This window comes from Acidovorax sp. GW458-11-26-14-TSB4 (genome assembly GCF_059423865.1).
Map to the genome: position 1 here is coordinate 1 of NZ_JBWKYR010000026.1, position 57,076 is coordinate 57,076.

Consider the following 57,076-nt stretch of genomic DNA (forward strand, 5'->3'; position numbering starts at 1 on the left):
CAGACGTGCAATCGGGTACCATTGCTGGATGAAAACACAGTATCTGGAGTGCCGCTGGAGCTAAGTGGATACCCCTTGTTTAAATACAGTATTGCGCCAAGTAAAAAGAATCAATAACGCAACATTTAAATATTGTTGTTGCTTTTCGAGGTGGTTATTGTTGCGTTTTCGTGATTGCATTTGTAGAATGCTCTGCATAGGATGAGTAACAGCATGCCCAAATGCGTATTGGACGAGGTCTTGCAGGAGCAGGCAAAAACAGTTGTGGAACAGTTCGGTGGCAATGTGGCTGCTGCAGCTTCGGCATTGAGCATTGATCGAACCAAGTTTTGGCGGTTCGTGCAGTCAGGAAAGGCTCTGACGCGCACGCGGGAAGAGATTTCAGTCGGAGTGTTGCGATTTGTCGCGAAAAAAGCCACGCAGCAAAACGAAACAAAACAGCAAACCGATACGAGTTTGGCTCCTTGGACGTTAGAGGAGGCTGCATCAATCAGGTCGTTTTGCCACAAGGTGATCGCCTTGATCGACTTTTACGAGGCATCAATCACCCAGGGCGGGGGTCATCAAGGAAGTGGCTCTGCACCTAGCGCCTAAAGGTTGGCTGCAAAGTCGAAAGGAATGGTAGGGATATGGCAACTTCAAACGCTCGCAACGACCGCCGTGCGCTTCAACGCACGATGGAAGCGATTATTTCTGACTCTCAGCGTCCTTCCCCCCAAGCTATCTTGTCTGGCTTTGAGCGCAGCATGGCTCACCCAGCGCCGCAAGGCAGGCTTCCGCACCTGGTTGCTGAGCTTGTGTACGACATGCCAGCTCGACGCAAGTTGGACGAACTGGTCTTGGCGTCCGAGTTGGTGACGGACATTCAAGAGTTTTTGCACGAGTATACGCAAGCGGCACTTCTGCGCGCGCATTCGCTTGAGCCGAGGCACACCGTTTTGATGGTGGGGCCTCCCGGCAATGGAAAGACGACATTAGCTGAAGTCTTTGCTACAGAACTATCGCTTCCACTGCTCTTCATTCGGTACGACGCAATTGTCGACAGCTTTCTGGGAGAGACTTCAAACCGACTTCGGCGCCTTATTGACTGGGCAGCCGTCAACCCGTGCGTGCTGTTTTTTGACGAATTCGACACTGTGGGTAAGGAGCGAAGCGACGCCCAGGAAACAGGCGAGATCAAGCGCGTCGTGAGCACTCTTCTCATGCAGATGGATCGGCTGCCCAGCCACGCCATCGTTGTGTGCGCTACTAACCATCCGGAATTGTTGGATCGCGCCGTCTGGCGCAGGTTTCAGCTCAAGTTGGAGGTGAACAAGCCCAACATTGAACAGCTGCGTAGTTGGTTCAAAAGGTTTTGTAATTCACTAGGCGAGGATCCAGGCCTTTCTGATGCAGAATTCGCGGAGCAGATGCTTGGTGAAAACATGTCCGAGGTTGAAGCATTCACCCTTGACGTGCGCCGACAACTCGTTCTGTCGCAGGGACGGATGTCTGCGTCACAGGCCGTACAAAAAGTGCTCTCTCGCATGCAAAGGCGACTGAGAGGACCTATGGAGGAGGGACAGAATGGCCACGCAGTATCCATTGTTGAGACTGGTAAGGGAGCAGAGCGAAGGAAAGCGTCAAGGGGTAAAAGGAAGACGGTTCAATCCGCCGCCCAAAATTCCGTACCAGACGCAGTTGACCCGTCTTAGTAGCCGCTTCGAAAAAACAGCACAAAGCTTAAGCAACTGGACGGAGAACATTGAGGCATCAATAGACGCTCGTACGGTAATCCCCGAGCGTGTTCTTGTCTTTGAACTAAAAACCGATGTTGCTTCGTTCATTGAAGCTGCTGAGCGCCTTGGGTTTGAGTGGCTAGCTAGCGAATTGCCTCGACCAGCTTCGTCAGATGAAGAGCGCGAAGATGAAGATGACGAGGAAGGGTCGGCTCAGACCAACACCGAGGTCCTTAAGGCTGAGCTGCTCTATCTGACAATGCCTAGTAGGGATGGGCTTTCAAGGCTTTTGGCCCAGTGGAATCGATTCAGCAGAGGTGAGCGCTGCTCAGCCGACGAGTTTCGGGGCTTGTGGGAGTTGTTTGAATACCTGATAGATATGCGGCGATGGTCCGTGCGAGACCGAATTGATCCGCTTCTCAGTGCATATGTTGAACGCGCTTTGAGAGAAAATGCAGAATCAGCAGTTCGTGTCGAGATTGACCTTTGGTATCGATCAACCGTCACGCAACGTGACTTGGCGCGCGAGACACTGCTGACCCTTATCAACGAGGTTGGCGGCCAATTACTTGACATAGTCACGATCCAAGAAATCCGATACCAGGGAGTTCTGGCATCGTTGCCGCCCGCTGCGGCTAGGCGACTTTTGACACTGGATGAAGGCAACCGCTTAGGTGGACTAGATGAGGTCATGGCCATAAGGCCGCAGTCCGCATTTGTGTCTACAGCGTCCCAAGACACCGGAGCCGGATCCCCGATACCGCCAGTCCCTGGCACCGCCAAACCTTGCGTAAGCGCAATGCTCGATGGCTACCCTGTGACTGGGCACGCGGCTCTTGCAGGCAGGGTGGACGTACGTGAGGTAGACGTTACAGCAGCCAACGTGCCTGTCTCAGGACGCCACCATGGGACGGCAATAGCTTCGCTGATTGTGAGAGGAGACTTGCATGCGCCTTGGCCTGCAATAAGTCGAACGCTTCTGTCAATTCCAATATTGACCGATGGTGGCCGAGGTGTCGAAACGACCCCAATAGATAAATTGCCTATAGGAACGGTATATCGAGCGCTGTCGAATCTAGCGGTCGAGATAGATAAACCCGACTCACCCTATCGCAACCTTACGGTCATAAATCACTCGGTCTGCGATATTTTTGCGCCATTCACCCGCAGGCCTTCGCCATGGGCAATGCTTTTGGACTACTTCAGCTTTAAGCACAGTTTATTGTTTATAGTGAGCGCGGGAAATATTAGTGAAGGCATATTGCTAGACCAGTTCAGAGATGTAGCAGAACTACAGGCGGCGCCGCTCGAAAGAAGACAAGCAGAATTCATCTTGGCCGTGGAAAAAGCCAAAGCGCGTCGTGGCATTCTCAGCCCGGCAGAATCTGTGAATAGCTTAACAGTTGGAGCGTTACACGCCGAGGAAGCCACTAACAAAGCCACCGCATCTTTTGACCCATTTCCTTTGGTCGCTGTGACCAATTTGGCTTCAGCCATCGGATTAGGGGTAAATGAAGGTATTAAGCCAGAAATCCTTGAGAACGGTGGCCGCATAGCAGCATTGTGCGCGAATCTGCCTCAGGGGGGCGTCATCGCTCAACCGACCCATTCGCAGGAGCTTGGGCAGTTGGTTGCAGCCCCTTCGGTCACAGGCGATCTTAACCATCGAGCCCGATGTGCTGGGACCAGCAACGCGGCAGCGCTTGTTACGCGCAGCGCAAATTTTATTGCTGATGCTTTGGACGATGCATTTGCAGGAGAGCCTGTCAATTGGAGTTTGAAGAGAACGCGAGCGCCTCTGCTGAAGGGTCTGCTAGCACATACTGCATCATGGGGTCCATTGGGTGATCTACTCGAAACAGCTTACCCGCCGCAAGAGCGTCACTTCGCGCGCAGAAAAACGATTGCTCGCTTTCTTGGATACGGGAAAATATCTTTGGGAAGAGCAATCTCCGGCGCGCAGCAAAGAGCGACATTGATTGCCGAAGACGTGATATCTGTGGGTAAACAACATATTTTCAGGGTCCCACTTCCTGCATCCATGGTGAACAATAGAGAGGTCCGAGCAATTACGGTTACCCTCGCTTGGACAGCCCCTGTGATGCCATTCGCGGATTATCGTGGCGCACGGCTGACCGTGTTATCAAGTGATAGAAGCCAGAAATTTTGGGATGGCGTGAAACGCGCCGATGGGTTGCTTCAGCCTGATCATCACTCAATAGCTAGGGGGACCTTGATGCACATCAGAATGCAAGGTCGCCAAGCCAGGGCGGCTTTGGGACCGGACGGGCTCTATTTCGGTGTCCATGCCACTGCGAACCATGCGGACTTTGCCTCCGCGCAAATACCATATGCGCTGATCGTCACTCTCGAAATGGGGCAAGGATCACGTGCAGAAATTTTTAACGAAGTTCAGAGTGCTCTGCGTGCACGTGCAGCCCGCGCTCGTGTGAGGTAAATATGGAATTCAGCGCTGCGGACTCACTCGGTTCCCTTCCTCCTGATCGGATCGCCAGATATCTGGAAGAAATTGGCGACGTTGCCAGGGCAAATGCGCTTGTTGAAAGCGCTGTTCAAGGGCAAAATATTGTAAGACCGGGTGCCCCCTTCAATGCCACAGGGCTTCAAATTGGATTTATCGCAAGCAATGATGCTGAGGGAGTCAAACCAATAATTGGCGCGGCTCAAATTGAGCCCGCCCCAGACCTCATAGGCACACAAATCAAGATTTCGTTTAACCGAGCTTTTGTATACGAGTATCCTGGGCTTGGTGCACATTCCATTCTATGTGAGTTCGTTGGTCGAAATCAAATCGATGGCGAAAAGGAAGCACTACGAATGGCTCTCCGCTTCAAGAGCCGGGATGGCACTCTGGCAAGCGTCGTCGGAGTTCCAATTTTTCTTGGCCTTACTGTGGGGGAAAACGGAATCGAATTTGAGGGGCGCACGGTCAATGTAGGCTCCTCGACCGACGAAGCGCTTCTTGGAGCACTCGACAGTGAGGCATTTAAAAACGGCCTCGCTCTTGTCAATAACCTTCAACCTGGCCTCAAGCCTTTCGTTAGCTTGATGCAATGCGCAGTCAAAGGCGTCGCTAATCGTTTGAGGAATGTCCAAGTTCATCATTTCAACTTGGGCCTCGATTTCTCCGCTGACAGCATTGCTGCCAGGCTGAACCTGGGATCGTACGTGATCGTCCAAACCAATGAAACGCAGTGGAATTGGAACGATTTCGAGTGGGATATGGGCTCAATGTCCGTGAGAGCTAAAAATCCGAGTAGAAAAATCGACTTTAACTACCTCGTCATCGGTATTTCTCCATATACGCCCACGCCTGCTACGCCCGCAGCTCGGCGAAGAAGCAGCGCAGGCTGAGTCGGGCCTTGAAGCTGTGCGCTTGCCAAGGGAAGTCGACCCGAAAGTTGGGAAGCCTAATTGGGCGGGAGAAAGTCGATGCGGCTTCAACACTACGTCAACTAGGGGGTCGGCATGTCAATTGAAAAGCGCGTAAGAGATAGAATTTCGGAGTTAATCGTCGAAGGGGAAACACTAAGTCGCGCTACTTCTACCGTCATTCCGCAGCGACAGCAGTCAGACTGTGTTGGATGGCTCACTTCTGCGCATAATGCTGTGCATCTTGCTTGCGCTCAAGGATCTACGTACCGACTAAGCGCCGACCGCATTGCAACAGAATCTTGGGGACTTTTCATTCACAAGGGAGTTGGGCAATTGAGGGCGGTTTTGCAGGCTCTTTTGAAGGATGCAGACGCTGGCGCACTCGTGGCGGTGGCCGATCAGGCTCGTGCTGAGACGTTCGACGATTTCCTCGATCATGCTCAGTACTATGCGAAAAACAATCGCTCGCGTGAAGCAGGTGTTATCTCAGGTGTTGTCTTCGAAGATTCCCTGCGTAGGGTTTGTCGTAAACATGAGATCGTCGATAAAGATGAGAGGCTTGATAGTTTGATTTCCGCTTTGACGGCAAAGGGGATTCTGACGGCTACTAAGGCCAAGAGAGCTCGCACTGCTGCCCATGTGCGTACAAAGGCGACACACGCTCAATGGGATGAATTTGAAATGTCTGATGTTCAGGAGACGATTGCCTTCACCCGTGAATTGATCGCTGCGCAACTGGATAGGAGTGACTCGTCATGAACCGGGTTGTCTGGCCCGCCTGTGTGGGATCGAATGGGCCGGATTTAAGCAGGAATGCTTCAGCCTATATGCGCACTGGGATTCTTGATCGAAGCTGGTGTGGCGCAACCATACTATGACGGCTGCGATGTCGATCACTCTATTAAAAAGGCCGCGTCCTGTGAGGGGCGCGGCCTTTGTTAGTGATAAATGGCTCGCCGCGCGAGCCATTTAATCAATACCCCAACGTCTTCCCATCCGGATTCCGCGGATCCGAGTACCCATACAGCGCCCCACCACGCAGCTGGATCGTCTGCGTACGCCCCATCGAAGCCTTCACCGCGATGTTATGGCCGCGTTGCTTGAGCAAGGCCAGGGTGTCGGGCGACAAGCCCTTTTCCACGCGCAGCTCGTCCGGCGTCCACTGGTGGTGCACGCGCGGTGCGGCGGCGGCCTCGGCGGGGTTCATGCCAAAGTCAATCGTGTTCACCACCGTCTGCAGCACCGTGGTGATGATGCGCGCGCCGCCGGGGCTGCCGGTCACCAGGGTGGGCTTGCCGTCCTTCAGGACCAGGGTAGGCGTCATGGAAGACAGGGGGCGCTTCTTGGCAGCCACGGCGTTAGCATCGCCGCCGACCAGGCCGTAGGCATTGGCCACGCCGGGCTTGGCCGAGAAGTCGTCCATCTCGTTGTTGAGCAGGATGCCCGTGCCCTTGGCGACGATGCCGCTGCCGAAGTTGGTGTTCAGCGTGTAGGTCACGGCCACGGCGTTGCCGGCCTTGTCCACCACCGAGTAGTGGGTGGTCTGGTCGCTCTCGTACGGCTGGGGCTGGCCGGGCTTGATGCTCTTGCCGCTGCGTGCGGTGTTGGCGTCGATGCCCTTGGCCAGCGACTCGGCGTAGCGCTTGGAGGTCAGGCCCTTGAGGGGGATCTTCACGAAGTCCGGGTCGCCCAGGTACTCGGCGCGGTCGGCATACGCGAGCTTCATGCTCTCGGCCATGTAGTGGATGGTCTGGGCGCTGTTGGGGCCCCACTGGGCCAGGGGCAGGGGCTCCAGCATGTTCAAGATCTGCACCAGGTGCGGGCCGCCGGAGGAGGGTGGCGGCATGGTCACGATCTCATAGCCGCGGTAGGTGCCGCGCGTGGGCACGCGCTCGGCCACCTTGTATTCGCGCAGGTCCTGCAGCGTGAGGGCGCCGGCGTGCGGTGCCATCTCGGCGGCGATCTTCTGGGCGATCTCGCCTTCGTAAAACGCCTTGGCGCCCTGCTGGCCGATCAGGCGCATGGACTGGGCCAGGTCTTTCTGCACCAGGGCGTCGCCCACCTTCAGGGGCGCGCCGTTCTTCCAGAAGATGGCCTGGGTGGCGGGCCACTTGCCCATGTTCTTCTTTTCCTGGTCCAGGATCTTGGCCAGGGTTTCGCTCACGGGGAAGCCGCGCTCGGCCAGTTCGATGGCCGGGGCGATCACGCGCGACAGGGGCAGGGTGCCCCAGGTCTTGAGCGCATGCTCCATGCCGGCCACGGTGCCGGGCACGCCCACGGCGTAGTGGGTGTACAGCGATTTGCCGTCCACCACGTTGCCGTTGGCGTCCAGGTACATGTCGCGCGTGGCCTTGATGGGCGCCACTTCGCGGAAGTCCAGGGCCACGCTCTTGCCGGTCTTGGCGTCGTGCACCATCATGAACCCGCCGCCGCCCAGGTTGCCCGCATTCGGTAGGGCCACGGCCAGCGCAAAGCCGATGCCCACGGCCGCGTCCACCGCATTGCCGCCGGCTTTCAGGATATCCAGGCCGATCTGCGAGGCCAGCTCCTGCTCGGTGGCGACCATGCCGTTGCGCGCCACCACGGGGTGGAACACATCCATGTCGAAGTCATAGGCGGCGCTGGCGGCCTGGGCCGCTGCCGTCTGCTGCACTGCCGGCGCGGATGCCGGGACGGCCGGCAGGGCCTGCGGGGTGCTGCCGCAGGCGGTCAGGCTGGCCAGGGCCAGTGCGACGCTGCTGGCCAGCAAGGTGTGGCGGATGCTCATTGGTAGGTGCTCCTCTGTTATCAATCTTTTGGGTGTGTCCGTCCGGGTGTCGGAATGACAAACGGGCGCATCCCTGGTGGAATGCGCCCGCAGCAAGTGTAGGTCGGGTCGGCATGGGCGGGTGGACTCCGCGCCATGCCGATCTGTAAGCGAGTTATGCGAGCAAGTCCTTCAGCGTGCGCGCAACCACCTTGGTCGCGCGGCGCAGGTCCTGCAGGTCCAGGCGCTCGTCGGCGCGCTTGGCGTGCGATTCGAGCACGGTGCGCGGGCCGGCGCCGTAGATCACGCCGGGAATGCCGCGCTCCACGTACAGGCGCACGTCGGTGTACAGGGGCGTGCCCACGGCGGGCACGGGCTCGCCGATCAGTGCCTGGGCGTGCTTCTGGATGGCATCGACCAGGGGCTTATTGCCGGCCAGCGGCGTCATGGCGTTGGCCAGCAGCATGCGGCGGATCTCCACCGAGATGCCGGCGCGTTCGCCCGCGGCGGTTTCGATCACGCGGCGGATGTTGGCTTCCACCTCCACCGGGTTCTCTTCGGGGATCATGCGGCGGTCGAGCTTGAAGGTCACCTTGCCGGGCACCACGTTGGTGTTGGTGCCGCCCTCGATGCGGCCCACGTTCAGATAGGGGTGCTTGATGCCGGCCACGTTGGACGTGACCTTGAGGTACTCCTGGTTCTGCGCGTACAGTGCGTTCAGGATGTGCACGGCGCCCTGCAGCGCGTCCACGCCGGTGTGGGGCACGGCAGCGTGCGCCATCTTGCCGTGCACCGTCACTTCCATCTGCAGGCAGCCGTTGTGGGCGGTGACCACCTCGTACGAGAAGCCGGCCGCGATCATCAGGTCCGGTTTGGTCAGGCCCTTTTGCAGCAGCCAGCCGGGGCCCAGTTCGCCGCCAAACTCTTCGTCGTAGGTGAAGTGCAGTTCCACCGCGCCCCGGGCGGGCTTGGCCACGGCCTCCAGCGCGCGCACGGCATAGGTGAAGCTGGCGAAATCGCTCTTGCTCACGGCAGTGGCGCGGCCGTACATCTTGCCGTCCACGATCTCGGCGCCGTAGGGGTCGTGCGTCCAGCCTTCGCCGGGCGGCACCACGTCGCCGTGGGCGTTCAGGGCAATGGTGGGGCCCTGGCCCTCGTTGCCGTACTTGCGGCGCACGATCAGGTTGGTGATGGACTCCATGCCGTAGGCCTGCACGTCGGCGGCGGGCACGGCGTGCTTCTCGGCCTCGTAGCCAAAGTCACGGAGCAGTTCGGCCGTGCGTTCGGCGTGGGGTGCGTTGTTGCCAGGGGGCGTGTCGGTGGGCACGCGCACCAGGGCCTGCAGAAAGCGCACTTCCTCGTCGAAGTGCTGGTCGATCCACGCATCCAGGGCGGCGTAGTCGGTCGTTGGGGTGGAGGCGGTCATGCGGGGGTTTCCTCGGAGAGCTGTTGCAGCACGTGCGTGAAAGCGTCCACGGCCAGCTGCATGTCGTTGTTGGTGGTGGATTCGAGCGGGTTGTGGCTGATGCCGGAGTTCAGGCCGCGCACGAAGAGCATGGCCTGGGGCATGATCTCGTGCAGCTTCATCGCATCGTGCCCGGCGCCGCTGGGCATGCGGAACACGGGCACGCCCAGGGCGTCCACCGCGCGCTCCCAGCGCTGCTGCCAGGCCGGTGCGCTGGGGGCGGCGGCGGCGCGCATGGATTCCTCCAGCGTGTAGCGCATGCCGCGGCGCTCGGCGATGCGGGCCAGCTCGTCCAACACGTCCTTGACCATGGCGTCGCGCTGCGGGTCGGTGGGGGCGCGCAGGTCCAGGCTGAACTGGCAGCGCCCCGGCACCACGTTGATGGAGCCGCCGGGCACGTTGAGCAGGCCGATGGTGCCCACCGAGTCCCCGTCCTTGGCGGCGCGCTGCTCGATGTACAGGGCCAGCTCGGCCACGGCCACGGCCGCGTCGCGGCGGCGGTCCATGGGGGTGGTGCCGGCATGGCTGGCCATGCCGATCATCTCGCCCACGTAGCGCACGCCGCCGTTGATGGAGGTGACCACGCCCAGGGGCAGGTCCAGCTCGTTGAGCACCGGGCCCTGCTCGATGTGCACCTCGATGAAGCCCAGGTACTGCGCCGGGTCGCGCTGCAGCTTGGGGATGTCGTCGATGCACAGGCCGGCATGCTGCATGGCCTCGCGCATGGTCACGCCGTCGGCGTCCTTCTGGTCCAGCCAGGCGTGGTTGAAGTGGCCTATGAGCGCGCCCGACCCGAGGAAGGTGGCCTTGTAGCGCTGGCCTTCTTCTTCGGCAAAGCCGATGACCTCGATACCGAAGGGCAGGCGCTTGCCCGCGCGGTGCAGCTCGCGCACGCAGGCCATGGGCACGAAGATGCCCAGGCGCCCGTCGTACTTGCCGCCGTTGCGCACTGTGTCGTAGTGCGAGCCGGTCATCAGGTACTTGCCCTGGGCCGAGCCAGCAGCAGGGTGGTAACGCCCCACCACGTTGCCCACGGCGTCGATCTCGACCTCGTCGAAACCGCAGTCGCGCATCCAGTGGCTGATGCGCTGGGCGCAGGCGCGGTGCGCGTCGGTCAGGTAGGTGACGGTGAGCTGGCCCTTTTCGGCAAAGCCGGGGTCCGAGTGCTGGGCCAGGTTCTCCTGCCAGTCCCACACGTCGTTGCCCAGCACGGGCTCTGCGTCGAACTTGTCGTTCAGGCGGATCTCGGCGATGCGGTGGATGTTGCGCAGCGCCTCGGCCTGCTCGAAGGCGGGGTGGTTGTCCAGCCGGCGCGCAAAGGTGGCAATGATCTCCTGCCGTGGCAGGCCCGCGCCGCGCGGCCCGCGCACCGCCAGGATGAAGGGAAAGCCGAAGCGCGCGTTGTAGTCCGCATTGAGCTGCTGGATGCGCGCGAACTCATCGGGCGTGCACTGGGCCAGGCCGGCCTTGCTCTGCTCGTTGGTCGACTCGGCCGTGAGGCTGTTGGCCACCATGGCCTTGCCGGCCAGCTCCGGGTGGGCGCGGATCAGGGCCAGTTGCGCATCCTGCGGGGCATTGCGCACGGCCTGGGCCAGCGCGTGGCGCAGGTGCGCCAGCGAGCGGAAGGGGCGCTGGGCCAGCGCCTGCTCTGCGATCCAGGGCGAGTGCTCGTACACGCCGTCCAGCCACTGCAGGGCCTCGGCCGGGCTGGCCGCGTTGAGTTGGGTGATGGTGAGTGCCATGGTGGTCAGGCCTTGCTGGTGGCGGGGGTGGTGTCGTTGAAGGGATGCACCTTCGCCCAGTGGCGCGCAATGTCCACGCGGCGCGCCACCCACACCTTGTCGTGCTGGGCGATGTGGTCCAGAAAGCGCTGCAGCGCCGTGATGCGGCCGGGGCGGCCGAGCAGGCGGCAGTGCATGCCCACGCTCATCATCTTGGGTGCGTTGTCGCCATCGGGGTCGCCTTCGGCGTACAGGGCGTCGAAGGTGTCCTTGAGGTACTGGTAGAACGGGTCGGCATGCGAGTAGCCCTGGGGCAGGGCAAAGCGCATGTCGTTGCAGTCCAGCGTGTAGGGCACGATGAGCTGGGGCGCCACGCTGCCGTCGGTGCGCTGCACCTTCATCCAGAAGGGCAGGTCGTCGCCGTAGTAGTCGCTGTCGTATTCGAAGCCGCCGAAGTCGGCCACCAGGCGGTGGGTGTTGGGGCTGTCGCGCCCGGTGTACCAGCCGGTGGCGCGCTGGCCGGTCATGCGCTCGATGATGGCCATGGCCTCGGCCATGTGGGCGCGCTCCACCTCTTCGGGCACGTTCTGGTAGTGGATCCACTTGAGGCCGTGGCAGGCGATCTCGTGGCCGGCCTGCACGAAGGCCTGGGTCAGCTCGGGGTGGCGCTGCAGCGCCGTCGATACGCCGAACACCGTGAGCGGCAGTTGGCGCTTGTCGAACTCGCGCAGGATGCGCCATACGCCGGCACGCGAGCCGTATTCGTAGATGCCCTCCATGCTCATGTGGCGCTCGGGGTAGCTGGCGGGGTTGAACATTTCCGAGAGGAACTGCTCCGATCCCGCGTCGCCATGCAGGGTGGCGTTCTCGCCGCCCTCTTCGTAGTTGAGCACGAACTGCACGGCAATGCGTGCCTGGCCCGGCCACTGGGCATGGGGCGTGTGGCGGCCGTAGCCGACGAGGTCGCGGGGATAGGGGCGGGTGGCGTCGTAGATCATGGGCGAAAAAGGCAGTGTCAGTTGCCTTGGGTGGCGGTGACGGGCGCGAGCGCCATGGCCAGGTCGCTGGCAGGGCGCTTGCGGTCGAAGGTGAGGCTGGCCTCGACGTGCTCGAGGTGCGACTGCATGAGGGCCACGGCCTGGTCTTCGTCGCGCGCAGCCAGCGCGGTGACGATCTCGCCGTGTTCTTCATGCGAATGTTCTGCGGCGCTGGCCGACTGGTACCTCAGCGTGATCAGCGCGCAGCGCGAGATCAGATCGCCCAGCAAGTGGGCCAGCACCTCGTTGCCCATGAGCTCAGCCATGCGCACGTGGAAGTCGCCCAGCAGCTCGGTGCGGCTGCTCGCATCGGCCGTGCCCATGGCGGCCTTCTCGCTGGCCACGTGGGCGCGCAGGGCCTTGATCTTGGCGGGCGTGACGCTGCGCACGAAGGCGCGGGTCATCTCGGTCTCGAGCATGCGGCGCACGGCGAACACCTGGCGTGCCTCCTCGACCGAGGGGGTGGAGACAAAGGCGCCGCGCGCGGGCTCCAGCGTGACCAGCTTGTTCTGGGCCATCTGGAACAGCGCCTGGCGCACCAGCGTGCGCGACACGCCGAAATGGTCGGCCAGCTTCTGCTCGGCCAGCTTGGTGCCCGGCTGCAGGCGGTGTTCGACGATGGCGCGGGTCAACGCCTCGACGATGGCACTGGTGGATGAAGATTCCATGGCGACATGATAGGAGGATTGGCGAAAAGTGTATACACTTTTAGTCTACAGATTGCATTTTTTCGGTCCCCACCCTTTCAGGAGAATCCCTATGGGCTTGAGCACGCATGTTCTGGACACCATGAATGGCTGTCCCGCCGCCGGCATGGAAGTGGCGCTGTATTCCACCCACGGCGACGCCGCCACGCTGATCAAGCGCCTGGTGTTGAATCACGATGGGCGCACCGATGCGCCGCTGTTCGACAACGCCAGCCTGCGCGCCGGCACCTACCGGCTGCGCTTCGATGTGGCGGGGTATTTCAAAGCCAAGGGCGTAGCTTTGCCCGAGCCGAACTTTTTGAACCAGGTGAGCCTGGACTTCGGCATTGCACACGAAGACCAGCACTACCACGTGCCCCTGCTGGTGAGCCCGTGGAGCTACTCCACTTACAGGGGCTCGTAGGCCTTACAACTGGCCTTCAGTGAGGGTATCGAGTTGGAACTTGCCGCTCTTGTCCCACAGCCAGGTCTCGGTGTAGGTCACCTTGCCCAGGCGCGTGGGCACCGGGTAGGGGGCCGCGGCGCGCACCGTGCGCTCGATCTCCTTGACCACCTCGGGCGCATGGCGCGGCGCGCGCAGCCAGTTCACGCGCGTGACCTTGCCGGTGCGGTCGATGTCCACCTCGATCACGCCGATGGCGTAGAGCTGCGGCGGCAGCTTGCCCTTGAAGATGCGCTCGGCGTTCAGCCCGTAGAGGTGGGTGGCGCCGTCTTGCCGGTAGGCGCGGGGCGTGGCGGCGGCCGAGGGGCGGGCCGAGCCGGCAGTGGCCGGCACGGGGCCCTTGACGCCCTGGATGTCCGTGGTGGTGGGAGGGCGGGTCTCCGGCGTGGCTGGCGCGGGCGTGGGTTCTGGCGCAGACTTGCAGGCAGCGATCAGGGCGGCACCAGCGGCCATGATGCCTGCCAGCAGCCAGTGGCGGCTTTTGCCGGGGCGGTGGTTGGGCGGTGTATCGGACATGGTGGGCTGGTGTAAGGAAAGGACGGCGGCAGTGGAAAGCTACTTGCGTTTGTTGCTGGAGGGCCTTGCGGCCGAACCGGCATGCCTGGTGACCGTGGAGTCTACCCAAGGCTCCGTGCCGCGTGAATCGGGCGCGTGGATGGCCGTGTTCGCGGGCAGGTTGGTCGGCACCATCGGCGGCGGCCACCTGGAGCACCAGGCCATTGCCGAGGCGCGCCGCCGCCTGGCGGACCCCGGCGCCACCAATGACCCGGCGCCCATGCGCTTTGCCCTGGGCCCGGCGCTCGGCCAGTGCTGCGGGGGCGTGGTGTTCCTCGAATTCGAATGCGTGGCCGCGCAGAACGCGCCCGCTTTGGCCCGGCGCCTCACGGCCGACCTGCACCCCGTGGCCCTGTTTGGCGGCGGCCATGTCGGCCATGCCCTGGCGCGTGTGCTGGCACCTTTGCCCTTTGCGCTGACCTGGATAGACAGCCGCGACGGGGTCTTTCCCGACGCGCCTCCCCCCAATGTGCACTGCGAGCATTCCGAGCCCGTGCAGATGGCCGTGCCCCTGTTGGCGCCCGGCTCGCGCGTGCTCATCATGAGCTTCAGCCACGCCGAGGACCTGGACGTGGTGGCCGCCTGCCTCAAGCGCCAGCGCGAGCAGGGCGATCTGCCCTTCATCGGCCTCATCGGCAGCAAGACCAAGTGGGCCACCTTCACCAGCCGGCTCACGGCGCGCGGCTTCAGCCCGCGCGAACTGGCGCACGTGACCTGCCCCATCGGCGTGCCCGGCATCCCGGGCAAGGAGCCCGAGGTGATTGCCGTGGCCGTGGCGGCACAACTCTTGCAATCAGTGGCGGCAGTCCAGGCGGTGGTGCACAACCCACAACGAGGGTATTCCCAGGCCTGATGGCTTCTTGATGGGCTGGAATTGAGAACAGTTTTTGCATACACTTTCACCCGGGACCTGGCCGGCCGTTGCGGCACCGGTCCCATGGGTCGCAGCGGTGCCCCGGCAAGCCTGGCTTGCCATGGTGCGCGACCCCATCTTCTGCTCAGAGCGCCCGCAGTGGTGAGCAGGTTGTTCAGGCGGTGTGTCCCCCCACGCCGCCGAGGTTGAGAAAAAAATGGAACACTACCTTCTCGACTGGGCCAACCTGCTCTTGCGCTGGGTCCACGTCATCACCGCCATCGCCTGGGTTGGCTCCTCCTTCTACTTCGTCTTCCTGGACAGCAGCCTCACGCCGCCCGAGGACGAAGACCTCAAGAAGCAGGGCGTGAGCGGCGAGCTCTGGGCCGTGCACGGCGGCGGCTTCTACCACCCGGTCAAGTTCGCCGTCTCCCCGCCCGAGCTGCCCAAGCACCTGCACTGGTTCTATTGGGAGAGCTACAGCACCTGGCTCAGCGGCTTTGCGCTGTTCACCTTGTCCTATCTGTGGAGCGCGGGCACCTACCTGATCGACAAGTCGCGCATGGACTGGGCACCGCCCGCAGCCATCGGCGCGGCGCTGGCCTTCCTGGTCGTGTTCTGGCTGCTGTATGACGGCATCTGCCGCATCTTCGGGCAGAAGAAGAATGGCGACGCCATCGTCGGCGGCCTGGTGCTGGTGCTGGTGTGCATCGCCTCGTGGCTGGCCTGCCACCTGTTCGCCGGGCGCGCGGCCTTCCTGCTGGTGGGCGCGATGATCGCCACCTCGATGAGCGCCAACGTGTTCTTCTGGATCATCCCGGGCCAGCGCACCGTGGTGCGGCAGATCCGCACCGGGCAGAACGTGGACCCGATCCACGGCAAGCGCGGCAAGCAGCGCAGCGTGCACAACACCTACTTCACGCTGCCGGTGATCTTCGCGATGCTGAGCAACCACTACAGCTTCCTGTGGAGCCATGCGCAGAACTGGCTGGTGCTCATCGTCATGATGTTCGCGGGCGCCGCCATCCGCCAGTTCTTCGTGATGCGCCACGGCTACAAGCTCGGCCGCAACCCCAACCCGCTGCCCTATGCCCTGGTGGGCGTGGCGGCCCTGGTGGGCGCCATCGTCTGGATGAAGCCCGCCCCGGCACCCGCCCCGGAGCCTGTGGCTGCTGCCAAGCCCGCCGCCACCACGGCCACCCCCGCTGCACCGGCAACGGCCCCCGCGTCGGGCGCTGCAGCCACCCCTGCTGCGGCCGCTGCCCCAGCGGCGGCCCCGGCCAACGACTTCGCTGCCGTGCAGTCCGTGCTGGAGCAACGCTGCTATCTGTGCCATGGCGCCCAGGTTCAGATGAAGAACCTGCGCCTGGATTCGCCGGCCTCGGTCAAGCAGCATGCCCAGGCGGTCTACCAGCAGGTGGTGGTGCAAAAGCTCATGCCCATGAACAACGCCACGCAGATGACCGACGCCGAGCGCGCCCTGATCGGCCGCTGGTTCCAGGACGGCGCAAAGACCCCTTGATGAATGAGGCGCCGCCTGGGGCGGCGCTGGATCACGCCGCCAGCACGCTTTGCAGCGCACGCAGGGCGTTGTGCGGCGGGCCGGGCAGTTCGCCGCCATGCAGCACCACGCCGGTGGATGCCAATTTGGCCTCATGCTTGGCCACAGCCGCCAGGTTGGCCACCTCTTCGGCATGGCGGTACATGCCGGGCTGTATGCGCACCGCGCCGATGGCCAGTGTGGTGCAGGGGAAGAAGCGGCGCACGCCGTGCCGGTCTTCCGAATGGATTCCGCCCATGGCGCGCGCGCCTTCGTCGAACAGGGTGAGCGCCTCGCGCGCGAACTCGTCCACGATGTTCTTGCAGCGCTGCAGCCAGTTGCTGCTCTGGAAGATCAGCATGAAATCGTCGCCCCCCACATGGCCCACGAAGTCGCGGCGTGCGTCGCAGTGCGTGGTGGCCAGGCGCGCCACCAGGCGGATCATCTGGTCGCCGCGCCAGTAGCCGTAGTGGTCGTTGAAGGGCTTGAAATTGTTCAGGTCCGCATAGCAGGCCACGAACTCGGTTCCGCTCTCCAGCAGGCGCTGCATGTGCATGCTGATGGGGATGTTGCCGGGCAGAAAGGTGAGCGGGTTGGCATGGCGCGCGGCCTCGATGCGCGTCTCGGTCACCGCGCGCACCAGCTGGTCGCCGGTGCCCAGGCCCACGTAGCGGCCGTTGTCGGTGACGATGTAGCCATCGCTCAGGTAGCGCTGGTCCTGCGAGGTGAGGATGCCCACGAGCTGGTCCACGTCGCAGTCGAGTTCCACCACGCGTGGCGTGTTGTTGGCAAAGCCGACGCAGGGCTTGCGGCCATGCACTTCGCGGAAGTACAGCGTGGCGTAATGGTTCATGAACTGCTGGCGGTTGATCAGCGCCACCGGGCGCGTGCCATCCACCACCGCCAGCGCATGCAGGTCGGGGCGCCCCTGCAGCACGGCGGCCACCTCGTCGTTGCTGGTGGCGGGCGCCACCGTGGGCGCCTGCACCACCATCAGGCTGCGCAGGATGCCCGGGCGCGCGGTCTGGCCCAGGTGCGGCAGCACGGCCACGCGGCGGTCCTGCAGCACGTCGAGCGCCGGGCCGTCGATGGCCTCGCGCGGGTTGCGTGCCGGGCGTCCCAGCACCCAGCCCTGGCCGTAGGGGATGGCCAGGTCGCGCAGGGCGCGCAGGTCGTCGCGCGTCTCGATGCCCTCGGCGATCAGCGTGGTGCCGAACACGTCGGCAATGCCCTTGATGGCCTGCAGCATCTGCAGGTTCTCGGGGTGGTCGCTGATGTCGTGGATGAAGTAGCGGTCGATCTTCACGAAGTCGGGCTTGACCTCGGACCACAGGCGCAGGCTGGAGCGCCCGTCGCCGAAATCGTCGAGCGCCAGGCGCGCGCCGCAGGCATGTACCTCGCGGATGGCCTCGCGCAGCGCGGGCATGTCGGTCACGCGCTCGTGCTCCGTGATCTCGAACACCAGCATGCGCGCGCTCACGCCGAAGGCGCGCACCGTCTCGCCCAGGCGGCGCTCGCCGCACAGGGCCACGGCATGCACCAGGGCATCGGCGCTGATGTTCACGAACAGCCGGCCGGGCGCACCATGGTCGCCCCAGTTGGAGAGGGCCGTGAACACGCACACCAGCTCGAAGTCCTGCAGCAGGCGCTCGCGCCGGGCGGTCTCCAGCAGCACGTCGGGCGTGTGCAGGGCCGAGCCCTCGGGGCCGCGGATCAGCGCCTCATGGGCAAAGATGCTGCCCTCGCGCAGGTCGCCCAGGGGTTGGAAGACGCAGTGCAGCCCGCCCTCGCGCATGAGCTTCGCCAGCGCTCCCGATCCCAGCCGCGCCGCAGGCGACAGCAGCGCCAGCATGCGGTCGAGACGTTCTTGCTTGGGATGCACCATGGTTGCAATTTGTCACTTCTAGGGGGCTCACGATACTGGCCGGCCGTGACAAGTGCGTTACAGCGGGCCGGCGCCCTCCGGCGCGCCCTTGAGCAACGCACAATGTGCGCATGGCTGAACCATCTTCCTCCCCCCTTTCCTCACCGGCCGGTGGACTGCCGGATTTCCACGCCGACCCGCGCGGCTTTTTGCGCGGGCTGTTCGACACCGCGGTGCGCAGCGCCCAGCCGCTGCATGGGATGCGCGCCTGGCTGCCGGCGCCGCCGCGCGGGCGCACCCTGGTGCTGGGCGGCGGCAAGGCCGGGGGCGCCATGGCCCAGGCGCTCGAAGCGCTGTGGCCGCAGGACGCGCCGCTGTCCGGCCTGGTGGTCACGCGCTACGGCCACATCCCGCCCCGGCCCGAAGGGCTGGCGCAGCGCATCGAGGTGGTCGAGGCCGCGCACCCCGTGCCCGATGCCGCTGGCGAGGCCGCCGCGCAGCGCCTGCTGGACCTGGCCGCCGGCCTCACGGCCGATGACCTGGTGCTGTGCCTGATCTCGGGCGGCGGCTCCTCGCTGCTCACCCTGCCGGGCGAAGGCATCACCCTCGAAGACAAGCAGCGCATCAACCGCGCCCTGCTCGAGAGCGGTGCCGACATCGCCGAGATGAACTGCGTGCGCAAGCACCTCTCGCGCATCAAGGGCGGGCGGCTGGCGGCGGCCTGCGCCCCGGCGCGCGTGGTCACGCTGACCATCAGCGACGTGCCGGGCGACGACCCCTCGGTCATCGCCAGCGGCCCCACCGTGCCCGATGCCACCACCTGCGCCGAGGCGCTGGCCATCCTCACGCGCTACGGCATCGACTTGCCGCACCAGACCCTGCAGGCCCTGCGCGACGGCGCGCTGGAGACGCCCAAGCCCGGCGATGCGGTGTTCCAAGGCCATTCCGTGCATTTGGTGGCCACGCCCTGGCAGGCGCTGGAGGCCGCGGCCGCGGCAGCGCGTGCGGCGGGTGTGGACGCGGTCATCCTCTCCGACGAGATCGAAGGCGAGTCGCGCGAGGTGGGCAAGGTGCACGCGGCCATGGCGCGCTCGGTGGCGCGCCGGGGCCAGCCGTTCACGAAGCCCTGCGTCATCCTCTCCGGTGGCGAAACCACGGTCACGGTGCGCCCGCGCGCGCCCGACGCACCGCGCGGCCGGGGTGGCCGCGCCGGTGAGTTCTGCCTGGGCCTGGCCAAGGCGCTGCAGGGCGAGCCCTCGGTCTGGGCGCTGGCCGCCGATACCGACGGCATCGACGGTGTCGAGAACAACGCGGGCGCCTTCGTCGGGCCCGACACCCTGCAACGCGCCCATGCGGCGGGCGCCGACATCGAGGACGCCCTGCAGCGCAACGATGCCTGGAGCTACTTCGCGGCCCTGGGCGACCTGCTGGTCACCGGGCCCACGCACACCAACGTCAACGACTTCCGGGCGATCCTGGTGGTGTAGCGTTCCAGGTCCGCCTGCGCGGCCCCGGCGTCAGAACCTGTGGCGAATGCCCAGACCAAAGCTGTTGCCGGTGGTGCGCGCCGTGATGCGGTCGTTCATCAGCATGGCATAGACGTCGGTGCGCTTTGACAGGAAGTGGTTGTAGCCCAGCGTGAAGGTCTTGCGCGACACGTCGGTGGCCGACATCTCGGTCTTGGCCCACGATGCCAGCACCTTGCCGGTGCTGAACACTGGAACGGACACACCCAGCTGCAAGGTCTTGGCCTTGTTGCTGGTGTTGTCGGCCTTGGCCTGGCCGTAGCTGGCGAAGGCCTTGGCCACGCTGAAGTCATAAGCGCCGCCCAGCATCCAGTCGCTCTTGGTGGTGCCCAGGTAGGTATTGGGCACGGCGGGGTTGCTGATCTGGTCGCGCTCGTAGAAGCCGGTCAGCGTGAGCGGGCCGTTGAAGTAAAGCGCATTCAGGCCCACGTTCTTCTTGCCATTGTCGCCCGCGATCTCGCCGATCTGGTAGTGCGTATTCAGCGTGAGTCCGCCCAGGCTGGGCGTGCTGTAGATGATCTCGTTGGACCAGCCCGTGTCCGATGGCGTGGTCGCCGTCCAGCCGGTGCCGTTGAACAGCGGCACGTTCATGTGCAGGATCAGCGGCGCAAAGGTGAACGAGTCGCCCAGCGGGTTGGACAGGATCGAGGGCAGGAAGTTGGGCGCCAGGCCCCGACCCACGGTCACCGTGCCGAAGCCGCCCGACAGGCCCACGTTGGCATCGCGCGAGAAGAAGGTGTCGTTGACGAAGCGGCCCTGCACGCCGCTGTCCACCTTGATGAACGAGGTCAGCGCGAAGTTGGCCTTGAGGCCGCCGCCGAGGTCTTCCGTGCCCTTGATGCCGAACCACGAGGTGGTCATGCCGCCGCTGTTGACCACCGACGCACGGCCGGCGTCGCCGGCATTGCGCATGGAACCGACGAAGACATCGGTCAGGCCCATCAACTGGACCGAGCTCTGGGCCTGGGCGGCACCGGTGGCGCACAGCAGGGCGCCGCCGAGCGAAAGAGCCATCAGGTTTGTTTTCATTGTGTACTCCTGGGGGTGAGGGAAAGCCGGGGTGCCCGGCGCTTCGAATGCAGCTTCGCCAAGGGTGCACCTTGGTGCACGGGCGAAAGCAGCGGCGAGGACTTCGCAAGTTCCATGCCCTGGCGGATACAGGTGCTTACAGAGACCGGACGGGGCTGACCGGGGTGGCTTGCCTGGGATGGTTTTGATCTTGCTCAATGCACACCGGGCCCTGCCGCGGCACAGTTCGGGCCATGCTGCCCTCTTCGCTTTTCTCGCTGCCTGCACAGGTCCAGATCGCCGCAGCCGGTGACGTGCTGCGCCACCGCCACCAGACCCTGGCCACCGTGGCGCACCTGGAGCGCGGGCGTGTGCTGCTGGGGGTGTGCGAGCAAGGCCAGATGCGCCACCAGCTGGGCGTGGTGGAGGGGCCCTTCTGGCTGGACGCCGCATCGGCGCTGCTGGGCGAGCCCTGCGCGGTGGACATGGTGGCGCAGACCCAGGTGCACCTGCGCCATCTGCCGGTGGAGGTGTTCCGCAGCAGTTGCGAGGCGCTGCCTGCCGGGGTGCAGGCCCTGCTGCGTAACATGGCCACCGGTTACATGCAGCAGTCGGGCCTGGCCGTGAGCCGCCTGGCGCAGGACGCGCAGGCGCGCTGCGCCCAGTGGCTGCTGCAGAACGCCGAGCCCGACACGGGCGGCGCCATGAGCGTCACCCTGCACCAGCGCAAGCGCCTGATCGCCGCGCAATTGGGCATCGCCCCCGAAACCTTCTCGCGCGTGATGCGCCACCTGCGCGAGCACGGCCTCGTGGCCGGCACCGGCAATGTGCTCAGGCTGCCCCAGCCCATGGCCCTGCAGTCGGTCGCTGGCGGTTGAGCCGCCAGCACGGCAGGTTCCCGCCGCGCCCGCAAGAGGTTCCCCCTTTCGGGTGAACTAGGGTTTTCCTCGGCGGGACCTGAGGGTTCCACCCAAGCCCAGGCGCGTGGGGGCTGCGTATATTTATCGGGAAACCCTGTTGTTTCCCACAGCCCATGCCCGCCCCGTTCGCCGTTCACACCTGCAGCCCTCCAGAGTGGGACAGCGCATGACCCCTCCTGCGAACCCTGTCGCTGCTGCGCAAGAGCCGGCCTTCAGCCTGCCGGGCTCGCTGGTGCTGCGGCTGATGGCGGTGGCGGCGCTGGTGGTGGTGCTGGCCAGTGCGGCGTCGGTGTGGCTGGTCTCGCGTGCGGCCGGCCAGGAGGCCATGCGCCGTGTGGTCGGCCAGCAGACGGACGAGGTGGAGGTGGTGGCCCGGCTCCTGGCCAGCAAGATCGAGCAAAGCCAGAAGGTGTTGCGCACGGTGGCCCAGGGCATCACCCCGGCCATGCTCGAATCGCCTTCGTCGCTCGATTGGCTGCTGCAGCAAGGGCTGCCCGCGGTGGGCTTCTTCGACGCGCTGCACGTGGCGCGCAAGGACGGGGAATTGCGCCTGAACATCCGCTCGGGCCAGTTGGTCAAGGCGGCCGACCTGGACCCGGCCGAGCGCGATGCCTTGCGCCGCACGCTGATCGACGGCAAGCCCCAGGTCTCGGAGCTGATCGCCGGGCGCACCAGCAACGCGCGCATCATGTTCACCTTGCCGCTGCACAGCGAGGAGGGGGCCGTGCTGGGCGTGGTCGCGGGGGCGCTCAAGCTGCAGTCGCAGGGCCTGCTGCCGCAGTCCATGGCGCTGCCGGCGCGCGACGACTCGCGCCTGGTCGTGTTCACGCGCGACGGCACCATCCTCTCGCACACCGACCCGGCGCGCATCATGGGCCAGGTGCGCGACGAGCCGGGCCTGGCGCCCGTGTTCGCGCAATGGCTGCGCAGCGCCCAGCCCGTGGTGGGGCGCGGCACCACCGAGGTGCAGCCCGATCACATCGTGAGCGTGGCCGGCATGCCGCTGCCCCAGTGGTTCGTGGCCCGGGTCAGCAACTCCAAGGCGCTGCTGGAGCCGCTGCAGGGGGCGCAGCGCGAGGCCTGGTGGCTGGCCGCCGCGGTGATCGCCCTGGGCGTGCTGCTGCTGGCCGTGGCCATGGCCTGGATGGCGCAGCCCCTGGCCCAGCTGTGCCGTGGCGCGCTGCAGCTGCTGCGGCATGGGCAGCAGCCGCGGCAGGGTAGCCGGGACACCATCGAGTGGCCCACGGGCCGGGGCGAGGTGGGCACCCTGGTGCGCGTGTTCGACGGGCTGGCGCAGCAAAAGCGCCAGCAGGACCACCTGCACACACTGCTCCATGGCCAGTTCCAGGCCATTCTGGCCAACGCCTCGGTGGGCATCTTCATCACGCGCCATGGCGTGCTCGAGGTGGTGGGGCGCCAGGCCTGCCTGATGCTGGGATATGCCGAGAGCGAGCTGCAGGGCCGGCCGGCGCGCACGCTGTACGGATCGGACGCCGACTACGCGCGCCTGGGCGAGCGCGTGCAATCGGCCTTCGCGGCGCACGGCACCTTCGATGGCGACGTGTGCTTCGTGCGCAAGGACGGCAGCCCCGTCTGGGCGCGCGTGCAGGGCCGCAAGGTGGATTCCGAGGCGCTGGGCGGCGGCACCGTGTGGATGCTGGAAGACATCACCGCCGCGCGCGAAGCCCAGTACCAGCAGGCCTGGGAGCTCACGCACGATGCCCTCACGCAGCTGCACAACCGCTCGGCCTTCGACCACCGGCTGGCCCTGCTGCTGGCCGAGCGCTCGGCCCGCACGCGCACCGTCGATACTGCAGCGGCCGACGATGCGCCCGACGACGGGGTGGTGCTGTTCCTGGACCTCGACCACTTCACGCTGGTCAACGACGTGGCCGGCCACGACGCGGGCGACGACGTGCTGCGCCACGTGGCCCGGCTCATCGAGACCCAGGTGCGCCAGGTGGGCTGGTCCGCGCGCCTGGGCGGTGATGAGTTCGCAGTGGTGCTGCCCGGCTGCCCCCTGGCGCGCGGCCAGGCCGTGGCCGAGCAGCTGCGCGCCACGGTGCAGGCCTGGGAGCCGTCCTACCAGGGGCGCAGCTTCACGCTGGGCGTCAGCATAGGCCTGGTGGTGCTCGATGCTCACCTGCACGACGTGGCCTCGGTGCTGTACGCGGCCGACATGGCCTGCTACGACGCCAAGCGCGCCGGGCGCAACCGGGTCGAAACCCGGCATGCGCGCGACATGACCTCCTCGGGCCGCATGGCTTTGGGGCCGTATTGAGGCCCCTCAGCCGCTGACCTTGCCCAGCGCGCGCAGCACGTTCTCGGCCGTGGCCGGGGCTGTCAGCCGCACGGGGGCCTGCGCGTCCTCGCCCGCCTCGCGCCCAGCAGCCACGGCATTGCGCAGGGCCTCGTAGACGCTGATGGCCAGCATGAATGGCGGCTCGCCCACGGCCTTGCTGCCGCCCACGTTGTCTTCGCGGTTGGCCTCGGGCCACAGGTTCACGCGGAAATGCGCGGGGATGTCGCCCGTGGCCGGGATCTTGTAGGTGCTGGGGGCGTGCGTGGCCAGGTAGCCCTTGTCGTTCCACACCAGTTGCTCGGTGGTGAGCCAGCCCATGCCCTGCACGAAGCCGCCTTCGATCTGGCCGATGTCGATGGCCGGGTTGATGCTGTGGCCCACGTCGTGCAGGATGTCCACGGCGATCACGCGGCTCTCGCCGGTCAGGGTGTCGATCACCACCTCGCTGCAGGCCGCGCCGTACGAGAAGTAGTAGAACGGCCGGCCCGTGAGCGTGGTCTTGTCGTAGTGGATCTTGGGCGTGCGGTAGAAACCATCGCTCCACAGCTGGATGCGGTTGGCGTACGCCTCCTTGACCACGTCGTCGAAGGCGCGCACCTTCTTGGGAGAGATCACCTGCCCGCCCGCGAACTGGATCGCGCCCGCGCCGCAGCCATCGAGCCCGCAGACATAGGCCGCCAGGTTGTCGCGCACATGGCGCGCCGCGAACTGGGCCGCACGGCCATTCAGGTCGGTGCCGCTGGAAGCAGCGGTGGCGCTGGCATTGGGCACCTTGCTGGTGTCGCTGGCCGTCACCAGCACGCGCTGCAGCGGCACGCCCAGCTCGTCGGCCACGATCTGCGCCACCTTGGTGTGCAGGCCCTGGCCCATTTCAGTGCCGCCGTGGTTCACCTGCACGCTGCCGTCGGTGTACACGTGCACCAGCGCACCGGCCTGGTTGAACAGCGTGGCCGTGAAGCTGATGCCGAACTTGACCGGCGTGATCGCCAGGCCCCGCTTGAGCACCGGGCTGGTGGCGTTCCAGGCCGCGATGGCGGCCTGGCGCTGGCGGTAGTTGGCGTCGCGCTCCAGCTGGGGCATGAGCTCGTGCAGGATGTTGTCCTCCACGGTCATCTGGTAGTGGGTCACGTTGCGGCCCTCGCTCGCATCGCGGCCGTAGAGGTTGCGCAGGCGCACGTCCTGCGCGTCCACTCCCAGGGCGCGCGCGATGTCGCCCAGGATGGCCTCGATCACGACCACGCCCTGCGGCCCGCCGAAGCCGCGGAAGGCAGTGTGGCTCTGGGTATTGGTCTTGCAGCGGTACGAGGCGATGTCCACGTCGCTCAGGTAGTAGGCGTTGTCGCTGTGGAACACCGCCCGGTCGGCCACGGGGCCCGACAGGTCGGCCGAGAAGCCGCAGTTGGCCGCCATGTGCAGCTTCAGCCCGGTGATGCGGCCCGTGCCGTCGAAGCCCACGTCGTAGCGGTAGGCGAACGGGTGGCGCTTGCCGGTGACCATGAAGTCCTCGTCCCGGTCCAGGCGCAGCTTGATGGGGCGGCCCAGCTTGTGCGCCGCCACCGCGGCCCACACGGCCAGGTGCCCGGCCTGCGTCTCCTTGCCGCCAAAGCCCCCGCCCATGCGCCGGCACTCCACGCGCACCGCGTGGTTGTCGATGCCCAGGGCATGCGATACCCAGTGCTGCACCTCGCCCGGGTGCTGGGTGCTCGAGTACACCCACCACTGGCGCTGCTCCAGCGGCATGGCATAGGCGATCTGGCCTTCGAGGTAGAAATGCTCCTGCCCACCGACCTCGAACGTGCCTTCCAGCCGGTGCTGCGAGCCGGCCAGGCCGGCCGCCGCATCGCCACGGCGCACGAACACCGGCGGCAGCACATAGCTCTCGGCCGCCAGCGCATCCTGCACCGAAAGGATGGCCGGCAGCGGCGTGATGTCGAGCTTCACCGCGCGCACCGCGCGGCGCGCCTGCATCACCGTGTCGGCCACCACCAGGCCGATCACCTGGCCGATGTGCTGCACCGTGTCCATGGCAAACACCGGCTCGTCGTGGGCAAAGGCGGCCAGCATCTTGTCGCCTGGCACGTCGGCCGCCAGCACCACGCCGCGCACGCCGGGCAGGGCCAGCGCGGCGCTCGCGTCCACGCCGTTCAGGCGGCCATGGGCCACGGTGGAGAGGATGGGCGCCGCGTACAGCGTGCCCTTGATCTCGGGCAGGTCGTCGATGTAATGGGCCAAGCCCGCCACCTGGGCGCGCGCGCTTTCGTGGATGTGCGAATGCCCCATGGCGCGCAGGCCGGCGCTGGCCGGCAGCGGGGCGGGTGTGGCCTCGGGCGGCACCTCCACGGGCTGGTCGGCCCGTGCGTCGGCCTCCACCACCACGGGGTCGTCCACCGCGTCGCGGCTCAGGGGAAGGGTGTCACGCTGGTTCATACGGCGGCCTCCAGTCGGAAGTTCTCCACGCTCACCGCCTCCTGGCCCTGGCTCTCCAGCCAGAAGCGCTGCAGCAGGCTGGCCAGCACGGTGCGGCGGTAGGCGCCGCTGGCGCGCATGTCGGAGATGGGGCTGAACTCGGCCTGCAGGGCGTCGGCGGCCTGCTTCACGGTCTGGGACGACCAGGGCTGGCCGGTGAGGGCAGCTTCTGTCTGCCGCGCCCGAGCCGGCGTGGCGGCCACGCCGCCCGCGCCAATGCTGGCGCGGCGCACCACGCCGGCCTCGATGTCGAGGTTCACCACCAGGCACACGGCCGATATGTCGTCGTCAAAGCGCTTGGAAATCTTGTAGGCGCGCAAGGCCTCGGTCACCCCGGGGCGTGGCACGATGATGCGCACCAGCAGCTCGTCCGGCGCCATCACGTTCTGGCGGTAGCCGGTGTACAGGTCTTCCAGGGACAAGCTGCGCTCGCCGTGCACGCTGGCCAGCACGATCTGCGCGCGCAGCGCGATCAGGAGCGGCATCGAATCCCCGATGGGCGAGCCATTGGCCACGTTGCCGCCCAGCGTGCCCGAGTTGCGTACCGGCAGCCCGGCGAAGCGCGTGGCAAAGCTGTGCAATTGGGGCCATTGGCGCACGAGCGCCGCAAACGCATCGGTCAGCGACACCGCTGCCCCGATGCGTATCTGGTGTTCGTCTTCAGCAAGCTGCAGCAGCTCGGCTGCGCGCGTCACGTCCAGCACCTGGGCGTACTGCTTGTGCATCTTGGTGACCCACAGCCCCACGTCGGTGCAGCCGGCCACCACCTGGGCGCCAGGGTGCGCGGCGCGCGCGGCCAGCAGGGCGGGCAGGGTGGTGGGCGCGAGGTAGGCCGTGCCGTCACCCGCCGGGGCCTGCAGCTGCGCCAGCTGGCGCAGCAGCTGCGCCTCGTCCACGGCCACCGGGGGCAGGGCGGCCATCTGCTGGGCCGCGTCGAGGATGGGGCGGTAGCCCGTGCAGCGGCACAGGTTGCCCGAGAGTTCCTCCTGCGCCAGTTCGCGTGTGATGGGCTGGCCGTGGCACACGTGGTTCTGGTACATGCCGAACAGGCTCATCACGAAGCCCGGCGTGCAGAAGCCGCACTGCGAGCCATGGCACTGCACCATGGCCTCTTGCGCCGGGTGCAGCGTGATGGATTTGTCCTCCGGCGCTGCCGGGCCGGCGGGGCGGATCAGCGGGTCCTCGGCCAGGTCTTCCACGGTCCACAGTGCCATGCCGTCCACCGAATGGGCCAGGCGGATGCAGCTGTTCACGGCGCTGTAGTGCAGCTTGCCGTCGCGCTCTTCGCCCAGTACCACCGTGCAGGCACCGCAGTCGCCCTCGCCGCAGCCCTCCTTGGTGCCCGTGCAGCCCAGGTCCTCGCGCAGCACTTCGAGCAGCGTGCGGTCGGGCGGTACATCGTGCAGCGCCGCGGTCTGGCCGCGGCGGATGAAGCGGAGAGGTCGGTGGGTCATCATCGTCATGCGTGGGGTGCTCAAAACGGACAAATATTCGAAACCAGAGCGTATGCGCGCCTGCGAGGGAACGCATATGCCGGAGCGTATAACGGGGATGCCTGCCGCGCTATGGGGCGGCTCGGCTCGGCCTCTGCTGGATACACTGCCGCAGCCCCATTGTTCACCGTTTTGTCCTGCCTGCAACCGCCCATGCCCGCTGCCATGCCCCCCCGCAAATCCGCCGCTGCAAAGGCCATGCCTGCCGCCACCCTGGACCAGCCGGTCTATGAGGCCGTGCTCGACGCCGTGATGCATGGCCGGCTGCGCCCCGGCGAGCGCCTGGGCGAGCCCGCGCTGTGCGAGCGCTTTGCCGTGAGCCGCACCGTGGTGCGCCAGGCCCTGCACCGGCTGGCCGAGCTGCGCATTTTGGACATCGTGCCCAACAAGGGTGCAACGGTGGCCCGCCCCGGCCCGAAGGAGACGCGCGACATCTTCGCCGCGCGGCGCGTAGTCGAGGCCGGTATCGTGCGCATGGTGGCCGCGCGCATCACGCATGGCGAGGTGCAGCGTCTCACGCAGCGCATGCGCGCCGAGCACGATGCCCTGCACCAGCAGGACCATGCGCGCTGGGTGGCACTGGCGGGCGGCTTCCACCTGGCGCTGGCGGAGCTCTCGGGCAATGCCGAGCTGCAGCGCATCCTGACCGAGCTGATGACGCGCTGCTCGCTCATCGTCGCGCTGTACGAGGCGCCCGGCGAAGCCACCTGTGAGCACGAGGAGCACGAACAGCTGGTCGAGTGGCTGGCCCTGCGCGATGGCGACGCCGCCGCCGCCGCCATGGACCGCCATCTGCTGGCGCTGGAGGCCCGCCTGCGCCTGCCGTCGGATGGATAAAATCGTATACGTTTCATATCTAAATAAACTTTATTAAGATAATTTGGTTAAAATTTCGTATACGATTTTTCATAAGATGGGCCATGGACATCGATTTCGCGCAGCTGGACGCCTACCAGCGCTACAAGCTCATGGCCAGCCTGATCGTGCCGCGCCCGATCGCGCTCATCACCACGCTGGGCGCGGACGGCACGGTGAACGCGGCGCCATTCAGCATGTTCAACATGCTGGGCGAAGACCCGCCGGTGGTCATGGTCAGCATCAACCGCCTGAAGGACGGCCTGCTCAAGGACACGGCGGCCAACATCCTGCGCAGCGGCGAGTTCGTGGTGCACATCACCGACGAGGCCATGGCCGCGCAGATGCATGCCTGCGGCGACAGCCTGCCCCCCGATGAAAGCGAGCTGGCGCACGCCGGGCTCACGCCCGTGCCCTCGCGCAGCGTGGCGCCGCCGCGCATCGCCGAGGCGCCCGTGGCCTTCGAATGCGTGCTGCACGAGACGCTGGAGACCGCCAGCCGCTACGTCTTCATCGGCCGCGTGCAATGGCTCGCCGTGCGCGACGGCCTGGTGGACACCGAGCGCTGGCGCGTGCGCCTGCAGGACTTCCACCCGGTGGGGCGCTTCGGCGCGAGCTTCTACGTGAAGACCGGCGAGCGCTTTGCCATCGGCGCCGAGGCGCCTGCGCAGGCGCGCAGCACGGCCATCGACGAGATATGAGCCCGACCGTGTTCAGCGATCAGGACCATGCCGCCATGCAGCAGGCCATCGCGGCCTCGCGCCAGGCGCTGGCTGCGGGCGACAACCCGTTCGGTGCCACGCTGGCATCGCCCCGCGGTGAGGTGCTGTTCACCGCCCGCAACAACCAGAACACCACGCAGGACTGCACGGGCCACGCCGAGATGGTGCTGGTGCGCGAAGCATCGGCTGCACTCGGTGCCGAGGCCCTGCCTGGCGCCACCGTGTTCGCCAGCGGTGAGCCCTGCGCCATGTGCGCCGGCGCCATGTTCTGGGCCGGCATCGCGCGAGTGGTGTACGCCGCGAGCCAGGACGATATTGCGCAGGCGCTGAGTGGGCCGCAACTGGCCACGCCCTGCGCCGAGTTGCTGGCACAGGCGCGCCCACCCGTGGCCGTGCAAGGCGGCCTGCTGCGCGACGAAGCCGCGGCCGCATTGCGCGGAGCCTGACCCCGGGCCTGCGGGCCTGCACAGGGATTTCCAGGGGCACGCCGCAGCGGGTGTGCGGTGTACAGTGCGCCGACACTTTTTCGCCCACCCCACAGCGCCCCACAGCCCCCACCGCGCAGCGCATCGCATCCCATCGCGCAGGGCGGCATACGTGATGGCGTATGACAAGAATGCAGGCCCCTGTATGCGAGACCACGCCCTTTTCGACAAGATAGACCTCCATCTCATAAGGGTCTTGCACACCGTGTTGACTGAACGCAGCGTATCGAGGGCAGCCATCCGCCTGGGCATGCACCAGCCGGCGGTGTCGGCCGCGCTCAAGCGGCTGCGCGACCTGGCCGGCGATCCGCTTTTGGTGCGCTCGGGTGCCAGCATGATGCCCACCGACGCCGCACTGCGCATGGTGGAGCCCGCGGGCGCCATCCTGCGCTCGGCCGAGGCCCTGTTCTCCGATGCGCGCGGCTTCGATCCGCGCACCGCCACCCGCACCTTCCGCGTGGCGGCCCATGACTACCTGGACCCGCTGTTTTTGCCCCAGCTGGTGGCGCGCATCAAGGTCGAGGCACCGCTGTGCCCGATCGAGATCCTGCCCCTGTCGGGCGACACGCACTACCACGCGCACCTGGCGCAGGGCGATGTGGACGTGGTCATCGGCAACTGGCCGCAGCCCCCGGACGACCTGCACATGGGCCGCCTGTTCGGCGACGAGGTGGTGTGCCTCGTGAACCGCGACCATCCCGCGGTACGCCGTGGCTGGGACGCCGAGAGCTGGCTGGCCGCCGAGCACATCGCACCCACGCCCACCCACCCCGGCGCGCGCGGCGTGATCGACGTGCACCTCGACGGCCTGGGCCTGGCCCGCAACATCACCGCGCGCTGCGCGCATTTCAGTGCCATCCCGCCCATCGTGGCATCGAGCTTGCTTGTGATGACCACCGGGCGCCAGTTCTGCGAGCGCTATGTGGACCACCTGCCGCTGGCCATCCTGCCGAGCCCAGTGGAGTTCCCGCGCCTCATGTACTACCAGCTGTGGCATGCCCGCACGCACCACTCGGCCGCTGCCGTGTGGCTGCGCGAATGCGTGAAAGGCGTGGCTGCGTCGCTACGAAAAGAATAGCTTTGCAGTCATGCTGAACAAGCGATGGCAGGCAGTTTTATCCCTATAACGACCCACCAAACTGAGAGACAATCCCCCGCATGAGTTCACCACCTCTTTCCAATGCCCCGGGCGTGGCGCCCCGGCTGCAGCTCACAGGCATCACCAAGCGCTATCCCGCCGTGGTGGCCAACAGCGGCGTCTCGCTCACGGTGCAGCCTGGCGAGATCCATGCCGTGCTGGGCGAGAACGGCGCGGGCAAGTCCACGCTGATGAAGATCATCTACGGCTCGGTCAAGCCCGACGAGGGCAGCGTGCACTTCAACGGCCAGGCCGTGCAGGTGCGCAACCCGCAGGAAGCTCGGGCCCTGGGCATCGCCATGGTGTTCCAGCACTTCAGCCTGTTCGATACCCTCACGGTGGCCGAGAACGTCTGGCTCGGCCTGGACAAGAGCCAGGCCCTGGCCGAGGTGACCGAGCGCATCCGCGCCAAGGCGGCGGAGTACGGCCTCGATATCGACCCGCTGCGCCCGGTGCACACGCTCAGCGTGGGCGAGATGCAGCGCGTGGAGATCATCCGTGCGCTGCTCACCAACCCCAAGGTGCTGATCCTGGACGAGCCCACCTCGGTGCTCACACCCCAGGCGGTGGAAAAGCTGTTCGTGGTGCTGCGCAAGCTCGCCTCCGAGGGCTGCAGCATCCTCTACATCAGCCACAAGCTGCACGAGATCCGCGCGCTGTGCACCGCCTGCACCGTGCTGCGCGGCGGCAAGGTCACGGGCGTGTGCAACCCGGCCGAGGAATCGAATGCCTCGCTCTCGCGCCTGATGATCGGCGCCGAGCCGCCGGCGCTCATGCACCGCGAGGTGCAGACCGGTGCCACCGTGCTCAGCGTGCAGGGCCTGTCGCTGCCGCGCGCCGACCAGTTCGGCGTGGACCTGGTGGACCTGTCCTTCGTGGTGCGGGCCGGCGAGGTGGTCGGCATTGCCGGTGTCTCGGGCAATGGGCAAAAGGAACTGCTCTACGCCCTGTCGGGCGAGGACCAGCGCGCCGCGCCCGCCAGCATCCAGGTCGCGGGGCAGAACGCGGGCCGCATGGGCCCGGCCCGGCGGCGTGCGCTGGGCCTGCATTTCGTGCCCGAGGAGCGCCTGGGCCGCGGCGCCGTGCCCACCATGGGCCTGGCGCACAACCTGCTGCTCACGCGCACCAACTCGGTGGCGCGCAGCGGCTGGATCAAGGTGGGTGCGCTCGAAGCGCATGCGCGCGTCCTCATCGAACGCTTCAACGTGAAGGCTGGCGGCCCGCATTCGCCGGCCAAGTCGCTGTCGGGCGGCAACCTGCAGAAATTCATCGTCGGCCGCGAGATCGATGCGAAACCGCGGCTGCTCATCGTCTCGCAACCCACCTGGGGTGTGGACGTGGGCGCGGCCGCGCAGATCCGGGGCTCCATCCTGGCGCTGCGCGATGCCGGCTGTGCCGTGCTGGTGGTCAGTGAGGAGCTGGACGAATTGTTCGAGATCTGCGATCGGCTGCATGTGGTGGCCAAGGGCCACCTGTCGCCTTCGGTGCCGCGCGCCGAAGCCACGGTGGAGCGCATCGGCGAATGGATGAGCGGCCTGTGGCATGCCGATGTGCAGGCCCACCTGGCGCAGGCAGAACGGGCTTCGGCCGTGGGAGGGCTGCAGCATGCTTAAGCTTGAACCCCGCCCCCAGGCCTCGCGGCTGTGGACCTTCGGCTCGCCGCTGCTGGCGCTGGCCTTCACCGTGCTGATCGGGATCCTCCTTTTTGCCGCCCTGGGCAAGGACCCCGTGCGCGCACTGCAGATCTTCTTCTGGGAGCCGATCAAGACGCCCTACGCCATCGGCGAACTCATGGTCAAGGCCACGCCGCTGCTGCTCATCGCGCTGGGCCTGGCCGTGTGCTTTCGCTCCAACGTCTGGAACATCGGTGCCGAGGGGCAATTCGTCATCGGCGCCGTGGTCGCGGGCGGCGTGGCCCTCATGGCCGACAAGACCACCGGCCCCTGGATCGTGCCGGCCATCCTGGTGGCCGGCGTGCTTGGCGGCATGGCCTGGGCCGGGCTCACCGCGTTGCTGCGTGACAAGTTCAACGCCAGCGAGATCCTGGTCAGCCTGATGCTGGTCTATGTCGCCACGCTGGTGCTGGGCTACCTGGTCTACGGGCCGTGGAAGGACCCGATGGGCTACAACTTCCCGCAGACCAAGACCTTCGAGCGCGTGACGCAGATCCCGCGCCTGATGCAGGGCTCGCGTGTGTCCATCGGCCTGCTGCTGGCCCTGGCTGGTGCGGCCGCGCTCTGGGTCTTCCTGTTCCGCACGCGGGCCGGCTTTGCCCAGCAGGTGGGCGGTCTGGCACCGGCCGCGGCGCGCTACGCGGGCTTCTCCTCGCGCCGGGCGCTGTGGGTGGCACTGCTGATCTCCGGCGGGGCCGCCGGCCTGGCCGGCGCGCTCGAAGTGGCGGGCCCCATCGGCCAGCTCACGCCCTATGTGCCGGCGGGCTACGGCTTCGCGGCCATCATCGTCGCCTTCGTCGGGCGGCTGCACCCGGTGGGCATGGTGCTCTCGGCCATCCTGATGAGCATGTTCTACATCGGCGGTGAACTCGCGCAATCGCGCCTGGGCCTGCCCAAGTCGCTCACCGGCGTGTTCCAGGGCCTGCTGCTGTTCACGCTGCTGGCCTGCGACACGCTGATCGCCTACCGCGTGCGCTGGGTGGGTGCCAAGGGAGCCGCAGCATGAGCCACTCCCCCTCCACCACTTTCCCGACCCACAAGGAGGCTTGAGACATGGAATCCTATGCATTGCTCCTGGGCTCCACGCTGAGCGCGGGCACCGTCCTGGCCATCGCGGCCCTGGGCCTGTTGATCAACGAGAAGGCCGGCGTCGTCAACCTCGGGGCCGAAGGCATGATGCTCTGCGCCGCGATTGCCGGCTTTGCCACCGTGGTGCACACCGGCAACAGCTGGCTGGGCTTTGCGGCCGGCATGGCCGCCGGTGCCGTGCTGGCCGCCATCTTCGGCGTGCTGGTGATCTGGCTCAACACCAACCAGTACGCCACGGGCCTGGCGCTCAGCCTCTTCGGCGTGGGCTTCTCGGCCTTCCTGGGCATCAGCTACGTGCAGGCCAAGCTGCCCGAGATGCCCAAGTACGCCATCCCCGGCCTGGCCGACATCCCCCTGCTCGGCCCCGCGCTGTTCCAGCAGCACCCGGTGGTCTACCTCACCATGCTGCTGGTGGCCGCGCTGATCTGGTTCCTGTACCGCTCGCGCGCCGGCCTGGTGCTGCGCTCGGTGGGCGAGTCGCCCGAGTCGGCCCATGCCCTGGGCTACCCGGTGCGCCGCATCCGCCTGGCCGCCGTGGTGGCCGGCGGCGCGCTGTGCGGCTTGTCGGGGGCCTACATCTCCACCGTCTACACGCCCCTGTGGGTCGAGGGCATGGTGGCCGGTCGCGGCTGGATCGCGCTGGCGCTGACCACCTTCGCCACCTGGCGCCCGGCGCGCGTGCTGCTCGGCGCCTACCTGTTCGGCGGCGTGACCATGCTGCAGTTCCACCTGCAGGCCACGGGCGTGCAACTGGCCAGCCAGTTGCTGAGCATGCTGCCCTACGTGGCCACCATCGTGGTGCTGGCCCTGATCTCGCGCAATCCGGCCTGGATCCGCATCAACATGCCGGCATCGCTGGGCAAGCCTTTCTATCCCGGTTCATGACGGCGGATGCCGGGGTTTGGGGCGCCAGCAGATGCCCCGGCTTGGATCTTGCATCCGGCTCCCCGGCGCATCCCGTTGAAAACCTTTGGTTACCGCCCGGTAGATCGCCCCATAATCACCGTCTTCGTCCCCAACCTTGCAAACTCCTTCTTCTTATAAGGAACCGACATGACTGATCTGCAGAAACGCTCCATGCTCAAGATGGCTGCGCTGACCGCCGTTGCGGCCGCCGCGCTGGCGGGCTGTGGCAAGAAGGAAGAGCCGGCACCGGCGCCTGCTGCCGCGCCGGCCCCGGCGCCCGTGGCATCGGCCCCCGCGCCCAAGCCCGAGCCGCTGAAGATCGCGTTCGCCTATGTCGGCCCGGTGGGCGACGGCGGCTGGTCCTTCGCCCATGACAACGGCCGCAAGGCCATCGAGAAGGAATTCGGCGACAAGGTCGTGACCAGCTTCGTCGAGAGCGTGCCCGAGTCCGCCGACGCTGAGCGCGTGCTGCGCGACCTGGCCGGCCAGGGCAACAAGCTGATCTTCGGCACCACCTTTGGCTACATGGAGTCGATCCAGAAGATCGCCCCCGACTTCAAGGACGTGAAGTTCGAGCACGCCACCGGCTACAAGACCGCCGACAACGTGCGCACCTACGACAGCCGCACCTACGAAGGCGCCTACATGGCCGGCGTGATCGCCGGCGCCATGACCAAGAGCAACACGCTGGGCGTGGTGGGCTCGGTGCCGATCCCCGAAGTGATCCGCAACATCAACAGCTTCACGCTGGGAGCGCAATCGGTCAACCCCAAGGTCAAGACCAAGGTGGTCTGGGTCAACGAATGGTTCAGCCCACCCAAGGAAACCGAAGCCGCGACCTCGCTGATCAACGGCGGCGCCGACGTGCTGTTCCAGAACACCGACTCGCCCGCCGTGCTCAAGACCGCCCAGGAAAAGGGCAAGCGCGCCTTCGGCTGGGACAGCGACATGACAGCCTACGGCCCCAAGGCCCACCTGGCATCGGCCGTGATCAACTGGGGCCCGTACTACATCAAGGCCACCAAGGACGCGCTGGAAGGCACCTGGGCCACGGGCCAGAGCTGGTGGGGCGTGAAGGAAGGCGCGATCGACATCGTCTCCATCGCCGAAGACGTGCCTGCAGACACCAAGGCCAAGGTGGAAGCGGTCAAGAAGGGCCTGGCCGACGGCAGCTTCCAGATCTGGAAGGGCCCCATCGTGGGCCAGGACGGCAAGGAAGTGGTCGCCAAGGACACCGTGGCCGACGACAAGTTCCTGAGCGGCGTGAACTTCTACGTCAAGGGCGTGGAAGGCAAGATCCCCGGCGCCGAAAAGAAGTAAGCAAACCACCCGGCAAGCAGCCCGCGGCCCTGTGCCGGCGGGTGCCGCCGCAACAAAGGGCCGCTCCGTGCGGCCCTTTTCTTTTCAAAAGCGCCACAGTCGGTGCATCATGCCTGCATTACGACGCGCGGACGAATCCGCCCTGGAGCCCACACGATGTTCAAAGTCCCACCCATCCCCGCGGCCCGCATTCCCGAGCTCCTGCGCGCCATGCCCAAGGCCGAGTTGCACATCCACATCGAGGGATCGCTGGAGCCCGAGCTGATCTTCGCGCTGGCAGAGCGCAATGGCCTCAGCCTGCCGTACCCGAGCGTGGAGGCGCTGCGCAGCGCCTATGCCTTCACCAACCTGCAGAGCTTTCTCGACATCTACTACGCGGGCGCCAGCGTGCTGTTGCACGAGCAGGACTTCTACGACATGGCGCGCGCCTACCTGGTGCGTGCCGCGGCCGACAACGTGCTGCACACCGAACTCTTCTTCGACCCGCAGACCCATACCGAGCGCGGCGTGGCCATGGAAACGGTGATCAACGGCCTGCACCGCGCCTGCGTGGATGCGAAGGCGGACCTCGGGATCAGCGCCACGCTGATCCTGTGCTTCCTGCGGCACCTGAGCGAAGAGTCGGCCTTCGAGACCCTGGAGCAGGCCCAGCCCTTCCTGGGCAAGATCGTCGGCGTGGGCCTCGATAGCAGCGAGGTCGGCAACCCGCCCGAGAAGTTCGCGCGCGTGTTCGCGCGCTGCCGAGAGCTGGGCCTGCACCTCGTGGCCCACGCGGGCGAGGAGGGGCCGCCTGCCTACATCTGGAGCGCCCTGGACGTGCTCAAGGTCGAGCGCATCGACCACGGCGTGCAGGCCGTGCACGACGCCGCCTTGATGCAGCGCCTGGCGCAGGACCGCATCGCGCTCACCGTCTGCCCGCTGTCCAACCAGAAGCTGTGCGTGTTCCCCAACCTCGCCGACCACAACTTGGCGAAACTGCTCGATGCAGGCCTGGCCGCCACCGTCAACTCCGACGACCCGGCCTACTTCGGCGGCTACATCAACGACAACTTCACCGAGGTGTTCGCCGCCACCGGCATGACGGTGCGCCATGCCTACCAGTTGGCGTTCAACAGCTTCGAAGCCAGCTTTGCGGGCAACGCCGACAAGCGCGTGTGGGAGCACAAGCTCAAGGAGCGCTTCGAGCGCTTCATGGAGCACGACTACTGATCCGGGGCGCAGGCACCACAGGGGTGCAAAAATTCAGGGTAAACCCTATAATTCAACTTTATGTAAGCATTTGTTGGCTCCTGTGAGGTGCTGGCACTGCTGAATGCGGCCCCTGGGGGCCGTATTTTTTTGCGCAACCCACGCCCCTTCCTGGCCGGAGCCTTCCCCATGTTTCTCAATCAGCTGTCCATCGGTAAGCGCCTGACCCTGGTGCTCGGTGTGATTCTTGCCCTGTTCCTGCTCAGTTCCATCGTGGCCGTGGTCCGTCTGGGCCAACTGGGCACCGAGATCGACACCATGGTCAACGACAACATCCAGGTCGAGCGTGCCGGTGCCGACTGGCTGCGCCACACCACCTCGGGTGTGCAGCGCGCGGCCGCCATCGCCAAGAGCAGCGATGCATCGCTGATTGCCTACTTTGCGCCCGCCACGGCCGCATCGATCAGCCAGACCAACGAGCTGCAGAAGTTCATCGAATCGAAGATGGACACGCGCGCCGAGAAGGAACTGTTCACCAAGGTGGGTGAATTGCGCAAGGCCTACCTGGCCGCCCGCGAAGAGGTGAGCAAATTCAAGCAGGCCGGTGATGCCGAGAATGCAGGCAAGGTGTTCACGGAGCGGTTCGAGCCCACGTCGCGCGACTACCTGGCCGGCGTGCAGCAGCTGGTCGATGCCCAGCGCTCCGACCTGGATGCCGCAGGCAAGCGCGCCGAGGAACTGCGCTCGCAGACCACCATGCTGCTCTATGTGTGCACAGCCGTCTCCCTGGTGCTCGGGGCCCTGCTGGCCTGGCTGCTGGCCGCCAGCATCACGCGCCCGCTGCGCAAGGCCGAGGCGATTGCCGAGTCCATCGCCAACATGGACCTGACCGGCAGCCCCCAGGCCAGCTACGCCAACGACGAAACCGGCCACCTGCTGCGCTCGCTCGACGCCATGCGCAGCGCGCTGCACGGCTCGCTGCAGCAGGTGCGCGGCGTGGTGGACAGCATCTCCACGGCCAGCGCGCAGATCGCCGTCGGCAACCAGGACCTGAGCGCGCGCACCGAGCAGACCGCCAGCAACCTGGAGGAGACGGCCGCCTCCATGGAAGAGCTCACCAGCACCGTGCGCCAGAGCGCCGACTCGGCCGTGCAGGCCAACCAGATGGCCGCATCGGCCGCCCAGGTGGCGCAGCGCGGCGGCGAGGTCGTGGCCCAGGTGGTGAGCACCATGGACGCGATCAACGCCAGCAGCAAGAAGATCAGCGACATCATCGGCACCATCGATGGCATCGCCTTCCAGACCAACATCCTGGCACTCAACGCGGCGGTGGAAGCGGCGCGTGCGGGCGAACAGGGCCGCGGCTTTGCCGTGGTGGCCAGCGAAGTGCGCAGCCTGGCGCAGCGCAGCGCCGAGGCGGCCAAGGAGATCAAGACCCTGATCGGCCAGTCGGTCGAGAAGGTGGAATCGGGTGCCGCCCTGGTGCAGAACGCGGGCAGCACCATGGACGAGATCGTCAGCTCCGTGCGCCGCGTGACCGACATCATCGGCGAGATCAGCGCCGCGGCCTCGGAGCAGAGCCAGGGCATCGGCCAGGTCAACGTGGCCGTGAACCAGCTCGACCAGATGACGCAGCAGAACGCGGCGCTGGTGGAAGAGTCCACGGCCGCGGCCGAGAGCCTGAAGGACCAGGCCGCCCGCCTGGCGGAGGTGGTGGGGGCCTTCCGCCTGGGTGCTGCCACCGGCACATTGCGCCTGCATTGAGCACGCGCCCGCCGTGCAGGTGGGCAACGCGCGCTGGCCCTGATCGGTCTTCTGCCCCACAATGGTGCAGGAGACAACACCACCGATCAGGCACCACGCATGCCGACACCCAACCACCTGCACCTCTGGGACGACCGCTTCTTCTACATCACGCCGGCCATCCAGTCCGGCCTCACGGCACGCTCTTCGGCCACCTTGCTGGCCTCCGTCAGCGGGCACCCGTTCACGCTCGTCACCGTGGACGGCAGCGTGCTGCGCTGTACCGCCGCGCTGGTGGCGCCCCATGTGCCGCGCCAGCTTGATGCCGATGGCTGCGGCCTGCTGTCGCTGAACATCGATCCGGCCTCGGCGGCTTTTCGCGAGCTCTCGCTCACCCTGGGCGAGCGCCCCATCCTGACCATCGATGCGGCCTGCTTCGGTGCGCTGCGCGACCAGTTCGCGGGTGCGCTGCACGGCCAGCTCAGCTCCGCGCAACTGCGTGAACTGAGCAACCGCATGGTCCAGTGCATCTGCGGCGCCCAGGCGCAGCGGGCCCTGCTGGACCCGCGCGTGGACCGGGTGCTGCACCGCCTGCACGTCGCTTCGGGGCAGGGCAGCACCATCGCGCTCAAGGAACTGGCCAGCCTGGCCTGCCTGTCGCCGGACCGCATGACCCACCTGTTCCGCGAACAGACCGGCATGTCGATCAAGCGCTACCTGCTGTGGGCCAAGATCCGGCGCACGGTGCAGCTCATGGCCACGGGCGGCTCGCTGACCGAGATCGCCCTGTCCGGCGGCTTCACCGATGCGGCGCACATGAGCCGCACCTTCCAGCGCTACTTCGGCCTGCCGCCGTCCTTCCTGGCCAACGCCGGCAGCGTGGCCGTGATGGTGGACGAACACGCCTTGCGCACTTGGCAGGCCCAGTAGGCCCCTAGTGTCCCAAGTTCGAAATTCGTTGAATAAATCTCCCGACAATCGCCGCCATGCGTCGTTACAAATGCGCGCCATGCCACCCGGCATGGCTGTGCTTTGCGCCTAGCCTGGCAGCGATTTCGGCAGATTTCTTTCTTCAACGAACTTCCAACTCAGGACACCAGTCAACCTAGCCGCTGCGTTCAAGCCAGCGCCGCCGCAGCTGCCTAAGCTGCCTGTGCCCCACCAAAGAGGGCACAAGGAGACAACAGCAATGAGGCATCTGATACGCAGCGGCTCCCGGCCGCTTTCCCTGCTGGCCCTGGCAGCACTGCTCGCCGCGTGCGGCGGCGACGATGGCGGGAGCGGCTACAGCGCCGAGATCCGGCGCACCGAGATGGGCGTGCCGCACATCAAGGCATCGAACTGGGCCGGGGCGGGTTACGGCTACGGCTACGCGCAGGCCGAGGACAACCTGTGCACCATGGCCGATTCCTTCCTGACCTACCGGGGCGAGCGCTCGCAGTACCTGGGCGGAGAAGCCACGCTGCTGCACGACAGCACCATCGGCCAGCCGAGCAACCTCGATTCGGACTTTTTCCACCGCCACGTGCTCTCGCCCGACGCCGTGGATGCCATGGCCGCCGCCCAGCCGGAGAACATGCGCAAGCTGGTCGAGGGGTTTGCAGCCGGCTACAACCGCTACGTTTTGGAAGCCAAGGCCGGCACCCGCGCCCATGCGGCCTGCCGCTCCGAAGCCTGGGTGCTGCCCATCACGGCGCAGGACATCTGGCGCCGCATGTACGCCGCCAATCTGGCGGGCGGCTACAGCAACTTCCTGCCCAACATCGCCAACGCCCAGCCGCCAGCGGCTGCCCGCCTGGCCGGCAATGGTGCGGCCACGAGATCCGCGGCCCGCCAAGTCGCCGCCTTCGACCCGGCGGACACCCGGGCCCCCCAGTTGGCGGTGGGCGGCACCGAAGGTGTGGGCAGCAACATGTACGGCTTCGGTTCCGCGGTCACGGGGGAGGGCAGCAGCGTGCTGTTCGGCAATCCGCACTGGTACTGGACCGGGCCGGACCGCTTCTACCAGGCGCAGCTCACCATCCCGGGCGAGCTCAACGTCAGCGGCGTGTCCTTCCTGGGCATACCGGTCGTGCTCATCGGCTTCAACGACAACGTGGCCTGGAGCCACACCGTTTCCACCGCGCGCCGCTTCGGCTTCTACGAGCTCACGCTCACGCCGGGCAACCCGACCAGCTACGAGCGCGATGGCAAGAGCGTGAAGATGGCGGCCAAGGCCATCACCGTTCAGGTGCGCAATGCGGCGGGTGCCACCACGGCCGTGACGCGCACGCTCTACAAGTCCGAGTACGGACCGATGCTGAACATGGGCCTGCTCAACCCGGCCCTGGGCTGGAGCGGCACCAAGGCCTTCGCGATCCGCGACATCAATGGCGAGAACTTCCGCACCTTCCGCAACTGGATGCGCTGGAACCAGGCCGGCTCGCTCGACGAGTTCATGGCCATCCAGCGGGAGGAGGCGGCCATCCCCTGGGTCAACACCGTGGCCGTGGGCCGGGGCCATGCCAAGGCCTGGTATGCCGACATCGGTGCCGTGCCCAACGTGTCGCCCGAGCAGGTGGCCAGTTGCACCACCACCTTCGGCAAGGCCATGGCGGCGGCGATTCCCAATGCGCCGTTCTTCGACGGTTCGCGCAGCGCCTGCGACTGGGGCAGCGATGCCGACTCGGTGCAAAAGGGGGCGGTGGGCCGCTCGCGCATGCCCAGCCTGCTGCGCGAGGACTATGTGGGCAACATGAACGACAGCTACTGGTCCACCAATGCCAAGGCCCTGCTGACCGGCTACCCGGCCATCTTCGGCGCCGCCGGCACCGAGGCGCTGAGCCTGCGCACCCGCCTGGGCCACCAGATGGTGCAGGACCGCTTCGCGGGCACCGATGGCTACCCGGGCAAGCAGGCCAGCAGCGCCATCGTGCGGCAGATGGTGCTCAACAGCCGCGTCTACAGCGCCGAGCGCTTCAAGGCCCATGCGCTGGACATGGTCTGCAGCACACCGCAGATCGCCGTCGTCGCCGTGCGCACGGTAGATGTCACTGCCGCCTGCGCCGCGCTGCGTACCTGGGACAACACCGGCAACACCACGGCACGCGGCTCGCATGTCTGGGACGAGTTCTGGAGCGCCAAGCAACTGCCGGCTTCGCAACTCTACGCCGTGCCCTTCGACCCCGCCGACCCGCTCAACACGCCGCGCGACCTCAAGCCCGGTGCGGCGGATGCCTTGCGCCAGGCCTTCGGCGCCGCGGTGGCCAAGGTGCAGGCCAGCGGCTTTGCCATGGATGCGCAGCGCGGCGATGTGCTGTACTCCCTGCGCAACGGCAGCAAGATCCCGCTGTATGGTGGCTGCGGCGGGGCCGGCTACTTCACCATCACCTGCTCCGACAACCCCATCGGAGAGGGCGGCTATTCCATGGTCGGCCAGTCCTACGGCAACAGCTACATGCAGGTGGTGAGCTTCCCGGCCGGTGGGGTACAGGCCCATACCTTCCTGACCTTCTCGCTGTCGGACGACCCGGCCTCGCCGCACTTCGCCGACTACACCCGCGCCTACGGCGCCAAGCAGTGGCTGCGGGTGCCCTTCACCGAAAGCGAGATCACCTCCGCCGCAGGCTACACCACCACCAGCGTGCGCGACTGAGGCCCCGGGCGCTGCCACTCGCGCAGCGCCTTTTCCGGCGCCTTGGTACAATTGTGGCCCGCAAAGGCTGCTGTCCCGGCAGCCTTTTGCTTTTTCTGTCTCGGGACCATGTAGAGGACTACCATGTATAAAAACCTCGCCACCGCACTGCGTGCGGTCTGTGTGAGTGCGCTGTTCGGCGCCGTTTCCATCTCCCCCGCCTTGTCCCAATCCAGCAAGAACGCGCCTGCAGCCGCCGGCGCGGCGCCCGTCAAGGCCGGCTTTGTCTATGTCTCGCCCATTACCGAGGCCGGCTGGACGAAGCAGCACGACGAGGGCCGCAAGGCCGTGGAAGCGGCGCTGGGCAAGGACGTCAAGACCAGCTTCGTCGAGAACGTGGCCGAGGGCGCCGACGCCGAACGCGTGATCCGCGACCTGGCGGCCACGGGGCACCAGATCATCTTCACGCCGAGCTTCGGCTACATGGAGCCGACGCTCAAGGTCGCGCAGGACTACCCGAACGTGAAGTTCGAGTCCATCACCGGCTACAAGACGGCCGCCAACGTGGCCGCCGCCAACGCGCGCTACTACGAGGGCCGCTACCTCGCCGGCATCGCCGCCGGCCGCATGAGCAAGACCGGCGTGGCCGGCTACGTGGCGGGCTTTCCCATCCCCGAGGTGCTGCAGGGCCTGAACGCCTTCACCCTGGGCATGCGCTCGGTCAACCCCAAGGCGACGGTCAAGGTGGTGTGGCTCAACGTCTGGTTCGATCCGCCCAAGGAGCGCGACGCCGCCATGGTGCTGTTCAACCAGGACGTGGACGTGATCGCCTTCCACACCGGCTCCACCGCCGTGATGGCCGCGGCCCAGGAGCGCGGCAAGATGGCCGTGGCCTACCATTCCGACATGCGCAGTGCCGGACCCGACGCACAGATCGTTGCCGTCACCCACCAATGGGGCAAGTACTACACCGAGCGCGTGCGCGCGGTGCAGGCCGGCACCTGGAAGAGCGGCACCTTGTGGGGGGGCGTGCGCGAAGGCCTGATCCGCGTGGGCGACTTCGGCCCCAAGGTGCCCAAGGCCGTGCAGGAGGAAGTGCTGGCCGCGCAGAAGGCCGTGGGCGCGGGCACGCTGCACCCGTTCCGCGCCGGCAAGGCGCCCGTGCGCGACAACGAAGGCCGCGAGGTCATCGCGGCCGGCCAGGTGCTCGGCGACGAGCAGATCCTCAAGATGAACTGGCTTGCCGAAGGCGTGCAGGGCAAACTCAGCCACTAGAGATAGAGAACAACCCCCTGAGTCGCTTCGCGCCTTCCCCCTTCTCTCGAATTGCTGCGCAATTCGGGAAGGGGGACGCCTCCAGTGCGGCGGGGCGGCCCTTGCACGGAGGCCCTCGCCTTGGCCGCGCGCTTGCTACGGTTGTTGGCGTTGTGGCGCTTTGGTGAAACCAGCGCACTGACGAGTCTCGCATACCCACTATAGGCACAAGAATATGCAGCGGGTGGCCGCTACCGCTAAGCTCGCGCCCATGCATGTCTACCGTTCTGCCCTATTGCGTTTTGCCGACGACGGCTCGGCCCTGTACGACGAAGATGGCCTGCTGGCCATTGCCCCCGATGGTGCCGGCCGCCAGCGCGTGGTGGCCTCGGGGGCCTGGAATGCCCTGGCCCTTGAATACGGGCAGGGGGTGGTCGAGCACCTGCCGGGCCGACTCATCGCGCCGGGCTTCGTCGACATGCACATCCACTTCCCGCAGACGGACGTGATCGGTGCCCCGGCCGCGGGCCTCCTGCCCTGGCTGGAGAACTACACCTTCCCGCACGAGTCGCGCTTCGTCGACCCGGCGTATGGTGCCCAGGTGGCCGGCTTCTTCGTCGATGAACTGCTGCGCAATGGCGTGACCACGGCGCTGACGTTTGCCACCTCGCACCCGGCCAGCGTGGACGCGCTGTTCACCGAAGCCCAGCGCCAGCAGCTGCGCCTGATCACCGGCAAGGTGCTGCAGGACCGCCATTCGCCCGACGGCGTGCGCGACCAGACCGAGCAGAGCCTCATCGACACCGAGGCGCTGATCCGCCGCTGGCACGGCGTGGACCGCCTGGGCTATGCCATCACGCCGCGCTTTGCACCCACCAGCACGCACGAACAGCTGAGCGGTGCGGGCGAGCTGGCAGCGCGCCACCCCGACGTGTGGATCCAGTCGCATGTGGCCGAGAACCTCGACGAAGTGCGCTGGGCGCGCGAGCTGTTCCCGGCCTCGCGCAGCTACCTGGGCGTGTACGGCGACTACGGCCTGATGCGCGAGCGCGCCGTGTACGCCCACTGCATCCATTTCGACGACGACGACCGTGCGCTGATGCGCGACACCGGCACCGTGGCCGCCGTCAGCCCGACGAGCAACCTGTTTCTGGGCAGCGGCTTCTTCGACTACGCGGGCGCCGACCGCGTGGGTTTTGGCTATGGCCTGGCCAGCGACGTGGGCGGCGGCACCAGCTTCAGCCCGTTTCGCACCATGCTGGCCGCCTACTACGTGGGGCGCGAGGGCCAGACCAAGCAGGGCCTGAGCCTGTCGCCCCAGCAGCTGTGGTGGCAGCACACGGCCGGAGCCGCCAAGGCCCTGGGCCTCGGTGGCGCGGTGGGCAACCTGCAGCCGGGCTGCGAAGGGGATTTCGTGGTCATCAACCCCGCCGCCACACCGCTGCTGGCGCGCAAGACCGCCCAGGCGCGCAACCTGGACGAACTGCTGTTCGCGATGATCGTGCTGGGCGACGACCGCCTGGTCGAGCGCACGGTGATCAGCCAGGCCCTCAGCGATTGAGTTTTTTCTCGCGGATGTAGCGCGCCAGGCCGCAGTAGCCGTCCTTGAACAGGATGTCGCTCTCGACCTTGGCGGGCAGCAGCTTTTCCTTGAGCTCGGCCGCGGCCTGGTTGCCCTGCGAGCGGCGCACGAAGCCGATGGCTTCCTCGAACTTCGACACCTCGCTGCGGCATGCGTCCTGCGCCTGTTTGGCTGCGGACGCATCGCTGGCCAACTGGGCTCGCGCGGCGCCACAGGCCAGCAGGGTCGCCGTAAAGGCCAGGGAGGTCAAGACTTGGATGGTGGGGTGCATGGCATCGATGGTCTATGGACGCAGCGTGTTTAGCAAGAAGCATGCAAAACCTGCATGTCAGGACTGTGATTGCGGGACAAGCTTCTAAAATGCGCGCAGGAGTAAGTCAATGAGCATCAAAAGCGACAAATGGATCCGCCGCATGGCGGCCGAGCACGGCATGATCGAACCCTTCGAGCCCGGCCAGGTGCGCGAGGCCGAGGGCCGCAAGATCATCAGCTACGGCACCAGCAGCTATGGCTACGACATCCGCTGCGCGCCCGAATTCAAGGTGTTCACCAACATCCACAGCACCGTGGTGGACCCCAAGCACTTCGACGAGAAGAGCTTCGTCGACTTCCATGGCGACAGCTGCATCATCCCACCCAACAGCTTTGCGCTGGCGCGCACCATGGAATATTTCCGCATTCCGCGCAACGTGCTCACCATCTGCCTGGGCAAGAGCACCTATGCGCGCTGCGGCATCATCGTCAACGTCACGCCCTTCGAGCCCGAGTGGGAAGGCTATGTGACGCTGGAGTTCTCCAACACCACGCCGCTGCCCGCGCGCATCTACGCGGGCGAAGGCTGCGCACAGGTGCTGTTCTTCGAAAGCGATCCCGACGATGTCTGCGAAGTCTCCTACAAGGACCGGGGCGGCAAGTACCAGGGCCAGGTCGGGGTCACCTTGCCCAAGGCCTGAGCGTTTCCCGGGCGAGCGTGCCGCCCGTGGTCCTGTCCTACAGGGCCAGTGCACTTCGGCTGAAGTGCAAACGTTGGTAAGTTTCCTAGCATGGATGCACGCCTGTGGATGTCCGCGGGTCTGTGTGAAGGAGTCCAACATGATCGACTTTGTTGAACCGTCCGCACCCCGCACCACGGCGGGTGCCGACCTGCCCACCCTGTCTGCCGCCCGCCACGACCACACTGGTGAGGCGGATATCCACTACTGGCCCTGCGAAGTGCTGGATGCCTTCATCCTGCAGATGGCCAAGCGCGGCCACTGCGTCAACACGGCCATGATGCTCGGCCACCCGCCCTATGCGCGGGAACAGCTGGCCACGGCGCGCAAGCACCATGATGGCGAACTCGACCAACTTGCCGACCGCCTGGGGGACTATTTCAGCGCCGGGCCGGGTTCCGGCTCCGCGCACACCCTGTTGCGCCCCTGGCCCTTGGCTGCGTAGAGAGCTGCGTCGCTGCGGCGCAGCAGTTCGAGCGCACTGTCCGGCGCATCGCGCAGGCTGGCAATGCCGGCGCTGACCGTGATGCGCCCCACCAGCGGGTCTTCCTGCGCTGCCATGCCGTCCACGATGGACTGGGCGATGGCAAGCGCATCCTCCGCTGCGGTGTCGGGCAGCACCACGGCAAACTCCTCGCCGCCGAGCCGCGCGATCACGTCGGAGGCGCGCAGGCGCTGCTGCAGCGTCTGCGCCAGGCGCCGCAGCACCTCGTCGCCCGCCTCATGCCCGAAGCGGTCGTTCACGCCCTTGAAGTGGTCCACGTCCAGTGAGACCACGCTCAGCGGCCGGCCGCTGCGCCGTGCCAGGGCCAGCGCAAACTCCATCCGGCTGTCGAAGCCCCGGCGGTTGAGCAGGCCGGTGAGCGCATCGGTACGCGCCTGCAGGTCCAGGGCGCGGTTGGCGGCCTGCAGCTCCAGCGTGCGCAGGCGCACCTGGTCTTCCATGGCCCCTTTGGCTGCGATCAGGCGCTCCGTCATGCTGCTCAGGGCCGAAGACAGCTGGTGCACCTCGCGGTTGTGGGTGACGAGCGGGATCGTGGCTCCAGGCTTTCCCGACTCGACGCGGCTGGCGGCATCGGCCAGGGCGTAGAGGTCTTCGCTCAGGCGGCGCGCCGCGAACCATGCCAGGGCGGCGGCGAGGGCCGCGGCGAGCAGGCCGATCACCAGGGCCATGCGCACCGCGCGCTTGGCGTCCGCGAAGGCGATCTCCACCGGGTCGCGGGCCACGATGTGCCAGCCCAGGTCGCTGGCCGCATTGCGCGCTTCCATGCGCACGCTCGCGGTGAGGTAGTCCCGGCCATCGGCCCAGAGCACCACGCTCGCGGGGCGCGTGCCCGATTCGCGCGTGGCCACGGTCAGTGGCACGGGCAGGCGCTGACCGGCGGCTTCGAGCTGGCGCCGGTACTGCGGGGGCGAGAAGATGAGCTGGCCCGTGCGGTCGAAGACGAACAGGTCCGCCGAGGTACCCTGGATGCCGATCGGCGCCAGGCTTTCGAGCACCTCGCGCGTCCACTCCCAACTGCCGTGCAGGCCCAGCACGCCCACCGTGCCGTGCGCGTTGCGGATGGGGGCAGAAAAGTCCACGAAACGGTGTGGCTCCCCCGAGGCGGTGGGCTGCAGCAGCTTTTCGAGCAGCTTGGCCGGGTGCACGTCGCCCACATGCAGCCCTGCCAGCCCAGCGACGAACCAGGGCCGCTCGCGCACATCCTGGCCTTCCAGCAGGCCCTGGGTGGCCGCCCGCACCACGCCCTGTGCATCGGCCACGCCGATCCACAGGCTGTGCGGGTCGACTGCCTGGCTGCGCGCCAGCAGCTGGCGCACCTCCAGCGAGTCGAGGCCGCGCTCCCAGATGCCCGGCGCTTCGGCCAGCACCTGCACCACGCGGCTGCGTTCGAACAGGCCCTGGGCCAGCTGCCGGCTGGCGTTGTCGGCGACGTGGTGCAGGGCCTGGCTGGCATCGCGCTGCACGCGCCGCTTGAGCAGTTCGCCAAACCCCACGGACAGCAGCACGGCCAGACCGACCACCAGCAACGCGAACACCAGCGAGATCTGCGTGCGCAGGCTCTGGCCGCGGAATCGGGTGGGGTGGGTCATGGTATTGGGCCTGGCTGGGAATGTGCCTCCGCTCCCCGACTCCCGTCAATGCCCCGCTGGCGCGCTGCGGGCAGAGCGCAACACCAGGCGGGCGGCCGCCAGGTCCCAGCCGGCCCAGCCGCAGCTCTTGAACAGCACCGGACCGCTGCGGGCGCGCAGGCCGCCGTCTTCCCGCACCACATCGCGCAGCGTGGGCAGGCGCGCCACGTCGATCCCGGCCTGCAGCAGGTCGCCGGCCTCGTGCACCGCATCGGCCGTGTCCACCACCACCGTGCCCTGCTGCACCATCCACTGGCACAGCGCAGGCGACAGCTCCGCCATGGCAGGGGTGTAGGCGCCTACCGCCGCCACGAAGGCATCGGGACGCGGCCGGGCACCCAGCACCAGCGCCGTGCCCGGTGTGCATGCGGCCACCAGCGGGCAGTGCGCCAGGGCTGCGTCGGCGTCCTGCACCACGCGGGCCTGGGCGCCCAGCGTGCGTGCGGCCTGCGCCAGGGCCTCGGCGCTGGCTGCACTGCGCGACGCCACCCAGACCTCGCGCACACCGAGCACCTCGACGAAGGCCTGCACGTGGGCCAGGCCCTGCACGCCCGCGCCTACCACCAGCAGCGGGCCCTGCGGCACCGGCGCCAGGCGCTGCGCCGCCAGCAGCGAGACGGCCGCCGTGCGCCGGGCCGTGACGGTGGGGCCGTCCAGCACCATGCGGCGCTCGCCGCTGGCCACGTCGAACACCACCACGTCGCCCTGGATGGTGGGCTGACCGCGCGCCGCGTTGCCCGGGGTCAGGGTGATCAGCTTGGCCATGGCCACCGTGCGGTCGCTGGCCGGCATCACGAACAGGCGCGCGCCGCCCGCCAGCGGCAGCACGCTGCGCGCAGGCACCTCGATGCCATCGTCGCGCAACAGGGCCGCGATCTCGTCGGCCAGCGCCGCCCAGGGCAGCAGGGCGGCCGTGGCCTCGGGGCCGAGCAGGGGGGGTGGGGTGGAAGGCGCTGTGGAATGCATGCGCCGACTGTACACAGCCTGGGTGCGTTTCAGGCACCGGGCCTGCCCGGGGTTCAGTGGGTGGCGCCGGCCCCGAGCGCGATGTCCTGCCGTGCCAGCACGGCCGCCCACAGGGCCGTGTGCAGGCCGCGCACGGCGTCGCGCAGGGGCAGGCTCGGCGTGCCCTGGCCAGGCAGCCAGGGCACGTGCACGAAGCCGCCGCGCACGCCGGCCGCGCCCTCGGTGGCCAGCAGGTGCATGAGGCCGTAGAGCACGTGGTTGCAGACGAAGGTTCCGGCGGTCTGCGATACCTCGCACGGCACGCCCGCACGCTGCACCGCCCGCAGCATGGCCTTGATGGGCAGGCTGGCGAAGTAGGCCGCCGGGCCGTCCGGCACGATGGCATGGTCGATGGGTTGCGCGCCCCGGTTGTCGGGGATGCGCGCGTCGTCCACATTGATGCCGATGCGCTCGATCGACAGCGCCGCCCGGCCGCCGGCCTGGCCCAGGCACACGGTGAGGGCCGGGCGCAGTTGGCGGTGCAGGGCGGAAAGGCGTTCCAGCGCCTGGCCGAACACGGTGGGCAGTTGCGCCGAGACCACGGTATGCCCGCCGATGCTCTGGCCCTGCAGCGCCTGCGCCAGCAGCCAGCTGGGGTTGACGGCATCGCCGCCGAAGGGGTCGAAGCCCGTGAGCAGGATGACGGGGTTGCTGGCGCCCGAGGGCAGGTGGTGGGGGTGGGGCAGCATGGGGCAGGGCGGTGTGGGGAAAACTGCCTGCATGGTAGCGCGCCGGTTTCCTACCTGCATTGGGCAGCCGGGAGGGCCGGGCGCGCGTAACATGCTGCCCATTGCCCCCACCGGTTCAGGGGGTGCTGGAGAACGTGCGATGAAATGGGAAGGCAATCGGGAATCCGACAACGTGGAGGACCGCCGGCACGAGGGTGGCGGTGGGGGCGGCGGTTCGCCCATCTTCGGTGGCCGCAGCATCGGCATCGGCACCATCGTCATTGCCCTGGTGGGCGGCTGGGTGCTGGGCATCAACCCGCTCACCATCCTGGGCCTGCTCAGCGGCGGCGGGCCGCCCGCGCAGGTGCAGCAGCAACCGCAGGGGCCGGCACACCGCCCGCCGGCCGACGACACCATGGCGCGCTTCGTCTCCACCGTGCTGGCCGACACCGAGGACGTGTGGCAGGGCGTGTTCCGCCAGGGCGGCGGCACCTACCAGGAACCTCGGCTGGTGCTGTTCCGCGGCTCCACCCCCACGGCCTGCGGTGCCGGCCAGGCGGCCATGGGCCCGTTCTACTGTCCGGCGGACCAGAAGGTCTACATCGACCTGGGCTTTTATGAAACCCTCAAGAACCGCCTGGGCGCGCCCGGCGATTTCGCGCAGGCCTATGTGATCGCGCACGAGGTCGGCCACCATGTGCAGAACCTGCTGGGCATCAGCGGCAAGATGGACCAGATGCGCGGCCGTGTGAGCAAGACCGAGTACAACGCCTTGTCCGTGCGCCTGGAGCTGCAGGCGGACTGCTTTGCCGGCGTCTGGGCCCACCATGCGCAGGCCGCCCGCAAGATCCTGGAGCAGGGCGATGTGGAAGAGGCCATGAACGCCGCCGCCAAGATCGGCGACGACGCCCTGCAGCGCGCTGGCGGCGGCCGGGTGGTGCCCGAGAGCTTCACCCATGGCAGCAGCGCCCAGCGCCAGCGCTGGTTCAACAACGGCCTGCAGAACGGCAGCGTCAAGGGCTGTGACACCTTTTCCGCGCGCAGCCTGTGATGGGCGCTGAGCCGCCCTCCGCTGCGCTGGGCCGGGGCACGGCCGGCGCCAGGCCCGCAGTGTCGCCGCCCTCGGGCGCGGCAGCTGCCTGGTCGGCCGCTGCCGTCACCGTCCCGCATGCCGTGGGCCTGGGGCTGCTGGCCTTCGCGCCGCTGGCGGGCAGCTACTCGTTGGCGGCCCTGGCCCTGTGGTCGGCCGCCTTGCCCGGCCTGCTGCTCACGGTGCTGACGCCGCGCCCGGGGGTGGTCTACGCGCCCACCACCGTGGTGGCCCTGCTGTTCGCTGCCGTGCTGGCCACGGCCCATGGCGCGGCCGGCAGCCTGGGCCTCTCGGCGCGCCAGGTGCTGGCCGTGAGCGGTGCCACGGTGGCCCTGGCCTTCGGTTTCCAGTGGTTGCTGGGCGTGCTGCGCCTGGCTTCGGTGGCGCGCTTTTTGCCGATTTCGGTGACCCATGGTTTTGCCGCGGGCGTGGGCCTGTCCATGGTGGTGGGCCAGTTGCGCAATGGCCTGGGGGCCGGCGCGGGCTGGGGCTGGGACCTGCGCACAGCCTGGCACGCCGTGGCCGCCCTGGCGGTGGTGGGCCTGGCGGTGCTGCTGCGCCGGCGCTGGCCGCGCATGCCGGGCCTGCTCACGGCCGTGGTGCTGGTGGCGCTGGCCGTGGCCGTGGCAGGTCTGTGGGGCCTGGGCATGGACAATGTGTTCGCACCGGCCGTCCGCCAGAGCGCCTTTGCCGGGCCGCTGTGGCCTGACTTCACGGGCATCCCCTGGCTGGTGCTGGCGCAGCGGCATGGCTCGGCGCTGGTGGTGCTGGCCCTGCTGATGGCACTGGTCAACAGCCTGGAGATCCTGGTCTTCAACCAGGAGCTGGAGCTCGACCACGGCCTGCGCGGCAACCCCAACCAGGCGCTGCGGCGCGAGAGCCTGCTGGGCGTGCTGTGCGGCCTGGCGGGCATGATCCCGGCGTCCACCAGCGCTTCGCGCTCGCGCATCGTGCTGGCGCAGGCGGGGCCCTCGGCCAGTGCGCCGCGCTGGCATGCCGGCATCATGCTGGCCGTGGCGCTCACGGGGGCCTGGTGGCTGCACTGGGTGCCCATGGCCTGCCTGGCCGGCGGACTGGTGCTGGCGGGGCTGATGCAAGTGCCCGCCCTGCTGTGGTCGCCGGGCTATGCGCGCCGTTCCCGCGTGACCTGGGCGCAAAGCTGGCTGGTGGCCCTGGTGTTCGCCGTCGTGGGCGGCGTGGGTGCGCTGGTGGCTGGGCTGGTGGTGGCCACGTTCGTGCTGCTGCACGACTCGGCCGCCAAGGTGCTGCGCCACGTGCGGCTGGACGGGCAGCTGCGGTCGCGCCGCTTGCGCCGCGCCGGCTCCGACATCTGGCTGGCGCCGCGCATGAACCAGGTGGCGGTGTTCGAGCTGCAGGGCGTGATGTCCTTCGGCGTGGCCGCGCACCTGGCCGAACAGGTGCGGTTGCTGCTGCAGCCGCGCCACCGCTGGGTGGTGCTCGACGCCAGCCGCGTGCCGGCCTGGGACAGCACGGCGCTGGCGCAGCTGCGGGCCCTGGTGCGTGACCTCGGGCAGCAGGGCATCGCCTGCGCCGTGGCGGCACTCGACCGGGTGGCCGCCGAGAACGTGGGCGAGGGCGTGCGCAGCTTCGCCGATGGCGACCGGGCCCTGGAATGGGCCGAGGCCGCTATCCTGGCCGAGCGGCCCGAGAACGAACGGCCCGTCTATCCCGAGCAGGACATCCTTGGCGAGATCGGCGAAGGCATTCCCGCCGATGCACGGGTGGCGCTCGAGGCCGTGCTCGAGCCCCTGCCCGTGGCGGCCCATGGCGTGGTGTTCAACGCCGGCGACGCCGACCGCGACCTGCTGGTCGTGCAGTCGGGCCACATCACCCTGGTGACCCAGTGGCCGCCCGAGCGCGGGCTGCGCCTGGCCACCGTGGGGCCGGGCATGGCGTTCGGCGAGATGGCCTTCCTCAACGGCGCGGCGCGCACCGCCAGCGCCGGGGCCGAACTGGGGCCGGCGCAGGCGGTACGGCTGTCGCGGGTGCATTTCGATGCCTGGGGACGCCAGTACCCCGAGGCTGCGCTCACGGTGATGAACAACATCGCCCAGATCGGCGCGCGGCGCCTGGCGGTCACCACGCGCCAGTTGCGCGCGGTGCTGGAGTAATTCCTCCAAAATTACCATCTGCAGCTTGATGGTTATTGCTTTGGTGCTATCGAAATAAAAGCAGCCAAGCCAGTCTTCTTGCCGCATCGCTCCGTGAATTCACCCTTGCTTACCACCCCCATGGTGTGTTTGGGCCGCCAGTGCGACAATAGAAGGCTAAATGACAAGTTCTTTTTCCAATCTTTCGCTGGCCGAGCCGCTGGCGCGTGCCGTGGCCGAAATGGGCTACGAGTCCATGACGCCCATCCAGGCCCAGGCCATTCCGGTGGTGCTCACCGGCCAGGACGTGATGGGAGCCGCCCAGACCGGCACCGGCAAGACGGCCGCGTTTTCGTTGCCGCTGCTGCAGCGCCTGCTCAAGCACGAGAGCAGCTCCACCTCGCCCGCCCGCCACCCGGTGCGCGCCCTGGTGCTGCTGCCCACGCGCGAACTGGCCGACCAGGTCGCCCAGCAGATCGCGCTGTACGCCAAGTACACCAAGCTGCGCAGCACCGTGGTGTTCGGCGGCATGGACATGAAGCCCCAGACCATCGAGCTCAAGAAGGGCGTCGAGGTGCTGGTGGCCACGCCCGGCCGCCTGCTGGATCACATCGAGGCCAAGAACGCGGTGCTCAACCAGGTCGAGTACGTGGTGCTCGACGAGGCCGACCGCATGCTGGACATCGGCTTCCTGCCCGATCTGCAGCGCATCCTGTCCTACCTGCCCAAGCAGCGCACCACGCTGCTGTTCTCGGCCACGTTCTCGCCCGAGATCAAGCGCCTGGCCGGCAGCTACCTGCAGAACCCCGTCACCATCGAGGTAGCACGCCCCAACGAGACGGCCTCCACGGTGGAGCAGCGCTTCTACAGCGCCAATGACGACGACAAGCGCCGTGCCATCCACCAGGTGCTCAAGACCCGGGGACTGAAGCAGGCCTTCATCTTCGTCAACAGCAAGCTCGGCTGCGCACGCCTGGCCCGCAGCCTGGAGCGCGAAGGCCTCAAGACCGCGGCCCTGCACGGCGACAAGAGCCAGGACGAGCGCCTGAAGGCCCTGGAAGCCTTCAAGAAGGGCGAAGTCGACCTGCTGGTGTGCACCGACGTGGCCGCGCGTGGCCTGGACATCAAGGACGTACCCGCGGTGTTCAACTTCGACGTGCCCTTCAACGCCGAGGACTACGTGCACCGCATCGGCCGCACCGGCCGTGCCGGCGCCTCGGGTCTGGCCGTCACCCTGGTGTCGGGCAGCGATGCCCGCCTGGTGGCCGATATCGAGAAGCTCATCAAGAAGAAGATCGAGCTCGAAGCCATCGAGTACGACGAAGACCAGCCCCGCGGCCGCATCAACGACGGGCGCCGTGCCTGGCGCGAAGCCGGCGAGACCGGCGATGGCCGCGACGGCATCCCGTCCGGCCCGCGCCGTGAGCGCGAGCGCGAATACCGGGGCGGGCGCGAATCCCGCGAGCCGCGCGAGCAGCACCGGGGCTTCCGCCCGGCGGTGGCCTCGCGCGATCCCTTCTTCGAGAAGCCTTACGAAGCCAGCGCTGTCGGTGAGAACGCGCCCGCATGGGAAGCCTCGCGCGCGGCAGGCCCGCGCAGCAGCGTGTCGGCCAACATCAAGCCCAAGCGCAAGGTCGCTGCGCTGTTCAAGGCCGCTGTTACCTCCTGACGGCCAGTCCGCGCGAGGCTTCGCGCTCCCGCTGGCAGCCAGGGGCCTTCACCCTGGTTTTTGGGCCTGTTCGCAGTGCACCTGCAGCAGCTCGCGGTCGGCCAGCGTGGTGCCAAAGCGCATTGCGGAGAGGCAGCCGCCCCAGACACAGCCCGTGTCCAGCGCCAGGGTGTCGCTGCGGTCGAGCAAGCCCAGTGTCGACCAGTGGCCAAAGGCCACCAGGCTGCCCGCCGCCTTCCTGTCGGGAACGTCGAACCAGGGCATCAGGCCTTCAGGTGCGTTGCCTGCGCTTTCGCTGCTCTCGAAATCCATCACCCCGCCCAGTGAGCAAAAGCGCAGCCGCGTCATCGCGTTGACGATGGTGCGCAGCCGGTCCATGCCCGTGAGCGCCGGGTCCCAGCGGTCCGGCCCGTTGCCGTACATCTGGTGCAGGAAATCCGGCAGCCCCGGGCCGCGCAGCACCTGCTGCACCTCGTCCGCCAGCGCCAGCGCCTCGTCCACCGTCCAGGTGGGCAGCAGGCCGGCATGCACCATGGCCAGGCGCTCCCCTGCATGGGTGTGCGTGCGCATCAGCGGCTGCTGGCGCAGCCAGGCCAGCATCGCCTGGCGATCATCCGCCTGCAGCACCGCCTCCAGGGTGTCCTTGCGCGAGGGCTTGCGTGCCCCGTGCGCCGCTGCCAGCAAGTGCAGGTCGTGGTTGCCCAGCAGTGGGCGCAGCGCGTCGCCCGCGTCCATGCAGCGCCGGAGCACGGCTGCCGATTCCGGTCCCCGGTTCACCAGGTCTCCCAGCAGGTAGACGGTGTCGCGGCTCGCGGAAAAGCCGATCTCGCCCAGAAGGCGCCCGAGGGCGCTGTCGCAGCCCTGGATGTCGCCTATGCAGTAAAGTGCCATCGTGTTCCCATTCGTAGAACCATGGATTTTCTGCTGATTGCGCTGCTCACGCTGCTCAATGGCGTGTTTGCCATGTCCGAGCTGGCCCTGGCTTCAAGCCGCAAGTCGCGCCTGGTGGCCCTGGCGGCCGAGGGGGACAAGGGCGCGCATGCCGCGCTTGAGCTGCTGGACAACCCGACCCAGTTCCTGTCCTCGGTGCAGGTGGGCATCACTTCCATCGGCATGCTCAATGGCATCATCGGCGAGGCCGCCTTCAGCGACGACCTCGCGCGCTGGCTGCAGATGCTGGGCGCGCCCGAGCGCGCCGCCGGCATCACCGCCACGGCGCTGGTGGTCACGGTCATCACCTTCATCACCATCGTCTTCGGCGAACTGGTGCCCAAGCGCATCGGCCAGCTCTACCCCGAGACCGTGGCCCGCTTCGTCGCACGGCCCATGGCCGGCGTGGCGATGGTGGCCAAGCCCTTCGTGCGCCTGCTGGCGCTGTCCACCCAGGGGGTGCTGGGCCTGCTGCGCATCGACAACAACGCCGGCCGCGCCGTGACCGAAGAGGAGATCGTGGCCAGCCTGGAGGAAGGGCGCGATGCCGGTGTGATCGAGCACCACGAGCACCAGATGGTGCGCAACGTGTTCCGCCTGGACGACCGGCCGCTGATTTCGCTGATGGTGCCCCGCACCGACGTGCAGTGGCTGGACGCCCGGCTCTCCGTGGGCGAGGCCTTGCAGAAGGCGGGCACCGGCGGCGGCCATGGTGCCCACTCCTGGTACCCGGTGTGCCGGGGCTCGCTCGACGAGGTGGTGGGCCTGGTCAGCGTGGCGCGCCTGCTGGAGCTGGGCCTGCAGGCACCAGGCCCGATAGAGCAGCATGCGCTGCCCGCCGCCTTCCTGCCCGAGACCCTGAGCGGCATGGAACTGCTCGAGCAGTTCCGCGCGCGCTCGGGCCGCATGGTCTTCGTGGTCGACGAATACGGCGTGGTGCAAGGCATCATGACGCCGCGCGATCTGCTGGAGGCCATCACCGGAGAACTGCAGCCGGGCGCAGCCACCGATGCCTGGGCCACGCAGCGCGAAGACGGCCTGTGGCTGCTGGACGGCCTGATGCCGGTCACCGAACTCAAGGCGCGCCTGGATATTCGCGATTTACCCGGGGAGGAGCGGGGCCGTTACAACACGCTGGCGGGTTTGCTGAT

46 protein-coding genes (1 of these 46 cut by a window edge) are annotated in these 57,076 nt (G+C 67.1%); 31 read left to right on the forward strand and 15 right to left on the reverse strand.

What is annotated here, in order from left to right; genetic code table 11:
• The first annotated feature begins 213 nt into the window (after positions 1-213).
• From AC07X5_RS28790 to AC07X5_RS28810, 5 genes are all read left to right on the forward strand, one after another.
• Positions 214-594 carry a hypothetical protein gene (locus AC07X5_RS28790; RefSeq protein WP_494772914.1) on the forward strand — a complete coding sequence of 127 codons (381 nt, stop codon included), beginning with the start codon at positions 214-216 and terminating at the stop codon, positions 592-594.
• A gap of 35 nt (positions 595-629) precedes the next feature.
• A complete protein-coding gene (locus AC07X5_RS28795; protein WP_494772915.1) occupies positions 630-1,694 on the forward strand; it encodes an AAA family ATPase in 1,065 nt (354 codons plus the stop codon).
• 823 nt (positions 1,695-2,517) lie between these two features.
• Positions 2,518-4,176 carry a S8 family serine peptidase gene (locus AC07X5_RS28800; RefSeq protein ID WP_494772955.1) on the forward strand — a complete coding sequence of 553 codons (1,659 nt, stop codon included), beginning with the start codon at positions 2,518-2,520 and terminating at the stop codon, positions 4,174-4,176.
• A 2-nt stretch (positions 4,177-4,178) separates the two neighbouring features.
• Positions 4,179-5,093 (forward strand): hypothetical protein, encoded by a 915-nt coding sequence (locus AC07X5_RS28805; protein ID WP_494772916.1) that lies wholly within the window; start codon positions 4,179-4,181, stop codon positions 5,091-5,093.
• A gap of 114 nt (positions 5,094-5,207) precedes the next feature.
• Entirely contained in the window at positions 5,208-5,873 is a 666-nt protein-coding gene (locus AC07X5_RS28810) for a hypothetical protein (RefSeq protein WP_494772917.1), read from the forward strand.
• A 214-nt stretch (positions 5,874-6,087) separates the two neighbouring features.
• Here the strand turns inward: AC07X5_RS28810 and ggt are convergent, their stop codons facing one another.
• From ggt to AC07X5_RS28835, 5 genes are all read right to left on the reverse strand, one after another.
• On the reverse strand, positions 6,088-7,881 hold the full coding sequence (gene ggt / locus AC07X5_RS28815; RefSeq protein WP_494772918.1) for a gamma-glutamyltransferase: 1,794 nt from the start codon (positions 7,879-7,881) through the stop codon (positions 6,088-6,090).
• Positions 7,882-8,035: 154 nt separating this feature from the next.
• Complete coding sequence (locus AC07X5_RS28820) at positions 8,036-9,286, reverse strand: M20 family metallopeptidase (RefSeq protein ID WP_494772919.1); 1,251 nt, start codon at positions 9,284-9,286, stop codon at positions 8,036-8,038.
• Positions 9,283-11,067, reverse strand: a complete 1,785-nt coding sequence (uraD, locus tag AC07X5_RS28825) for a 2-oxo-4-hydroxy-4-carboxy-5-ureidoimidazoline decarboxylase (protein WP_494772920.1) — start codon at positions 11,065-11,067, stop codon at positions 9,283-9,285. Before uraD ends, AC07X5_RS28820 begins: the two co-directional genes overlap by 4 nt.
• A gap of 5 nt (positions 11,068-11,072) precedes the next feature.
• A complete protein-coding gene (puuE, locus tag AC07X5_RS28830; RefSeq protein WP_494772921.1) occupies positions 11,073-12,044 on the reverse strand; it encodes an allantoinase PuuE in 972 nt (323 codons plus the stop codon).
• Positions 12,045-12,061: 17 nt separating this feature from the next.
• Positions 12,062-12,751 carry a GntR family transcriptional regulator gene (locus AC07X5_RS28835; RefSeq protein WP_494772922.1) on the reverse strand — a complete coding sequence of 230 codons (690 nt, stop codon included), beginning with the start codon at positions 12,749-12,751 and terminating at the stop codon, positions 12,062-12,064.
• Positions 12,752-12,842: 91 nt separating this feature from the next.
• Here AC07X5_RS28835 and uraH point away from each other — a divergent pair, with 91 nt between their 5' ends.
• The gene (gene uraH / locus AC07X5_RS28840; protein ID WP_409961459.1) at positions 12,843-13,193 is read left to right on the forward strand and encodes a hydroxyisourate hydrolase; all 351 of its coding nucleotides are present in this window, start codon (positions 12,843-12,845) and stop codon (positions 13,191-13,193) included.
• Between the two features lie 3 nt (positions 13,194-13,196).
• On the opposite strand, the gene AC07X5_RS28845 is transcribed toward uraH, so the two are convergent.
• The gene (locus AC07X5_RS28845; RefSeq protein WP_494772923.1) at positions 13,197-13,748 is read right to left on the reverse strand and encodes an energy transducer TonB; all 552 of its coding nucleotides are present in this window, start codon (positions 13,746-13,748) and stop codon (positions 13,197-13,199) included.
• Here AC07X5_RS28845 and xdhC point away from each other — a divergent pair.
• Positions 13,747-14,640 (forward strand): xanthine dehydrogenase accessory protein XdhC, encoded by an 894-nt coding sequence (gene xdhC, locus AC07X5_RS28850; RefSeq protein WP_494772924.1) that lies wholly within the window; start codon positions 13,747-13,749, stop codon positions 14,638-14,640. The two genes, AC07X5_RS28845 and xdhC, sit on opposite strands and share 2 nt — an antisense overlap.
• Positions 14,641-14,857: 217 nt before the next feature.
• Positions 14,858-16,162 (forward strand): urate hydroxylase PuuD, encoded by a 1,305-nt coding sequence (locus AC07X5_RS28855; protein ID WP_494772925.1) that lies wholly within the window; start codon positions 14,858-14,860, stop codon positions 16,160-16,162.
• A gap of 31 nt (positions 16,163-16,193) precedes the next feature.
• On the opposite strand, the gene AC07X5_RS28860 is transcribed toward AC07X5_RS28855, so the two are convergent.
• Positions 16,194-18,065, reverse strand: coding sequence for an EAL domain-containing protein (locus AC07X5_RS28860; RefSeq protein ID WP_409961453.1), 1,872 nt, complete (start codon positions 18,063-18,065; stop codon positions 16,194-16,196).
• A 110-nt stretch (positions 18,066-18,175) separates the two neighbouring features.
• Between AC07X5_RS28860 and AC07X5_RS28865 the strand changes: the two genes are divergently transcribed.
• Positions 18,176-19,531, forward strand: a complete 1,356-nt coding sequence (locus tag AC07X5_RS28865) for a glycerate kinase type-2 family protein (RefSeq protein ID WP_494772926.1) — start codon at positions 18,176-18,178, stop codon at positions 19,529-19,531.
• A 30-nt stretch (positions 19,532-19,561) separates the two neighbouring features.
• On the opposite strand, the gene AC07X5_RS28870 is transcribed toward AC07X5_RS28865, so the two are convergent.
• A complete protein-coding gene (locus AC07X5_RS28870; RefSeq protein ID WP_494772927.1) occupies positions 19,562-20,599 on the reverse strand; it encodes a porin in 1,038 nt (345 codons plus the stop codon).
• Between the two features lie 233 nt (positions 20,600-20,832).
• On the opposite strand from AC07X5_RS28870, the gene AC07X5_RS28875 reads away from it, so the two are divergent.
• The gene (locus AC07X5_RS28875) at positions 20,833-21,456 is read left to right on the forward strand and encodes a Crp/Fnr family transcriptional regulator (protein WP_494772928.1); all 624 of its coding nucleotides are present in this window, start codon (positions 20,833-20,835) and stop codon (positions 21,454-21,456) included.
• Positions 21,457-21,664: 208 nt separating this feature from the next.
• Positions 21,665-23,779, forward strand: coding sequence for a sensor domain-containing diguanylate cyclase (locus AC07X5_RS28880; protein WP_494772929.1), 2,115 nt, complete (start codon positions 21,665-21,667; stop codon positions 23,777-23,779).
• A 6-nt stretch (positions 23,780-23,785) separates the two neighbouring features.
• On the opposite strand, the gene xdhB is transcribed toward AC07X5_RS28880, so the two are convergent.
• Both xdhB and xdhA read right to left on the reverse strand, forming a co-directional pair.
• The gene (xdhB, locus tag AC07X5_RS28885) at positions 23,786-26,227 is read right to left on the reverse strand and encodes a xanthine dehydrogenase molybdopterin binding subunit (protein ID WP_494772930.1); all 2,442 of its coding nucleotides are present in this window, start codon (positions 26,225-26,227) and stop codon (positions 23,786-23,788) included.
• Positions 26,224-27,723 carry a xanthine dehydrogenase small subunit gene (gene xdhA / locus AC07X5_RS28890; RefSeq protein ID WP_494772956.1) on the reverse strand — a complete coding sequence of 500 codons (1,500 nt, stop codon included), beginning with the start codon at positions 27,721-27,723 and terminating at the stop codon, positions 26,224-26,226. The genes xdhB and xdhA overlap by 4 nt, the downstream gene beginning before the upstream one ends.
• A gap of 201 nt (positions 27,724-27,924) precedes the next feature.
• Here xdhA and AC07X5_RS28895 point away from each other — a divergent pair, with 201 nt between their 5' ends.
• The 14 genes from AC07X5_RS28895 (at position 27,925) to guaD (ending at position 45,306) form a co-directional block, all read left to right on the forward strand.
• Entirely contained in the window at positions 27,925-28,596 is a 672-nt protein-coding gene (locus AC07X5_RS28895; RefSeq protein ID WP_494772931.1) for a GntR family transcriptional regulator, read from the forward strand.
• A gap of 83 nt (positions 28,597-28,679) precedes the next feature.
• Positions 28,680-29,315, forward strand: a complete 636-nt coding sequence (locus AC07X5_RS28900) for a flavin reductase family protein (RefSeq protein ID WP_409961442.1) — start codon at positions 28,680-28,682, stop codon at positions 29,313-29,315.
• Positions 29,316-29,323: 8 nt separating this feature from the next.
• Positions 29,324-29,782, forward strand: a complete 459-nt coding sequence (locus AC07X5_RS28905) for a nucleoside deaminase (protein WP_494772932.1) — start codon at positions 29,324-29,326, stop codon at positions 29,780-29,782.
• 184 nt (positions 29,783-29,966) lie between these two features.
• Positions 29,967-30,899 (forward strand): LysR family transcriptional regulator, encoded by a 933-nt coding sequence (locus tag AC07X5_RS28910; protein ID WP_409961440.1) that lies wholly within the window; start codon positions 29,967-29,969, stop codon positions 30,897-30,899.
• Positions 30,900-30,979: 80 nt separating this feature from the next.
• Positions 30,980-32,572 (forward strand): ABC transporter ATP-binding protein, encoded by a 1,593-nt coding sequence (locus AC07X5_RS28915; RefSeq protein WP_494772933.1) that lies wholly within the window; start codon positions 30,980-30,982, stop codon positions 32,570-32,572.
• On the forward strand, positions 32,565-33,638 hold the full coding sequence (locus AC07X5_RS28920) for an ABC transporter permease (RefSeq protein WP_494772934.1): 1,074 nt from the start codon (positions 32,565-32,567) through the stop codon (positions 33,636-33,638). The genes AC07X5_RS28915 and AC07X5_RS28920 overlap by 8 nt, the downstream gene beginning before the upstream one ends.
• 47 nt (positions 33,639-33,685) lie before the next feature.
• Positions 33,686-34,606, forward strand: a complete 921-nt coding sequence (locus AC07X5_RS28925; RefSeq protein WP_494772935.1) for an ABC transporter permease — start codon at positions 33,686-33,688, stop codon at positions 34,604-34,606.
• A gap of 168 nt (positions 34,607-34,774) precedes the next feature.
• Positions 34,775-35,947, forward strand: a complete 1,173-nt coding sequence (locus AC07X5_RS28930; protein WP_494772936.1) for a BMP family ABC transporter substrate-binding protein — start codon at positions 34,775-34,777, stop codon at positions 35,945-35,947.
• 156 nt (positions 35,948-36,103) lie between these two features.
• On the forward strand, positions 36,104-37,156 hold the full coding sequence (locus AC07X5_RS28935) for an adenosine deaminase (protein ID WP_494772937.1): 1,053 nt from the start codon (positions 36,104-36,106) through the stop codon (positions 37,154-37,156).
• Between the two features lie 168 nt (positions 37,157-37,324).
• A complete protein-coding gene (locus tag AC07X5_RS28940) occupies positions 37,325-38,899 on the forward strand; it encodes a methyl-accepting chemotaxis protein (protein WP_494772938.1) in 1,575 nt (524 codons plus the stop codon).
• Positions 38,900-38,998: 99 nt separating this feature from the next.
• Entirely contained in the window at positions 38,999-39,808 is an 810-nt protein-coding gene (locus AC07X5_RS28945) for a helix-turn-helix transcriptional regulator (RefSeq protein ID WP_494772939.1), read from the forward strand.
• A gap of 259 nt (positions 39,809-40,067) precedes the next feature.
• On the forward strand, positions 40,068-42,512 hold the full coding sequence (locus AC07X5_RS28950; protein WP_494772940.1) for a penicillin acylase family protein: 2,445 nt from the start codon (positions 40,068-40,070) through the stop codon (positions 42,510-42,512).
• 123 nt (positions 42,513-42,635) lie between these two features.
• Positions 42,636-43,766 (forward strand): BMP family ABC transporter substrate-binding protein, encoded by a 1,131-nt coding sequence (locus AC07X5_RS28955; RefSeq protein WP_494772941.1) that lies wholly within the window; start codon positions 42,636-42,638, stop codon positions 43,764-43,766.
• 250 nt (positions 43,767-44,016) lie between these two features.
• The gene (guaD, locus tag AC07X5_RS28960) at positions 44,017-45,306 is read left to right on the forward strand and encodes a guanine deaminase (RefSeq protein ID WP_494772957.1); all 1,290 of its coding nucleotides are present in this window, start codon (positions 44,017-44,019) and stop codon (positions 45,304-45,306) included.
• Here the strand turns inward: guaD and AC07X5_RS28965 are convergent.
• Positions 45,296-45,598 carry a hypothetical protein gene (locus AC07X5_RS28965; protein WP_494772942.1) on the reverse strand — a complete coding sequence of 101 codons (303 nt, stop codon included), beginning with the start codon at positions 45,596-45,598 and terminating at the stop codon, positions 45,296-45,298. The genes guaD and AC07X5_RS28965 overlap by 11 nt on opposite strands.
• Before the next feature lie 109 nt (positions 45,599-45,707).
• Here AC07X5_RS28965 and dcd point away from each other — a divergent pair, with 109 nt between their 5' ends.
• On the forward strand, positions 45,708-46,280 hold the full coding sequence (gene dcd / locus AC07X5_RS28970) for a dCTP deaminase (RefSeq protein ID WP_409961424.1): 573 nt from the start codon (positions 45,708-45,710) through the stop codon (positions 46,278-46,280).
• A gap of 139 nt (positions 46,281-46,419) precedes the next feature.
• Positions 46,420-46,764: a hypothetical protein gene (locus tag AC07X5_RS28975; RefSeq protein ID WP_494772943.1), complete on the forward strand. Its 345-nt coding sequence runs from the start codon at positions 46,420-46,422 to the stop codon at positions 46,762-46,764.
• On the opposite strand, the gene AC07X5_RS28980 is transcribed toward AC07X5_RS28975, so the two are convergent.
• From AC07X5_RS28980 to pcp, 3 genes are read right to left on the reverse strand one after another with little or no spacing between them, the layout of a single operon-like run.
• Complete coding sequence (locus tag AC07X5_RS28980; RefSeq protein WP_494772944.1) at positions 46,695-48,413, reverse strand: sensor domain-containing diguanylate cyclase; 1,719 nt, start codon at positions 48,411-48,413, stop codon at positions 46,695-46,697. The genes AC07X5_RS28975 and AC07X5_RS28980 overlap by 70 nt on opposite strands.
• 45 nt (positions 48,414-48,458) lie before the next feature.
• Positions 48,459-49,418 (reverse strand): delta(1)-pyrroline-2-carboxylate reductase family protein, encoded by a 960-nt coding sequence (locus tag AC07X5_RS28985; RefSeq protein WP_494772945.1) that lies wholly within the window; start codon positions 49,416-49,418, stop codon positions 48,459-48,461.
• A gap of 53 nt (positions 49,419-49,471) precedes the next feature.
• The gene (gene pcp, locus AC07X5_RS28990) at positions 49,472-50,146 is read right to left on the reverse strand and encodes a pyroglutamyl-peptidase I (RefSeq protein WP_494772946.1); all 675 of its coding nucleotides are present in this window, start codon (positions 50,144-50,146) and stop codon (positions 49,472-49,474) included.
• A gap of 139 nt (positions 50,147-50,285) precedes the next feature.
• On the opposite strand from pcp, the gene ypfJ reads away from it, so the two are divergent.
• From ypfJ to AC07X5_RS29005, 3 genes are all read left to right on the forward strand, one after another.
• Positions 50,286-51,176, forward strand: coding sequence for a KPN_02809 family neutral zinc metallopeptidase (gene ypfJ / locus AC07X5_RS28995; protein WP_494772947.1), 891 nt, complete (start codon positions 50,286-50,288; stop codon positions 51,174-51,176).
• Positions 51,176-53,347, forward strand: coding sequence for a SulP family inorganic anion transporter (locus tag AC07X5_RS29000; RefSeq protein ID WP_494772948.1), 2,172 nt, complete (start codon positions 51,176-51,178; stop codon positions 53,345-53,347). The genes ypfJ and AC07X5_RS29000 overlap by 1 nt, the downstream gene beginning before the upstream one ends.
• Positions 53,348-53,507: 160 nt before the next feature.
• Positions 53,508-54,995 (forward strand): DEAD/DEAH box helicase, encoded by a 1,488-nt coding sequence (locus tag AC07X5_RS29005; RefSeq protein ID WP_494772949.1) that lies wholly within the window; start codon positions 53,508-53,510, stop codon positions 54,993-54,995.
• 48 nt (positions 54,996-55,043) lie between these two features.
• On the opposite strand, the gene AC07X5_RS29010 is transcribed toward AC07X5_RS29005, so the two are convergent.
• Positions 55,044-55,886 (reverse strand): symmetrical bis(5'-nucleosyl)-tetraphosphatase, encoded by an 843-nt coding sequence (locus AC07X5_RS29010; RefSeq protein ID WP_494772950.1) that lies wholly within the window; start codon positions 55,884-55,886, stop codon positions 55,044-55,046.
• A gap of 21 nt (positions 55,887-55,907) precedes the next feature.
• On the opposite strand from AC07X5_RS29010, the gene AC07X5_RS29015 reads away from it, so the two are divergent.
• On the forward strand, positions 55,908-57,076 hold the 5' portion of the coding sequence (locus tag AC07X5_RS29015; RefSeq protein ID WP_494772951.1) for a hemolysin family protein. 136 nt of this gene lie beyond the right edge of the window; the window shows 1,169 of its 1,305 coding nt (coding positions 1-1,169); its start codon is at positions 55,908-55,910; its stop codon lies off the right edge, out of view.

What these genes read in the sequence shown, in the direction of transcription:
- AC07X5_RS28930 (WP_494772936.1), top strand. Translation starts at nt 34,775, where the DNA reads ATGACTGATCTGCAGAAACGCTCCATGCTCAAGATGGCTGCGCTGACC.
- AC07X5_RS28935 (WP_494772937.1), top strand. Translation starts at nt 36,104, where the DNA reads ATGTTCAAAGTCCCACCCATCCCCGCGGCCCGCATTCCCGAGCTCCTG.
- uraD (WP_494772920.1), bottom strand. Translation starts at nt 11,067, where the DNA reads ATGGCACTCACCATCACCCAACTCAACGCGGCCAGCCCGGCCGAGGCC.
- AC07X5_RS28925 (WP_494772935.1), top strand. Translation starts at nt 33,686, where the DNA reads ATGGAATCCTATGCATTGCTCCTGGGCTCCACGCTGAGCGCGGGCACC.
- AC07X5_RS28795 (WP_494772915.1), top strand. Translation starts at nt 630, where the DNA reads ATGGCAACTTCAAACGCTCGCAACGACCGCCGTGCGCTTCAACGCACG.
- puuE (WP_494772921.1), bottom strand. Translation starts at nt 12,044, where the DNA reads ATGATCTACGACGCCACCCGCCCCTATCCCCGCGACCTCGTCGGCTAC.
- AC07X5_RS28920 (WP_494772934.1), top strand. Translation starts at nt 32,565, where the DNA reads ATGCTTAAGCTTGAACCCCGCCCCCAGGCCTCGCGGCTGTGGACCTTC.
- xdhC (WP_494772924.1), top strand. Translation starts at nt 13,747, where the DNA reads ATGGTGGGCTGGTGTAAGGAAAGGACGGCGGCAGTGGAAAGCTACTTG.
- AC07X5_RS28800 (WP_494772955.1), top strand. Translation starts at nt 2,518, where the DNA reads ATGCTCGATGGCTACCCTGTGACTGGGCACGCGGCTCTTGCAGGCAGG.
- AC07X5_RS28940 (WP_494772938.1), top strand. Translation starts at nt 37,325, where the DNA reads ATGTTTCTCAATCAGCTGTCCATCGGTAAGCGCCTGACCCTGGTGCTC.
- AC07X5_RS28820 (WP_494772919.1), bottom strand. Translation starts at nt 9,286, where the DNA reads ATGACCGCCTCCACCCCAACGACCGACTACGCCGCCCTGGATGCGTGG.
- AC07X5_RS28955 (WP_494772941.1), top strand. Translation starts at nt 42,636, where the DNA reads ATGTATAAAAACCTCGCCACCGCACTGCGTGCGGTCTGTGTGAGTGCG.
- AC07X5_RS28910 (WP_409961440.1), top strand. Translation starts at nt 29,967, where the DNA reads ATGCGAGACCACGCCCTTTTCGACAAGATAGACCTCCATCTCATAAGG.
- xdhA (WP_494772956.1), bottom strand. Translation starts at nt 27,723, where the DNA reads ATGATGACCCACCGACCTCTCCGCTTCATCCGCCGCGGCCAGACCGCG.
- xdhB (WP_494772930.1), bottom strand. Translation starts at nt 26,227, where the DNA reads ATGAACCAGCGTGACACCCTTCCCCTGAGCCGCGACGCGGTGGACGAC.
- AC07X5_RS28965 (WP_494772942.1), bottom strand. Translation starts at nt 45,598, where the DNA reads ATGCACCCCACCATCCAAGTCTTGACCTCCCTGGCCTTTACGGCGACC.
- AC07X5_RS28900 (WP_409961442.1), top strand. Translation starts at nt 28,680, where the DNA reads ATGGACATCGATTTCGCGCAGCTGGACGCCTACCAGCGCTACAAGCTC.
- AC07X5_RS28880 (WP_494772929.1), top strand. Translation starts at nt 21,665, where the DNA reads ATGACCCCTCCTGCGAACCCTGTCGCTGCTGCGCAAGAGCCGGCCTTC.
- AC07X5_RS28915 (WP_494772933.1), top strand. Translation starts at nt 30,980, where the DNA reads ATGAGTTCACCACCTCTTTCCAATGCCCCGGGCGTGGCGCCCCGGCTG.
- AC07X5_RS28975 (WP_494772943.1), top strand. Translation starts at nt 46,420, where the DNA reads ATGATCGACTTTGTTGAACCGTCCGCACCCCGCACCACGGCGGGTGCC.
- uraH (WP_409961459.1), top strand. Translation starts at nt 12,843, where the DNA reads ATGGGCTTGAGCACGCATGTTCTGGACACCATGAATGGCTGTCCCGCC.
- AC07X5_RS28835 (WP_494772922.1), bottom strand. Translation starts at nt 12,751, where the DNA reads ATGGAATCTTCATCCACCAGTGCCATCGTCGAGGCGTTGACCCGCGCC.
- AC07X5_RS29000 (WP_494772948.1), top strand. Translation starts at nt 51,176, where the DNA reads ATGGGCGCTGAGCCGCCCTCCGCTGCGCTGGGCCGGGGCACGGCCGGC.
- AC07X5_RS29010 (WP_494772950.1), bottom strand. Translation starts at nt 55,886, where the DNA reads ATGGCACTTTACTGCATAGGCGACATCCAGGGCTGCGACAGCGCCCTC.
- AC07X5_RS28810 (WP_494772917.1), top strand. Translation starts at nt 5,208, where the DNA reads ATGTCAATTGAAAAGCGCGTAAGAGATAGAATTTCGGAGTTAATCGTC.
- dcd (WP_409961424.1), top strand. Translation starts at nt 45,708, where the DNA reads ATGAGCATCAAAAGCGACAAATGGATCCGCCGCATGGCGGCCGAGCAC.
- AC07X5_RS28855 (WP_494772925.1), top strand. Translation starts at nt 14,858, where the DNA reads ATGGAACACTACCTTCTCGACTGGGCCAACCTGCTCTTGCGCTGGGTC.
- ggt (WP_494772918.1), bottom strand. Translation starts at nt 7,881, where the DNA reads ATGAGCATCCGCCACACCTTGCTGGCCAGCAGCGTCGCACTGGCCCTG.
- AC07X5_RS28950 (WP_494772940.1), top strand. Translation starts at nt 40,068, where the DNA reads ATGAGGCATCTGATACGCAGCGGCTCCCGGCCGCTTTCCCTGCTGGCC.
- AC07X5_RS28980 (WP_494772944.1), bottom strand. Translation starts at nt 48,413, where the DNA reads ATGACCCACCCCACCCGATTCCGCGGCCAGAGCCTGCGCACGCAGATC.
- AC07X5_RS28790 (WP_494772914.1), top strand. Translation starts at nt 214, where the DNA reads ATGCCCAAATGCGTATTGGACGAGGTCTTGCAGGAGCAGGCAAAAACA.
- AC07X5_RS28985 (WP_494772945.1), bottom strand. Translation starts at nt 49,418, where the DNA reads ATGCATTCCACAGCGCCTTCCACCCCACCCCCCCTGCTCGGCCCCGAG.
- pcp (WP_494772946.1), bottom strand. Translation starts at nt 50,146, where the DNA reads ATGCTGCCCCACCCCCACCACCTGCCCTCGGGCGCCAGCAACCCCGTC.
- AC07X5_RS28860 (WP_409961453.1), bottom strand. Translation starts at nt 18,065, where the DNA reads ATGGTGCATCCCAAGCAAGAACGTCTCGACCGCATGCTGGCGCTGCTG.
- AC07X5_RS28945 (WP_494772939.1), top strand. Translation starts at nt 38,999, where the DNA reads ATGCCGACACCCAACCACCTGCACCTCTGGGACGACCGCTTCTTCTAC.
- AC07X5_RS28845 (WP_494772923.1), bottom strand. Translation starts at nt 13,748, where the DNA reads ATGTCCGATACACCGCCCAACCACCGCCCCGGCAAAAGCCGCCACTGG.
- AC07X5_RS29005 (WP_494772949.1), top strand. Translation starts at nt 53,508, where the DNA reads ATGACAAGTTCTTTTTCCAATCTTTCGCTGGCCGAGCCGCTGGCGCGT.
- AC07X5_RS28805 (WP_494772916.1), top strand. Translation starts at nt 4,179, where the DNA reads ATGGAATTCAGCGCTGCGGACTCACTCGGTTCCCTTCCTCCTGATCGG.
- AC07X5_RS28875 (WP_494772928.1), top strand. Translation starts at nt 20,833, where the DNA reads ATGCTGCCCTCTTCGCTTTTCTCGCTGCCTGCACAGGTCCAGATCGCC.
- AC07X5_RS28895 (WP_494772931.1), top strand. Translation starts at nt 27,925, where the DNA reads ATGCCCCCCCGCAAATCCGCCGCTGCAAAGGCCATGCCTGCCGCCACC.
- guaD (WP_494772957.1), top strand. Translation starts at nt 44,017, where the DNA reads ATGCATGTCTACCGTTCTGCCCTATTGCGTTTTGCCGACGACGGCTCG.
- AC07X5_RS28870 (WP_494772927.1), bottom strand. Translation starts at nt 20,599, where the DNA reads ATGAAAACAAACCTGATGGCTCTTTCGCTCGGCGGCGCCCTGCTGTGC.
- ypfJ (WP_494772947.1), top strand. Translation starts at nt 50,286, where the DNA reads ATGAAATGGGAAGGCAATCGGGAATCCGACAACGTGGAGGACCGCCGG.
- AC07X5_RS28865 (WP_494772926.1), top strand. Translation starts at nt 18,176, where the DNA reads ATGGCTGAACCATCTTCCTCCCCCCTTTCCTCACCGGCCGGTGGACTG.